This window comes from Kluyvera huaxiensis, assembly GCF_040149365.1.
Lineage (GTDB): Bacteria > Pseudomonadota > Gammaproteobacteria > Enterobacterales > Enterobacteriaceae > Kluyvera > Kluyvera intermedia_A.
The window spans coordinates 1-57,671 of the sequence record NZ_JBEFLV010000013.1 but is presented as its reverse complement, the minus strand read 5'-3'; the positions used below and the strand labels follow the sequence as shown (position 1 = coordinate 57,671).

51 protein-coding genes and 1 pseudogene are annotated in these 57,671 nt (G+C 53.0%); 20 read left to right on the top strand and 32 right to left on the bottom strand.

Annotation, left to right across the window (positions count from 1 at the left end; all coding sequences use genetic code 11):
* Positions 1–195 precede the first annotated feature (195 nt).
* On the top strand, positions 196–525 hold the full coding sequence (locus ABOC97_RS14550; protein WP_349599095.1) for a YceK/YidQ family lipoprotein: 330 nt from the start codon (positions 196–198) through the stop codon (positions 523–525).
* 1 nt (position 526) lies between these two features.
* Here the strand turns inward: ABOC97_RS14550 and ABOC97_RS14545 are convergent, their stop codons facing one another.
* The 7 genes from ABOC97_RS14545 to dnaA all read right to left on the bottom strand — a co-directional run bounded on the left by ABOC97_RS14545 (position 527) and on the right by dnaA (position 9,474).
* Positions 527–1,753, bottom strand: coding sequence for a DUF3748 domain-containing protein (locus ABOC97_RS14545; protein WP_349598888.1), 1,227 nt, complete (start codon positions 1,751–1,753; stop codon positions 527–529).
* Between the two features lie 103 nt (positions 1,754–1,856).
* Complete coding sequence (yidA, locus tag ABOC97_RS14540) at positions 1,857–2,669, bottom strand: sugar-phosphatase (RefSeq protein ID WP_349598885.1); 813 nt, start codon at positions 2,667–2,669, stop codon at positions 1,857–1,859.
* 121 nt (positions 2,670–2,790) lie between these two features.
* On the bottom strand, positions 2,791–3,192 hold the full coding sequence (locus ABOC97_RS14535) for a YidB family protein (protein ID WP_349598882.1): 402 nt from the start codon (positions 3,190–3,192) through the stop codon (positions 2,791–2,793).
* 114 nt (positions 3,193–3,306) lie between these two features.
* Positions 3,307–5,721 carry a DNA topoisomerase (ATP-hydrolyzing) subunit B gene (gyrB, locus tag ABOC97_RS14530; protein ID WP_234505487.1) on the bottom strand — a complete coding sequence of 805 codons (2,415 nt, stop codon included), beginning with the start codon at positions 5,719–5,721 and terminating at the stop codon, positions 3,307–3,309.
* 28 nt (positions 5,722–5,749) lie between these two features.
* The gene (recF, locus tag ABOC97_RS14525; RefSeq protein ID WP_349598878.1) at positions 5,750–6,823 is read right to left on the bottom strand and encodes a DNA replication/repair protein RecF; all 1,074 of its coding nucleotides are present in this window, start codon (positions 6,821–6,823) and stop codon (positions 5,750–5,752) included.
* A gap of 148 nt (positions 6,824–6,971) precedes the next feature.
* Entirely contained in the window at positions 6,972–8,072 is a 1,101-nt protein-coding gene (dnaN, locus tag ABOC97_RS14520) for a DNA polymerase III subunit beta (protein WP_349598875.1), read from the bottom strand.
* Positions 8,073–8,076: 4 nt separating this feature from the next.
* Complete coding sequence (dnaA, locus tag ABOC97_RS14515; protein WP_234505482.1) at positions 8,077–9,474, bottom strand: chromosomal replication initiator protein DnaA; 1,398 nt, start codon at positions 9,472–9,474, stop codon at positions 8,077–8,079.
* Positions 9,475–10,247: 773 nt separating this feature from the next.
* On the opposite strand from dnaA, the gene rpmH reads away from it, so the two are divergent.
* The 9 genes and pseudogenes from rpmH to ABOC97_RS14470 all read left to right on the top strand — a co-directional run bounded on the left by rpmH (position 10,248) and on the right by ABOC97_RS14470 (position 17,894).
* Positions 10,248–10,388 carry a 50S ribosomal protein L34 gene (rpmH, locus tag ABOC97_RS14510; RefSeq protein ID WP_003023858.1) on the top strand — a complete coding sequence of 47 codons (141 nt, stop codon included), beginning with the start codon at positions 10,248–10,250 and terminating at the stop codon, positions 10,386–10,388.
* A 17-nt stretch (positions 10,389–10,405) separates the two neighbouring features.
* Complete coding sequence (gene rnpA, locus ABOC97_RS14505) at positions 10,406–10,765, top strand: ribonuclease P protein component (protein WP_064540669.1); 360 nt, start codon at positions 10,406–10,408, stop codon at positions 10,763–10,765.
* The gene (gene yidD / locus ABOC97_RS14500) at positions 10,729–10,986 is read left to right on the top strand and encodes a membrane protein insertion efficiency factor YidD (protein ID WP_074398703.1); all 258 of its coding nucleotides are present in this window, start codon (positions 10,729–10,731) and stop codon (positions 10,984–10,986) included. The genes rnpA and yidD overlap by 37 nt, the downstream gene beginning before the upstream one ends.
* 2 nt (positions 10,987–10,988) lie before the next feature.
* Positions 10,989–12,635 (top strand): membrane protein insertase YidC, encoded by a 1,647-nt coding sequence (yidC, locus tag ABOC97_RS14495; protein WP_234505479.1) that lies wholly within the window; start codon positions 10,989–10,991, stop codon positions 12,633–12,635.
* 106 nt (positions 12,636–12,741) lie between these two features.
* Entirely contained in the window at positions 12,742–14,106 is a 1,365-nt protein-coding gene (mnmE, locus tag ABOC97_RS14490; RefSeq protein WP_349598870.1) for a tRNA uridine-5-carboxymethylaminomethyl(34) synthesis GTPase MnmE, read from the top strand.
* A 165-nt stretch (positions 14,107–14,271) separates the two neighbouring features.
* A pseudogene (locus ABOC97_RS14485) lies at positions 14,272–15,453 on the top strand (MdtL family multidrug efflux MFS transporter).
* Positions 15,422–16,381: an HTH-type transcriptional regulator YidZ gene (gene yidZ, locus ABOC97_RS14480; protein WP_349598868.1), complete on the top strand. Its 960-nt coding sequence runs from the start codon at positions 15,422–15,424 to the stop codon at positions 16,379–16,381. The pseudogene ABOC97_RS14485 and the gene yidZ overlap by 32 nt, the downstream one beginning before the upstream one ends.
* 157 nt (positions 16,382–16,538) lie before the next feature.
* Entirely contained in the window at positions 16,539–17,288 is a 750-nt protein-coding gene (locus ABOC97_RS14475) for a 4'-phosphopantetheinyl transferase family protein (protein WP_349598866.1), read from the top strand.
* A gap of 39 nt (positions 17,289–17,327) precedes the next feature.
* Positions 17,328–17,894: an NADPH-dependent FMN reductase gene (locus ABOC97_RS14470; protein ID WP_112202025.1), complete on the top strand. Its 567-nt coding sequence runs from the start codon at positions 17,328–17,330 to the stop codon at positions 17,892–17,894.
* Positions 17,895–17,983: 89 nt separating this feature from the next.
* Here ABOC97_RS14470 and adeP read toward each other — a convergent pair whose 3' ends face one another.
* Positions 17,984–19,321 carry an adenine permease AdeP gene (gene adeP, locus ABOC97_RS14465; protein ID WP_349598863.1) on the bottom strand — a complete coding sequence of 446 codons (1,338 nt, stop codon included), beginning with the start codon at positions 19,319–19,321 and terminating at the stop codon, positions 17,984–17,986.
* 167 nt (positions 19,322–19,488) lie between these two features.
* Here adeP and yieH point away from each other — a divergent pair, with 167 nt between their 5' ends.
* Entirely contained in the window at positions 19,489–20,154 is a 666-nt protein-coding gene (gene yieH / locus ABOC97_RS14460; protein WP_349598860.1) for a 6-phosphogluconate phosphatase, read from the top strand.
* Between the two features lie 83 nt (positions 20,155–20,237).
* On the opposite strand, the gene phoU is transcribed toward yieH, so the two are convergent.
* From phoU to glmU, 7 genes are all read right to left on the bottom strand, one after another.
* Positions 20,238–20,963, bottom strand: a complete 726-nt coding sequence (gene phoU / locus ABOC97_RS14455) for a phosphate signaling complex protein PhoU (protein ID WP_234505589.1) — start codon at positions 20,961–20,963, stop codon at positions 20,238–20,240.
* 86 nt (positions 20,964–21,049) lie between these two features.
* Positions 21,050–21,823, bottom strand: coding sequence for a phosphate ABC transporter ATP-binding protein PstB (gene pstB, locus ABOC97_RS14450; RefSeq protein ID WP_035893601.1), 774 nt, complete (start codon positions 21,821–21,823; stop codon positions 21,050–21,052).
* 48 nt (positions 21,824–21,871) lie between these two features.
* Positions 21,872–22,762: a phosphate ABC transporter permease PstA gene (pstA, locus tag ABOC97_RS14445; RefSeq protein ID WP_234505453.1), complete on the bottom strand. Its 891-nt coding sequence runs from the start codon at positions 22,760–22,762 to the stop codon at positions 21,872–21,874.
* Positions 22,759–23,721: a phosphate ABC transporter permease PstC gene (gene pstC, locus ABOC97_RS14440; protein WP_061280367.1), complete on the bottom strand. Its 963-nt coding sequence runs from the start codon at positions 23,719–23,721 to the stop codon at positions 22,759–22,761. Before pstC ends, pstA begins: the two co-directional genes overlap by 4 nt.
* A 71-nt stretch (positions 23,722–23,792) precedes the next feature.
* A complete protein-coding gene (pstS, locus tag ABOC97_RS14435; protein WP_349598856.1) occupies positions 23,793–24,833 on the bottom strand; it encodes a phosphate ABC transporter substrate-binding protein PstS in 1,041 nt (346 codons plus the stop codon).
* A gap of 297 nt (positions 24,834–25,130) precedes the next feature.
* Positions 25,131–26,960: a glutamine--fructose-6-phosphate transaminase (isomerizing) gene (gene glmS / locus ABOC97_RS14430; RefSeq protein WP_349598853.1), complete on the bottom strand. Its 1,830-nt coding sequence runs from the start codon at positions 26,958–26,960 to the stop codon at positions 25,131–25,133.
* Positions 26,961–27,136: 176 nt separating this feature from the next.
* Entirely contained in the window at positions 27,137–28,507 is a 1,371-nt protein-coding gene (glmU, locus tag ABOC97_RS14425) for a bifunctional UDP-N-acetylglucosamine diphosphorylase/glucosamine-1-phosphate N-acetyltransferase GlmU (protein WP_349598850.1), read from the bottom strand.
* 344 nt (positions 28,508–28,851) lie between these two features.
* Between glmU and ABOC97_RS14420 the strand changes: the two genes are divergently transcribed.
* On the top strand, positions 28,852–31,029 hold the full coding sequence (locus ABOC97_RS14420) for a right-handed parallel beta-helix repeat-containing protein (RefSeq protein ID WP_349598847.1): 2,178 nt from the start codon (positions 28,852–28,854) through the stop codon (positions 31,027–31,029).
* A 477-nt stretch (positions 31,030–31,506) separates the two neighbouring features.
* On the opposite strand, the gene ABOC97_RS14415 is transcribed toward ABOC97_RS14420, so the two are convergent.
* The 13 genes from ABOC97_RS14415 to asnC form a co-directional block, all read right to left on the bottom strand.
* The gene (locus ABOC97_RS14415; protein WP_052284573.1) at positions 31,507–31,926 is read right to left on the bottom strand and encodes a F0F1 ATP synthase subunit epsilon; all 420 of its coding nucleotides are present in this window, start codon (positions 31,924–31,926) and stop codon (positions 31,507–31,509) included.
* A gap of 20 nt (positions 31,927–31,946) precedes the next feature.
* Positions 31,947–33,329, bottom strand: coding sequence for a F0F1 ATP synthase subunit beta (gene atpD / locus ABOC97_RS14410; protein WP_234505438.1), 1,383 nt, complete (start codon positions 33,327–33,329; stop codon positions 31,947–31,949).
* A 26-nt stretch (positions 33,330–33,355) separates the two neighbouring features.
* Positions 33,356–34,219: a F0F1 ATP synthase subunit gamma gene (gene atpG / locus ABOC97_RS14405; RefSeq protein ID WP_234505435.1), complete on the bottom strand. Its 864-nt coding sequence runs from the start codon at positions 34,217–34,219 to the stop codon at positions 33,356–33,358.
* Positions 34,220–34,269: 50 nt separating this feature from the next.
* Positions 34,270–35,811 carry a F0F1 ATP synthase subunit alpha gene (gene atpA, locus ABOC97_RS14400; RefSeq protein ID WP_035893616.1) on the bottom strand — a complete coding sequence of 514 codons (1,542 nt, stop codon included), beginning with the start codon at positions 35,809–35,811 and terminating at the stop codon, positions 34,270–34,272.
* Between the two features lie 12 nt (positions 35,812–35,823).
* Positions 35,824–36,357 carry a F0F1 ATP synthase subunit delta gene (gene atpH / locus ABOC97_RS14395; RefSeq protein ID WP_234505431.1) on the bottom strand — a complete coding sequence of 178 codons (534 nt, stop codon included), beginning with the start codon at positions 36,355–36,357 and terminating at the stop codon, positions 35,824–35,826.
* A gap of 14 nt (positions 36,358–36,371) precedes the next feature.
* Positions 36,372–36,842 carry a F0F1 ATP synthase subunit B gene (gene atpF / locus ABOC97_RS14390; RefSeq protein WP_052284569.1) on the bottom strand — a complete coding sequence of 157 codons (471 nt, stop codon included), beginning with the start codon at positions 36,840–36,842 and terminating at the stop codon, positions 36,372–36,374.
* Between the two features lie 66 nt (positions 36,843–36,908).
* The gene (gene atpE, locus ABOC97_RS14385) at positions 36,909–37,148 is read right to left on the bottom strand and encodes a F0F1 ATP synthase subunit C (protein WP_000429386.1); all 240 of its coding nucleotides are present in this window, start codon (positions 37,146–37,148) and stop codon (positions 36,909–36,911) included.
* A 46-nt stretch (positions 37,149–37,194) separates the two neighbouring features.
* Positions 37,195–38,010, bottom strand: a complete 816-nt coding sequence (gene atpB, locus ABOC97_RS14380) for a F0F1 ATP synthase subunit A (protein ID WP_052284568.1) — start codon at positions 38,008–38,010, stop codon at positions 37,195–37,197.
* Positions 38,011–38,018: 8 nt separating this feature from the next.
* Positions 38,019–38,399: a F0F1 ATP synthase subunit I gene (gene atpI / locus ABOC97_RS14375; RefSeq protein WP_052284567.1), complete on the bottom strand. Its 381-nt coding sequence runs from the start codon at positions 38,397–38,399 to the stop codon at positions 38,019–38,021.
* 614 nt (positions 38,400–39,013) lie between these two features.
* Positions 39,014–39,637, bottom strand: coding sequence for a 16S rRNA (guanine(527)-N(7))-methyltransferase RsmG (gene rsmG / locus ABOC97_RS14370; RefSeq protein ID WP_349598839.1), 624 nt, complete (start codon positions 39,635–39,637; stop codon positions 39,014–39,016).
* A 112-nt stretch (positions 39,638–39,749) separates the two neighbouring features.
* The gene (gene mnmG, locus ABOC97_RS14365; protein ID WP_349598836.1) at positions 39,750–41,639 is read right to left on the bottom strand and encodes a tRNA uridine-5-carboxymethylaminomethyl(34) synthesis enzyme MnmG; all 1,890 of its coding nucleotides are present in this window, start codon (positions 41,637–41,639) and stop codon (positions 39,750–39,752) included.
* A 373-nt stretch (positions 41,640–42,012) separates the two neighbouring features.
* Positions 42,013–42,462, bottom strand: a complete 450-nt coding sequence (mioC, locus tag ABOC97_RS14360) for an FMN-binding protein MioC (protein WP_349598833.1) — start codon at positions 42,460–42,462, stop codon at positions 42,013–42,015.
* Between the two features lie 88 nt (positions 42,463–42,550).
* Positions 42,551–43,009, bottom strand: coding sequence for a transcriptional regulator AsnC (gene asnC, locus ABOC97_RS14355; protein WP_052284563.1), 459 nt, complete (start codon positions 43,007–43,009; stop codon positions 42,551–42,553).
* 151 nt (positions 43,010–43,160) lie between these two features.
* Between asnC and asnA the strand changes: the two genes are divergently transcribed.
* Positions 43,161–44,153 (top strand): aspartate--ammonia ligase, encoded by a 993-nt coding sequence (gene asnA, locus ABOC97_RS14350; protein WP_349598830.1) that lies wholly within the window; start codon positions 43,161–43,163, stop codon positions 44,151–44,153.
* Between the two features lie 7 nt (positions 44,154–44,160).
* Here the strand turns inward: asnA and viaA are convergent, their stop codons facing one another.
* Together viaA and ravA are read right to left on the bottom strand one after the other, a co-directional pair.
* Positions 44,161–45,612, bottom strand: coding sequence for an ATPase RavA stimulator ViaA (gene viaA / locus ABOC97_RS14345; RefSeq protein WP_349598827.1), 1,452 nt, complete (start codon positions 45,610–45,612; stop codon positions 44,161–44,163).
* Entirely contained in the window at positions 45,606–47,105 is a 1,500-nt protein-coding gene (ravA, locus tag ABOC97_RS14340; protein WP_349598824.1) for an ATPase RavA, read from the bottom strand. The genes viaA and ravA overlap by 7 nt, the downstream gene beginning before the upstream one ends.
* Positions 47,106–47,324: 219 nt before the next feature.
* Here ravA and kup point away from each other — a divergent pair, with 219 nt between their 5' ends.
* From kup to rbsR, 7 genes are all read left to right on the top strand, one after another.
* Positions 47,325–49,193: a low affinity potassium transporter Kup gene (gene kup, locus ABOC97_RS14335; RefSeq protein WP_349598821.1), complete on the top strand. Its 1,869-nt coding sequence runs from the start codon at positions 47,325–47,327 to the stop codon at positions 49,191–49,193.
* 172 nt (positions 49,194–49,365) lie between these two features.
* A complete protein-coding gene (gene rbsD, locus ABOC97_RS14330; RefSeq protein ID WP_234505410.1) occupies positions 49,366–49,785 on the top strand; it encodes a D-ribose pyranase in 420 nt (139 codons plus the stop codon).
* A gap of 7 nt (positions 49,786–49,792) precedes the next feature.
* On the top strand, positions 49,793–51,298 hold the full coding sequence (gene rbsA / locus ABOC97_RS14325; RefSeq protein ID WP_349598817.1) for a ribose ABC transporter ATP-binding protein RbsA: 1,506 nt from the start codon (positions 49,793–49,795) through the stop codon (positions 51,296–51,298).
* Between the two features lie 5 nt (positions 51,299–51,303).
* Positions 51,304–52,269 carry a ribose ABC transporter permease gene (rbsC, locus tag ABOC97_RS14320; protein ID WP_052284556.1) on the top strand — a complete coding sequence of 322 codons (966 nt, stop codon included), beginning with the start codon at positions 51,304–51,306 and terminating at the stop codon, positions 52,267–52,269.
* A 27-nt stretch (positions 52,270–52,296) separates the two neighbouring features.
* Complete coding sequence (gene rbsB, locus ABOC97_RS14315; RefSeq protein ID WP_062776615.1) at positions 52,297–53,187, top strand: ribose ABC transporter substrate-binding protein RbsB; 891 nt, start codon at positions 52,297–52,299, stop codon at positions 53,185–53,187.
* A gap of 109 nt (positions 53,188–53,296) precedes the next feature.
* Positions 53,297–54,226, top strand: coding sequence for a ribokinase (gene rbsK, locus ABOC97_RS14310; protein ID WP_349598813.1), 930 nt, complete (start codon positions 53,297–53,299; stop codon positions 54,224–54,226).
* A 3-nt stretch (positions 54,227–54,229) separates the two neighbouring features.
* Positions 54,230–55,222: a ribose operon transcriptional repressor RbsR gene (rbsR, locus tag ABOC97_RS14305; protein WP_349598810.1), complete on the top strand. Its 993-nt coding sequence runs from the start codon at positions 54,230–54,232 to the stop codon at positions 55,220–55,222.
* 2 nt (positions 55,223–55,224) lie between these two features.
* Here rbsR and mdtD read toward each other — a convergent pair whose 3' ends face one another.
* Together mdtD and ABOC97_RS14295 are read right to left on the bottom strand one after the other, a co-directional pair.
* Positions 55,225–56,616: a multidrug transporter subunit MdtD gene (gene mdtD / locus ABOC97_RS14300; RefSeq protein WP_349598807.1), complete on the bottom strand. Its 1,392-nt coding sequence runs from the start codon at positions 56,614–56,616 to the stop codon at positions 55,225–55,227.
* A 10-nt stretch (positions 56,617–56,626) separates the two neighbouring features.
* A complete protein-coding gene (locus tag ABOC97_RS14295; protein ID WP_349598804.1) occupies positions 56,627–57,331 on the bottom strand; it encodes a FadR/GntR family transcriptional regulator in 705 nt (234 codons plus the stop codon).
* Positions 57,332–57,671: the final 340 nt, after the last annotated feature.

Genomic DNA, 57,671 nt, shown 5'->3' with positions numbered 1-57,671 from the left:
TAAGGAATCTTTTTCAAGACCTCTTGTCTGACTTTTTTTGCACTTTCTCTAAGAAGGCTTACACTGGTCAGAGCACAAAAGGCCAAAGTGCGACAGCCGCCACAGAGCGGCGAGCCGGGACTTTCTATTTTGGCAACGGGTGGCTATAACCCGGGGGACGGGCTTTTTTATGCTCATTACAATGAAGAGCTCATGATGAAAAATGTTCTGATTAAAACGGCGCTGGTTGGGGGGATCTTCTTATCAGGAGGGTGTTCCAGCGTTATGTCGCATACGGGCGGCAAAGAGGGGACTTATCCGGGTACGCGAGCCAGCGCAGAGATGCTGAGCGATACGGATAACGGCTGGGCCACCAAATCACTGGTCGCCCTCGATATACCATTTACCGCCGTAATGGATACGGTACTGCTACCGTGGGATTTATTCCGTAAAGATAACTCAGTCCGCTCACGCGTCGAAAAGAGCGAGCAGGAGACGCTGGCGACCAACTCGGTCATTCCACCTGCGCCAATGCCAGCGCCCTGAGTTAACGCCCAGTTTCGGTCGTCCATAGCTGGCGGAAGCCAGCTACCTCTTCCATCCAGGCAATCTCATGCCCATCAGGTGAGAAGACCACTGCATCCGCCGACGGCGGATTTGCGTGATCGGTCGTTAAAAAAGTCACCGCTCCACTTTGCGCATTGCAGATCGCGATGCGACCATCCAGCATAAACCCGAGCCAGTTTCCTGATGGATGCCAGTTAAACGCCGACTGAATATCAGACGCATTATGGGTGAGTTGCTGCGGTTCCCCACCCTGCGGCGACACTAGCCATAGCTGCACGACGCCGCTGTCATCACGCATCAGCACGGCAATTTGCGTCCCCTGCGGATTGCTCCGCACCCAGTGGCGTGGCACATTCACCAACCCCGGATACGCCCGTTGATGGCTGAAGGTCAGGCGCCGCTGGCGCACGTTTGCAGGCGGTGCAGGCAGCGTGGTTTCCGTTCCCGCAAGCGGCGCATTGCCCGGCTGCTTCCAGCCCGCTTCGTCTAGCGGCAGGTCGACAATAAACAGCTCCGGCACTTTTTCCCCGTTAACCGAAAGCGTGTCGCCGATAAAGGCCAACCGGTCGTTGCCCACCCAGCCTTCTTCATAGGCGCGATTTATCTCATCGCTGCCCGGACGCGGCGACGCCGTGGTCTGACTGACCAGTACGCTCCAATGGCTACCCAAATACTCGCGAGGATGGTGACCTGCTGGCACGACGGGGCCGAATGGGGTCGCAACGCCAACGTTACGCAAATCCAGCGCCGGATCGTATTCATGAAGGACATGGTCGTTATAGGTAAAACTTACGTATTCGCCGTTTGGGCTATAAACGTGGACGTGACTGCCGCCGCGCAACGCGCCTGGAGTAAACGGCGGCGTGATATCCATGGCATCCAGATTATGGATTTTGCCCTGATAGCTCACCACCCCGCGACGGTGGTGGAAATCGTACTGCCAGTCCTTATCCGGGTTCTCCGGGCCGTGGATAAACACATACCGATCGGCGGACGGATGCACCGTCACCACGCCGACGTGCGCTCCCAGGCTCGCCCGATAAATCACCTCAACTTGTCCACTTTTCACGTTCACTCGTTCAATGGTTTCACCGGTAAACGATGCGCCTGAAGGGCGCACATCATAGACCAGCCACTGGCTGTCTGCCGTCCATGTGCGGGTGTTGGTGAGCTGGTGATTACGCGGTGCGAAAGTGATTTGTTTCATGGCGGAGTCCCGGTCAAAAGATACCGCATACTTTTACCACGTGAAGGGAGGAAGCCATAAGGCTTTCAGTGGAATACCCGGCCTCAGCCGGGCAACTTAAAAATCAGTTCAGGACAAACTTCTCGATAGCGTAAGCCACGCCATCTTCAAGGTTCGATTTAGTGACAAAATTAGCCACTTCTTTGACCGAAGGAATCGCGTTATCCATCGCCACACCAACGCCAGCGAACTCAATCATCGCCATGTCGTTTTCCTGATCGCCAATGGCCATGATCTCTTCTTGCTTGATGCCCAGCACATCGGCCAGCGATTTCACGCCGGTGCCTTTGTTCACGCGTTTATCGAGAATTTCGAGGAAGTACGGCGAGCTTTTCAGCACGGTGTACTTCTCTTTCACTTCTGCCGGGATACGGGCAATCGCTTTGTCGAGGATAGCCGGTTCATCAATCATCATCACTTTCAGGAATTCGATCGCCGGGTCCATTTTTTCGGCTTCACAGAAGACCAGTGGGATAGTCGCGACAAAGGATTCATGTACCGTGTAGTAGCTGATATCACGGTTAGCGGTGTACAGGGTGTTGCGATCCAGTGCGTGGAAGTGAGAGCCAACTTCACGGGACAGTTTTTCCAGGAAGCGATAGTCGTCGTAGTTCAGTGCGGTTTGTGCCACCGTACTACCGTCACCGGCTTTCTGTACCAGCGCGCCGTTGTAGGTAATGCAGTAATCTCCCGGCCTGTTCATGCCCAGCTCTTTTAAGTAGCTGTGCACGCCAGCGTACGGACGCCCGGTGGTCAAGACCACGTTAACTCCCTTCGCGCGCGCAGCTTCCAGCGCACTTTTTACCGCAGGAGAAATAGTGTGGTCCGGCAACAGCAATGTTCCGTCCATGTCGATTGCGATCAGTTTAATAGCCATGAGATCCCCAGGTTAAATGAGTCTGCCCTCATGCTAACCCGGTTGAGCTCAAAAAACAGCAGATATAGCGGTTTAAAACGGGGATACAACGCATAATGCGCGCTCCCCTTTTATGTCTCAGCTAGCCAAAAAGCTTACCGCCCTTGAGCAGATTCATGCCGGCTGACAGAAGGTCATTGTGCGCCTGCGGATCAACTTCACCCTGCGGCGAGAGCGCATCAATAATCTTCGGCAAATAGTCTGCCAGCATCGCAGAGGCAGAACCGGTATCAACGCCAAGTTTTTGACCAAGATCTGACACGGCAGAGGTTCCCAGTGCGGATTCAACCTGATCGCCGCTAATCGGCTGGTTACTCTGCTGATTGCTAATCCACGATGATGCGATATCGCCCAGCCCACCGTTTTGTAGTTTTTCCAGCAGCGCCTGAACACCGCCCTGCTCGTTTACCCAAGTCAGGATTGCCTGATATTTCCCGGAATCCCCTTGTAGTAACGACCCAACCACCTCATCAAAAAGTCCCATGCTCCACCTCAAATTGCGGTTAATAGAAGACGTAGTGAAGTATAGGTGATTGCGGGATGAGGCAAAAAAAAACGCCTGAAAGATTCAGGCGTTTTCGTTAGTTCAACCCAGCGATTAGATATCGATGTTCGCCGCTTTCAGGGCGTTCTCTTCGATAAACGCACGACGCGGTTCAACGGCGTCGCCCATCAGGGTGGTGAACAGCTGGTCAGCAGCAATCGCATCTTTTACGGTGACGCGCAGCATACGGCGGCTGTCTGGGTCCATGGTGGTTTCCCACAGCTGATCTGGGTTCATTTCACCCAGACCTTTATAACGCTGAATGGAGAGGCCACGGCGGGACTCTTTCACCAGCCAATCCAGCGCCTGCTCGAAGCTAGCAACCGGCTGACGGCGTTCGCCACGCTCAATGAACGCATCTTCTTCTACCAGACCGCGCAGTTTCTCACCCAACGTGCAGATGCGGCGGTATTCGCCACCGGTCACGAACTCATTATCCAACGGATAATCAGTATCTACGCCGTGGGTACGAACGCGAATAATCGGTTCGAACTGCTGCTGTTCGACGTTTTCGCGAACATCAAACTTCCACTGGCTGCCGTGCTGTTCTTTCTCGTTGAGCTCGGAAACCAGGGTATTTACCCAGCGGGTGACTTTCTGCTCGTCGGAGAGATCGGCTTCAACCAGCGTTGGCTGATAGATAAGCTCTTTCAGCAGCGCTTTCGGGAAGCGACGCTCCATGCGGTGGATCATTTTCTGGGTACCGTTGAACTCGGCCACCAGTTTTTCCAGCGCTTCACCTGCCAGCGCCGGAGCGTGGGCATTGGTATGCAGCGTTGCGCCATCAAGGGCGATGGAGATCTGATACTGATCCATCGCTTCATCGTCTTTGATGTACTGTTCCTGCTTGCCTTTCTTCACTTTGTACAGCGGCGGCTGCGCAATGTAGACGTGGCCGCGCTCAACGATTTCTGGCATCTGGCGGTAGAAGAAGGTCAACAGCAGCGTACGAATGTGCGAGCCATCGACGTCCGCATCGGTCATGATGATGATGCTGTGATAGCGCAGTTTATCCGGGTTGTACTCGTCGCGACCAATGCCGCAGCCCAGCGCAGTAATCAGCGTTGCCACTTCCTGGGACGCGAGCATCTTGTCGAAGCGCGCCTTCTCAACGTTGAGGATTTTACCCTTCAGCGGCAGAATCGCCTGGTTCTTACGGTTACGCCCCTGTTTTGCAGAGCCGCCCGCAGAGTCCCCTTCCACGAGGTACAGTTCGGAGTGAGCTGGGTCGCGTTCCTGGCAGTCAGCCAGTTTGCCCGGCAGACCGGCTAAGTCCAGCGCACCTTTACGACGCGTCATTTCACGCGCACGACGGGCCGCTTCACGAGCACGCGCCGCATCGATAATCTTGCCGACAACGATTTTCGCGTCAGATGGATTTTCCAGCAGGTATTCGCTCAGCAGTTCGTTCATCTGCTGTTCAACCGCCGTTTTCACCTCGGAAGAAACCAGTTTGTCCTTGGTCTGTGAGGAGAATTTCGGATCCGGAACTTTCACGGAAACCACGGCAATCAGGCCTTCACGGGCATCATCACCGGTGGCGCTGACTTTGGCTTTTTTGCTGTAGCCTTCTTTGTCCATGTAGGCGTTCAGCGTACGGGTCATCGCCGCACGGAAGCCTGCAAGGTGGGTACCACCATCACGCTGTGGAATGTTGTTGGTGAAGCAGTAGATGTTTTCCTGGAAACCATCGTTCCACTGCAGCGCAACTTCGACGCCGATACCGTCTTTTTCGGTGGAGAAGTAGAAGATATTTGGGTGGATCGGCGTTTTGTTTTTGTTGAGATACTCAACAAACGCCTTGATGCCACCTTCATAGTGGAAATGGTCTTCTTTGCCGTCACGTTTGTCTTTCAGGCGAATAGAGACGCCTGAGTTCAGGAAGGACAGCTCACGCAGACGCTTGGCCAGAATGTCGTATTCAAATTCAACCACATTGGTGAAGGTCTCATGGCTTGGCCAGAAACGGACCTGGGTGCCGGTTGCTTCAGTATCACCCGTAACGGCCAGCGGTGCCTGCGGCACGCCGTGCACATAAGTTTGCTGATGCACTTTGCCTTCACGGCGGATCAACAGTTCCAGTTTCTGCGACAGGGCGTTTACTACGGATACGCCTACGCCGTGCAGACCGCCGGAAACTTTGTATGAGTTATCATCAAATTTACCGCCTGCGTGCAGGACGGTCATGATAACTTCAGCAGCGGATACGCCTTCTTCCGGGTGGATACCGGTCGGAATGCCACGTCCATCATCCGTTACCGATACAGAGTTATCGGCATGGATAGTCACCACGATGTCTTTACAGTGACCCGCGAGCGCTTCGTCGATAGCGTTATCCACAACCTCGAATACCATGTGGTGCAGACCGGTGCCGTCATCCGTGTCGCCGATATACATACCCGGGCGCTTACGCACCGCATCCAGCCCTTTCAGGACTTTGATACTGGAGGAGTCATAAGAATTCGACATCAACGTTTCTCGCTCATTTAATCTTGGGTTAATCCGTTATTTTACCCTTTTCCACGGTAAACATCTTCGAATTTTCGTCCGACATGTCTAGAACGTGTTCAGCGCTGATCGCGCTGACAAAAACCTGTGACTGCGTAGCTTTTAAACGGCTAGCCAACAGGCCGCGCCGCGCGTCATCAAGTTCCGAGGCAAAATCATCTATCAGGTACAGGCAGCGTCGTCCGCTCTCACGGGTCAGAAACTCGCCCTGTGCCAGACGTAGTGCGCACATCAGCAGCTTTAGCTGCCCGCGCGATAAGGTGTCTTCCACCGGCGCGCCGTCAGCGCGAATGCGGAAGTCCGCCTTGTGCGGGCCGTGTGCTGTGTAGGTCAGCATACGGTCGCGTTCGAAGTTTCTCTCCAGCACTTCGGCATAGTCGGTCTCTTTTTCCCAGCCGCGCTGGAAAGAGAAAGCGAGAGAGAATTCCGGGAGAAATTGTTTGCAGGTATCCGCCATATCTTCGGCAATACCGGTGCTGTATTCCGCCCGCCAGCGGCTGATCTGTTCCGCAAGGGGAATCAGTTCTTTATCCCAGGGGCGTAACTGTTCATAACGGTTCACCTGGCGCAGCGCAGCGTTGCGCTGCTTGAGTAACCGCTTCAGGTTACTCCAGGCGTTGAAGAATCCGGCTTCGTTGTGGAAGCACCCCCAATCAAGGAAGGCTCTTCTGTATTTGGGGCCGCCGTTGAGTAAAGTAAACCCCTCGGGCGTAATCAACTGCATCGGCATCAACAGCGCCAGCTCAGCGACCTTATGACCGTCGGTGCCGTCAATGCGCACCTTGCTGTCACCAAGCTTATCTTTCGTCAGGCCAATGGATGTTTCACGCTCCTGACCCTTTAGACGCCCATGAAGTACGAAAGCATCCTGTTCGTGGCGAATAACGCGACCAATCTGCAAACTTCGAAACGCCCGACCGTGGCCAAGCGTATAGATAGCTTCCAGCACGCTGGTTTTTCCGCTGCCGTTAGCGCCAACCAGGAAGTTAAAGCCGGGGGATAACGCGAGATCCGCGTCTTCGATATTGCGGAAATCTTTGATGAGTAAGCGCGTCAGTGACATAAGCTGATTATATTCGTCCAGGGGCGTGGGTGTCGCAGCCAGTTCGTCTACCGCCAGCGCACAGAAAGCGGAGCGTACACGAAGTACGTGAGCATTTCGAGCACTGCCGGGAGGCGAAATGGCAAGTAAACCAGCCCCTTATCAGACACTACAGTCTCATTGGCATAACGACGTAGGCCGCGCTTTGGCTGGCTGCGTCTTCAATCTGCACGCTGGAGACGGAGTCCGTCAGCAGGATACGGACGGTTTCACATTTCAGCGCGTTCAACACATCCAGCACATAACTGACGTTAAAGCCGATTTCCAGTTCAGTGCCCGGATAGGAGACATCCAGAATCTCTTCTGCTTCTTCCTGCTCCGGGTTGTTGGCGGTGATTTTAATCTGGTTTTCACTCACATACAGACGCACGCCGCGGAATTTCTCGTTGGAGAGAATCGCCGCACGGGCAAACGCCTGCTTGAGGATGTCGCAGCCAGCTTCCAGGTGTTTATCCGGATTTTTCGGCAACACGCGACGATAGTCAGGGAAACGACCATCGACCAGCTTGGAGGTAAAGATAAAATCGCCAACGTGGGCACGGATGTTATTGCTGCCAATCTGCACGCGCAGCGGCATATCGCCACCGTCGAGCATACGCATCAGCTCAATCACCCCTTTACGCGGCACGATCACCGAATGGCTAGGCAGAGATTGTCCAACCGGCATCGAACAGACCGCCAGGCGGTGTCCATCGGTGGCGACGGTACGCAGCTCTTCGCCTTCTGTTTCAAACAGCATGCCGTTTAAGTAATAGCGCACGTCCTGATGAGCCATCGAGAACTGGGTGGCTTCAATCAGGCGTTTCATCGTCGCCTGTGGCAACGTGAACTCAACGTCGCTCTGCCAGTCGTCCAGGTTCGGGAAGTCGGCAGCAGGCAGCGTAGACAGCGAGAAGCGGCTACGGCCAGAGCGTACCAGCATGCGATCGCCTTCCAACTGGACAACGATTTCCGCACCTTCCGGCAGGCCACGACAAATGTCGAAGAATTTACGCGCCGGAACGGTAGTCGCGCCCGGTTCATGCGGTTGCAGCAGCGTAACACGCGCTACCATTTCCATTTCTAAATCGGTACCGGTCAGCGACAACGTGCCGTCCGCCACCTGCAGAAGCAGGTTACCCAGAATCGGCAATGTCGGACGCCCGCCGAGCGGGCCACTCACCTGTTGTAACGGTTTTAATAAATGTTCACGTTCTACGGTAAATTTCATAGGATCACGACGACAATGTTCTGATTAAATTGGAAAAGTCTTCTTTGATATCGTGGCTTTCTTCACGCAGTTGCTCAATCTTACGGCAGGCGTGCAGCACGGTAGTATGGTCGCGGCCACCAAACGCATCGCCAATCTCCGGCAGACTGTGGTTGGTGAGCTCTTTCGCCAACGCCATCGCCATCTGGCGCGGACGCGCAACCGAGCGAGAACGTCGCTTGGAGAGCAGGTCCGCAATTTTGATTTTGTAGTACTCTGCCACCGTCTTCTGGATATTGTCGATGGTGACCAGCTTTTCCTGCAGCGCTAGCAGATCGCGCAGTGCTTCACGCACGAAATCGATGGTGATCGCCCGGCCGGTAAAGTTGGCGTTAGCGATAACGCGGTTCAGCGCCCCTTCAAGTTCACGCACGTTAGAGCGTAGACGCTTGGCAATAAAGAACGCCACTTCGCCTGGCAGACGAATATCATTTTCGTCGGCTTTTTTCATCAGGATAGCGACGCGGGTCTCAAGCTCAGGTGGTTCGATAGCGACCGTCAGACCCCAGCCGAAGCGGGATTTCAAACGATCTTCGACGCCATTGATCTCTTTCGGATAGCGATCCGAGGTAAGGATGATTTGCTGATTGCCTTCCAGCAGGGCGTTGAAGGTATGGAAGAACTCTTCCTGGGATCGTTCTTTGTTGGCAAAGAATTGAATGTCATCGATAAGCAGCGCATCCACGGAGCGGTAGTAGCGTTTAAACTCTTCGATCGCGTTGTTTTGCAGGGCTTTTACCATGTCCTGTACAAAGCGCTCGGAGTGCATATACACCACTTTTGCATTCGGTTTACGGGCAATAATACCGTTACCTACCGCGTGCAGCAGGTGCGTTTTACCCAAACCGGTACCGCCGTACAGGAACAGTGGGTTATAGGCGCCGCCTGGGTTATCTGCAACCTGGCGTGCCGCCGCACGGGCTAGCTGGTTCGATTTACCTTCAACGAAGTTATCAAAGGTGTGTTTAACGTTGACATTAGAGCGGTATGACGGCTCAGCGGGCGCCGGGACGTTATCCCAACCGGCACGCGGTGCCGGAGCCACGCGTGGCGCATAAACCTGCGCGGTTTGCGCCGGTGCGCTAACGCTGGCGGTCTCTTTTAGGGTCTGAGTGACGGGCTTGGTGCCAACCTCAAAACGCAGCTGTGGGGCGTCTGCACCACAGAAATCATTCAACAGTCCGTTGATGTTATTGAGGTATTTATCCCGCACCCAATCAAGCACAAAACGATTTGGCGCATACAGGGCCAGCGTGTTATCGCTTAATTCCGCCTGCAATGGGCGGATCCACATGCTGAATTCTGTGGCTGGTAACTCATCCTGCAATCGGGCAAGACATTGCTGCCAAAGCGAAAGTGACACGGCGGACTCCACTCGAAAAAAGTCGATACACATCATCCTCCAGGCAAACCTGCAGGCTACCTCTGACGATCCTGCCGTCAGCAAAACTGAATGCTGTCGGGGATTCATTCAGCTGCTGCAAAAATGCAGCCCGAACAAATGCTGTGTATAAGATTAAAAATTCGTGATTTTTGACGCACATCGAATAGACCCGATGCAAGCGGGTGACGTGCGAACCGCTATTTGCGGTTTTTCAACGGCCTTTCAGACGCTGTGCTGAAATGGCGCGGTACTTCCCCTTATCGATCCACCGATCGCGATCGGGCCGAGGATCATAGCGTAAACTGCGCCAGAGATCTTCTGTTTCTCACAGATTCTTCCCGATTTATCCACAGGCTGGATCCGGAAGCGCTAAGTGTAAACGATCCCGGCGAAGAGGGGGCACGATTTCCTTCGCATATTGGAAAAATTAATGACTAGCGACAAATTTCTGCTTAAATGATCTAACAAAGATCCAGGATGATCCTTGCTCTTTACTGGGCAGGCCGTATAATCCCCCACCCGGCGCATTCCGCCCGAATTTCGGAGAGGGACGCTGCTCATTTACCGGGCGAAAAATTACGGTAAAACGTGGTTTTTTACGCGGTAAATAAGGAAAGAGAATTGACTCCGGAGTGTACAATTATTACAATCCGGCCTCTTTAATCACCCATGGCTTCGGTGTCCATCGTTCGATTTTCGTTCGGATAACCAATAAAGCCATTGAATTTATTCAAGTTTAGGTAGAAATCGCCATGAAACGCACTTTTCAACCGTCTGTACTGAAGCGCAACCGTTCTCACGGCTTCCGTGCTCGTATGGCTAATAAAAATGGTCGTCAGGTTCTGGCACGTCGTCGTGCTAAAGGCCGTTCTCGTCTGACCGTTTCTAAGTAATAAAGCTAACCCTTCGAGTGGTTAAGCTAGCATTTCCCAGGGAGTTACGTTTGTTAACTCCCAATCATTTCACATTCGTCTTCCAGCAGCCACAACGGGCTGGCACGCCGCAAATCACCATCCTCGGCCGCCTAAATTCGCTGGGGCATCCCCGCATCGGTCTTACCGTCGCCAAGAAAAACGTTAAACGCGCACATGAACGCAATCGGATTAAACGTCTGACGCGTGAAAGTTTCCGTTTACGTCAGCATGAACTCCCACCAATGGATTTCGTGGTGGTGGCGAAGAAAGGGGTTGCCGATCTCGATAACCGTGCTCTCTCGGAAGCGTTGGAAAAATTATGGCGCCGTCACTGTCGCCTGTATCCCGGCTCCTGATAGGCCTGATTAGGGTCTATCAGCGCCTGATTAGTCCGCTACTCGGGCCGCATTGCCGTTTCACGCCAACCTGTTCTCAGTACGGAATTGAGGCATTGCGCAGGTTTGGAGTGATAAAAGGCAGTTGGTTGACAGTGAAACGCGTATTAAAATGCCACCCTTTACACCCTGGTGGTGACGACCCCGTCCCGCCTGGACCATTTGATACCAGAGAACACTAACGATGGATTCGCAACGCAATCTTCTTATCATCGCTTTGTTGTTCGTGTCTTTCATGATCTGGCAAGCCTGGGAGCAGGATAACAATCCTCAGGCCCAGCAGCAGACCACGCAGACTACGACCACAGCAGCGGGTAGCGCCGCAGACCAGGGCGTACCGGCCAGTGGCCAAGGGAAACTGATCACGGTTAAAACTGATGTGCTTGAGCTGACCATCAACACCCGCGGTGGTGATGTTGAGCAGGCACTGCTTCCGGCTTACCCGAAAGCACTGAAATCTGACGAACCGTTCCAGTTACTGGAAACCACACCACAGTTTATCTATCAGGCACAGAGCGGCTTAACCGGTCGTGATGGCCCGGATAACCCGGCTAACGGCCCACGTCCGCTGTATAATGTCGATAAAGATGCGTTTGTACTGGCTGACGGTCAGAATGAACTCGTCATTCCACTGACCTATACCGATAAAGCGGGCAACGTCTTCACCAAAACCTTCACCCTGAAACGCGGTGACTATGCGGTGAACGTCGGCTATAACGTGCAGAACGTCAGCGACAAGCCGCTGGAAATCTCGACCTTCGGTCAGCTCAAGCAAAGCGCTGCGCTGCCGACAAGCCGTGATACCCAGACCGGTGGCCTGTCTACCATGCATACCTTCCGCGGCGCGGCGTATTCAACTTCCGATTCGAAATATGAAAAATACAAATTCGATACGATTGTTGATAACGAGAACCTGAACACCAATACCCAGAACGGTTGGGTGGCGATGCTGCAGCAGTACTTCACCACTGCATGGGTTCCAGAAAACAAAGGTACCAACAACCTTTACACCGCTAACCTCGGTAACGGCGTTGTGGCAATTGGCTACAAATCTCAGCCGGTACTGGTTCAGCCAGGTCAGGTTGATAAGCTGAACAGCACCCTGTGGGTCGGCCCAGCAATTCAGGACAAAATGGCCGCCGTTGCGCCACACCTGGATCTGACCGTTGACTACGGCTGGCTGTGGTTCATCTCTCAGCCGCTGTTCAAACTGCTGAAATGGATCCATAGCTTCCTGGGCAACTGGGGCTTCTCCATCATCGTTATCACCTTTATCGTTCGTGGCATCATGTACCCGCTGACTAAAGCGCAGTACACCTCCATGGCGAAGATGCGTATGCTGCAGCCGAAGATTCAGGCTATGCGTGAGCGTCTGGGCGACGACAAACAGCGTCAAAGCCAGGAAATGATGGCCCTGTATAAAGCTGAGAAGGTAAACCCGCTGGGTGGCTGCTTCCCGCTGATTATCCAGATGCCTATCTTCCTTGCGCTGTACTACATGCTGAGCGCCTCGGTTGAACTGCGTCATGCGCCGTTCATCCTGTGGATTCACGATTTGTCTGCACAAGACCCGTACTACATCCTGCCGATCATCATGGGCGCGACGATGTTCTTCATTCAGAAGATGTCTCCGACCACTGTGACCGACCCGATGCAGCAGAAGATCATGACCTTTATGCCGGTCATCTTCACGGTGTTCTTCCTGTGGTTCCCATCCGGTCTGGTGGTTTACTATATCGTCAGCAACCTGGTAACCATTATCCAGCAGCAGCTGATTTACCGTGGTCTGGAAAAACGTGGCCTGCATAGCCGCGAGAAGAAAAAATCCTGATTCGGTACCATAAGCGCTAAAATGAAAGGCGGTCGAATGACCGCCTTTTTTATTGCGTAGGGCGGATAAGCGCAGCGCATCCGCCAAACAAACTAACGGGAATATCATGAGCCATAACGACACTATTGTCGCCCAGGCAACCCCACCGGGACGCGGTGGCGTGGGCATTTTGCGTATCTCCGGCCTGAAGGCGCGCGACGTCGCGCAGGCGGTGCTGGGCAAGCTGCCGAAGCCGCGCTACGCCGACTATCTGCCGTTTAAAGATGGTGACGGCAGCGCGCTGGATCAAGGCATTGCGCTGTGGTTCCCCGGCCCGAACTCCTTCACCGGTGAGGATGTGTTAGAACTTCAGGGACACGGCGGCCCGGTGATTCTCGATTTGCTGCTCAAACGTATTCTGACGCTGCCGGGCGTACGTATTGCCAAACCAGGCGAATTCTCCGAACGCGCGTTTTTAAACGATAAACTCGATTTGGCCCAGGCCGAAGCGATTGCCGACCTGATTGACGCCAGCTCCGAGCAGGCGGCCCGTTCCGCGCTAAACTCGCTACAGGGTGCATTCTCCACCCGCGTTAACCACCTTGTGGAAGCACTCACTCACCTGCGAATCTTTGTCGAGGCGGCTATCGACTTCCCGGATGAGGAGATCGACTTCCTCTCCGACGGTAAAATCGAAGCCCAGCTTAACAACGTGATTGCCGATCTCGACGCCGTCCGTGCCGAAGCGCGTCAGGGCAGCCTGCTGCGTGAAGGGATGAAAGTGGTTATTGCCGGTCGTCCAAATGCCGGGAAATCGAGCCTGCTGAACGCGCTGGCGGGCCGTGAAGCGGCGATCGTCACCGATATTGCCGGCACCACCCGCGACGTGCTGCGTGAGCATATCCATATTGACGGCATGCCGCTGCACATCATTGATACCGCCGGGCTGCGCGAAGCGAGCGACGAAGTGGAACGTATCGGTATCGAGCGTGCCTGGCAGGAAATTGAGCAGGCCGACCGCGTGCTGTTTATGGTTGATGGCACCACCACCGACGCCACCGACCCAGCGGAGATTTGGCCGGACTTTATCGCCCGTTTGCCGAAAACCCTGCCGATTACCGTAGTACGCAACAAAGCGGATATCACCGGCGAAACGCTCGGTCTTAGCGAAGTAAATGAGCACTCACTTGTACGCCTTTCCGCGCGTACCGGCGAAGGTGTCGATGTGCTGCGTAACCATCTCAAGCAGAGCATGGGCTTTGAAACCAACATGGAAGGCGGCTTCCTGGCGCGCCGTCGTCACCTGCAGGCGCTATCAGACGCCGCAGAACATCTGCAGCAGGGTAAAGCACAGCTTCTGGGCGCCTGGGCTGGAGAACTGCTGGCAGAAGAGCTACGGCTGTCTCAGCAATGCCTGAGCGAGATAACCGGTGAGTTTACCTCCGACGATCTGCTGGGACGGATATTCTCCAGCTTCTGTATTGGCAAATAATTTTACTGTTACTTCCTGAGCCGACGCAGTACTGCAGGCTCGGTAAGCGGTAATGATGCTAAACAACCGTGATTTCCCCTCAGGAAATCACGGTTGTCCAAATGGCAACTCGTGCCGCAGACCCTCTCCCCGTATGCTTAGCGCCACATTCCTTATGAGGTTGCTATGACGCGCTTTCTGATCTGTAGTTTTGCTCTGGTTCTCCTGTATCCCGCAGGTATTGATATGTATCTGGTGGGATTACCCCGCATAGCGGCTGATTTACAGGCCAGCGAAGCACAGCTGCATATTGCGTTTTCGGTCTATCTGGCAGGGATGGCAACCGCCATGCTGTTCGCCGGTAAAGTCGCAGACCAATCGGGCCGCAAGCCGGTCGCCATCGTCGGGGCAATTATCTATATTCTCGCCTCGGCGCTCTGTTCGCTGGCTGAGAGCGGTACGCCATTCCTGGTGGGGCGCTTTATTCAGGGTATCGGCGCAGGCTGCTGTTACGTGGTGGCATTCGCGATACTGCGCGATACGCTGGACGATCGCCGCCGGGCGAAGGTGCTGTCTTTACTCAACGGGATCACCTGTATCGTCCCAGTCTTGGCGCCGGTTATGGGGCATCTGATTATGCTCAAATACCCGTGGTAGAGCCTGTTCTACACGATGATCGGCATGGGTGTAGTTGTCTGTCTGTTGTCGGTATTTATCCTGCGAGAATCGCGCCCAGCGGCTCTTAAGACATCAACACCAACAGAGCGTGGCGCCGAATCGCTGTTAAATCGCTTTTTCCTTAGCCGCCTCGCGATTACGACCCTCAGCGTGTCGGTGATCCTCACCTTCGTGAATACCTCGCCGGTACTGCTGATGGAAGTGATGGGTTTTGACCGTGGGGAATATGCCACCACCATGGCGATGACCGCCGGTGTCAGCATGGCGGTGTCATTCTCCACGCCGTTCGCCTTGAGCCTGTTCAAACCCAGAACCCTCATGCTGGCTTCACAGGTGCTGTTCCTGACCGCTGGCATCGTGTTAACCCTCGCCAGCACAAACACGGTCACACTGTTTGGGCTCACCTTAATTTGTGCCGGTTTCTCGGTCGGCTTTGGGGTTGCCATGAGCCAGGCGCTGGGTCCTTTCTCGCTTCGTGCGGGGGTGGCAAGCTCAGCATTAGGTATTGCGCAGGTTTGCGGTTCATCACTGTGGATTTGGCTGGCTGCAATCCTCGGTCTTGATGCGCTGAATATGCTGATCGGGATTCTGATTGTCTGTAGCATAGTGAGTATCATGTTGATTATCACTGTTGCTTCTAACCGGTCCGCGCCAACTCATGAAGAAATCCCTCAGCAGTCTCGATCTTAATTTACTGCTCTGCCTACAGCTCCTGATGCAGGAGCGTAGCGTGACTAAAACCGCCAAACGGATGAACGTTACGCCGTCGGCGGTCAGTAAATCGCTATCGAAGCTGAGAGCCTGGTTTGACGATCCGCTGTTTGTGAACACCCCGCTTGGGCTCACACCAACGCCGCTAATGCTCAGTATGGAGCACAGCCTGGCGGAGTGGATGCAAATGGGCAATCAGCTGCTCGATAAGCCTAATCATGAAACGCCGCGCGGGCTGAAGTTTGATCTGGTGGCCGAAACGCCGCTGGTGATGATCATGTTCAATGCGCTCTCGCAGCAGATCTACCAGCGCTATCCTCAGGCAACAATTAAAGTGCGCAACTGGGACTACGATTCGCTGGACGCCATTATTCGCGGCGAAGTGGATATCGGCTTTACCGGACGTGAAAGCCATCCACGTTCGCGCGAACTCCTGAGCCTGCTGCCGCTGTCGATTGACCATGAAGTGCTGTTTTCCGATCTTCCCTGCGTCTGGCTACGCGAGGATCATCCAGCGCTTCAGGAAGAGTGGAATCTGGAGACGTTTCTACGCTACCCGCATATCAGTATCAGCTGGGAGCAAAGCGATACCTGGGCACTGGACGATGTGCTTCAGGAAATGGGGCGTCAGCGCAACATCGCCTTAAACCTACCGGGATTTGAACAGTCGCTATTTATGGCCGCCCAGCCGGATCACAATATGCTGGCCACCGCGCCGCGCTATTGTCGCTACTATAACCAGCTTCACCAGCTATCGCTGGTCGCACGACCTCTGCCGTTCGACGCTGCGCAATTGGATAAATTGCTGGTCCCGTTTACCCTTCTTTGGCATAAACGAAATAGTCACAACCCCAAAATTATTTGGCTACGCGAAACCCTCAAATCCCTATACCTCACTGTTTCCTGACTCATTATTCATAAAAATAATGTGTTTCAGTTAAGGGAAAGTGTAAAAGTCTCGTAATACCCCTTTTCATTCGCACTTTTAGGCAGTAAAACCTGATCATAACTTGCGTAAATGTTACTCTCACAATATCCACAGTCCATTAATCACGGAGCGAAAAATGGCGACGCACTTTGCAAGAGGGATCCTCAAGGACGGGCATCTACTGTCGGTCAGGCTATCATCCACCAGCCACAACATCGCACGCCAGCTTCCGGCCTATCGCCGCACTCGCTATCTGGCGTCGCGGGCGTTGCTGGCCGAGCTGCTGTTTATGCTTTACGGCATCAGCGAACTCCCCGAAATCGTGACCCAGACGGAAGGCAAACCGTTCTTTAAAGATAGCCAACTGCCTGATTTTTCCATCGCCTATGCGGGCAATATCGTTGGCGTGGCGCTGACCACCGAAGGCACATGCGGCCTCGATATGGAGCTGCTGCACGTGCTGCGTAATACTCCGCAGGCGACGATGATGGAAAACTACCGATTTACCAGTAATGAAAATCTGTGGATTAACAACCAGAGCGATCCACACGAAGCGCGCGTGCAGCTCATTGCGCTGCGCCAGAGTGTGCTCAAGATGACCGGCGACGTTCATCTCGACTCACCGCAGGCTCTGCAGTTACTTCCCGGCTCTGGTCGTCTGCGTTCCGCCACCACCGATCAGCTCGAGGTCATTTGTGATGCGGAGGACGTTCTGGCCTGGTCACTCGCCGTTTCGCCATCAATTGAAAAACTCAAGGTATGGGAGTTTGATGGCAAATACGGTTGGCGTAGCCTGCCAGACGCGCAAACCCGGGCTAATGAACCCGCGGCGCGCGTGATGAGATTCACCAGCCTACCGGCGGAGAAAGCGCTTATACTCAACTGATTCGGCTGGAAAACAGCCTCATGATGCAAAGGAGTAATCATGTCTGAAGCGTTGAAAGTTGTTACGTTATTGGGAAGCCTGCGCAAAGGTTCATTTAACGGTATGGTTGCACGCACCCTGCCAAAAATCGCTCCGGCGGGCATGAGCATCTCTCCGCTCCCGTCGATTGGCGATATCCCGCTGTACGATGCTGACCTGCAACAAGAAGATGGATTCCCGCAAAGCGTTGAAGCGCTGGCTGAGCAAATTCGCCAGGCTGATGGCGTGGTTATCGTTACGCCGGAATATAACTACTCCGTGCCGGGTGGTCTGAAAAATGCCATCGACTGGCTGTCTCGCCTGCCGGATCAACCGCTGGCCGGTAAGCCAGTGCTGATCCAGACCAGCTCCATGGGCGCCATTGGCGGCGCACGCTGTCAGTACCATCTGCGCCAGATTCTGGTGTTCCTCGACGCGATGGTGATGAACAAGCCAGAGTTTATGGGCGGCGTGATTCAGAACAAGGTCGACCCACAGCTGGGTGAAGTGATTGAGCAGGGCACGCTGGACCATCTGACCGGTCAATTGACCGCGTTTGGCGAATATATTCAGCGCGTTAAAGCATAAAGAAAAGCCCGGCAGCGCTAACGCTTGCCGGGCCTCTATTGTCCTGTAGGTCAGGTCAGCGAAGGCCTCCTGACACCACAAACCGCATCTTAGTGGGCGTCGATAAACACAATCTTCAGGATAAACAGCAGTGCGACGATAATCACGCACGGGCTGAGATCGCGGAAACGACCGGTACCGATTTTCATAATGCAGTAAGAGATAAAGCCCAGCGCGATACCTTCGGTAATCGAGAAGCTAAACGGCATCATCACCGCGGTAATAAACGCCGGAACCGCTTCAGTCAGGTCATCCCACTTCACGCGCGACAGGCTTGAAGTCATCAGCACGCCAACGTAAATCAGCGCCCCCGCAGCCGCATAGCCCGGCACCATTCCCGCCAGAGGCGACAGGAAAATCACCAGCAGGAACAGCAGACCAACCACCACCGCCGTCAGACCAGTACGCCCGCCAACGGAAACGCCGGAAGAGGATTCGATATACGCGGTGACGGAAGAAGTCCCGATAAAGGAACCGGCTACTGAAGACACGCTATCCACAAACAGCGCCTGCTTCATACGTGGGAACTTACCCTTTTCATCTGCCAGACCCGCTTTATCGGTGACGCCAATCAGCGTACCGGAGGAGTCAAACAGGTTCACCAGCATGAAGGAGAAGATAACGCCCGCAAGGCCCAGGTTAAATGACCCAGCGAGATCAACGTGACCAACAACCGTGGTAATGCTCGGTGGTGCGGACACAATACCGTTATAGTGAACGTCACCCAGCATCCAACCCAGCAGGGTTGTCACCACGATAGACACCAGCACTGCCGCATGAATATTGCGGGACGCCAGAATCGCGATGATAAAGAAGCCCAGCACGCCCAGCAGTACGCTGTGGGAGGTCAGGTTGCCGATAGACACCAGCGTGTCCTTGTTGGCGACGATAACGCCAGCATTTTTCAGGCCCATCATACCGATGAACAGCCCGATACCGCTGGTGATCCCCACACGCAGGCTCACCGGAATGTTAGCAATCATCCAGTAACGTACGCGGAAAATAGTTAACAGCAGCAGACCCACTGCGCCCCAGAAGATGGCGCCCATGCCTACCTGCCACGGCAGGCCCATGGCCTGTACCACCACAAACGCGAAGAAGGCATTCAGGCCCATCGCTGGCGCCAGCGCCACCGGCAGGTTGGCGAATACGCCCATCAGGATACTGCCTAACGCCGCAATCAGACAGGTCGTCACGAACACCGCACTGGTGTCCATTCCGGCTACGCCAAGAATTTGCGGGTTTACGAAAACGATGTAGACCATCGTCAGGAAGGTGGTGAAACCGGCGATCACTTCGGTGCGTGCCGTTGTGCCGTGTTCGCGCAGTTTAAACACGCGATCCAGTATCCCCTGACCGGAAGCCGGGGTGGTGTGTTGTTGGCTCATTATCTATTTCCGCAGAAAGGAAGGAAAATTCGTCGCTATCCTATACCAAAATGCGACAATAGGCGCGGTTATGAGATACTTTTTTCATTGATTTTGCTTATACGGCAACGATTGCGTCTCTTAATTCTGCATTACGTAAACGTTAAACTTGTTAAAAAGGAAATGACATGTCCGGAGTTGAAGCGGTTTTTTTCGACTGTGACGGCACGCTGGTTGACAGCGAGGTTATCTGTTCACGGGCCTACGTCCATATGTTTAAAACATTTGGTATCACGCTCGATCTGGAAGATATTTTTAAACGTTTCAAGGGCGTGAAGCTCTACGAAATCATCGACATCATCAACGAAGAGCACGGGACAAAGCTGGCGAAGTCAGATTTAGAACCCGTTTACCGCGCAGAGGTCGCACGCCTTTTCGACTCGGAACTTGAGGTGATTGATGGCGCTGGTGCCCTCATTGATGCAGTCAATATTCCAATGTGTATCGTCTCGAATGGCCCGGTCAGCAAAATGCAGCATTCGCTGGGCAAGCTGGGGATGTTGCATCATTTCCCGGAAAAGTTATTCAGCGGCTACGATATTCAACGCTGGAAGCCCGATCCGGCACTGATGTATCACGCGGCCAAAGCCATGAACGTCAACGTCGAGAATTGTATTCTGGTGGATGATTCAGCGGCTGGCGCCCAGTCGGGGATTGATGCAGGGATGGAGGTGTTCTATTTCTGCGCCGACCCGCATAACAAGCCGATCGTGCATCCTAAAGTGACGATGTTTACCGAACTGTCGCAGCTGCCGGAACTGTGGAAAGCGCGCGGCTGGGATATTACGCGATAGAGAAAAAAGCCGGATGGCGCTAACGCTTATCCGGCCTACAAATCCCGTAAGGCGGATAAGCAAAGCGCCATCCGCCAATACTGTTACTCTTTCGGCTCTTTACCCGCCAGCAGCTTATCCAGCTCATCGCCGCCAACGTGACGGAAATCTTGCCCCTTCACGAAGTAGAAGATGTATTCACAGATATTCTGGCAGCGATCGCCGATACGTTCGATGGAACGGGCGCAGAATAGCGCGGTCAGCACGCTTGGAATGGTGCGCGGGTCTTCCATCATATAGGTCATCAGCTGGCGCACGATGCCCTCATATTCCTGGTCAACTTTCTTGTCTTCGCGATAGATACGCACCGCTTCGTCCAAATCCATGCGCGCAAAGGCATCCAGTACGTCGTGCAGCATCTGCACGGTGTGGCGGCCCAGCGATTCCAGACTCACCAGTAGCGGCTGGTGCTGGTGGGAGAATTTCTCCAGCGCGGTGCTGCAGATCTTGTCCGCTACATCACCAATACGTTCCAGTTCAGCGATAGTTTTGATGATAGCCATCACCAGACGCAGGTCGCTCGCCGTCGGCTGACGTTTGGCAATAATGCGTACGCAGGCTTCGTCGATCGCCACTTCCATCATGTTGACGTGCTTGTCGCCTTCAATGACGCGTTTTGCCAGCTCGCTGTCCTGGTTATGCATCGCGGTAATTGCATCAGAAAGCTGCTGCTCTACCATGCCGCCCATGGTCATCACCTGGGTGCGAATGCTTTCCAGTTCTGCGTTGAACTGGCCGGAAATATGTTTATTGAGGTTTAAATTGTCCATCATTTCTCCAGATGCCCAAATAATTCCGAGCGAAAACAGGGCAGCCTACGCAGCTCTCTGTTCACGCCTGAAAGATAAAGGGCATATCAACCATAGCGGCCAGTAATATAATCTTCAGTTTGTTTCTTCGCGGGCTTAGTGAACAGATCGTCCGTGTTGCTGAACTCAATCAATTCGCCCAGGTACATAAACGCCGTGTGGTCGGAACAACGCGCAGCCTGCTGCATGTTGTGGGTCACGATAACCACGGTGTAATCCTCTTTCAGCTCGGTGATCAGCTCTTCAATACGCCCGGTAGAGATCGGGTCAAGCGCTGAGCACGGCTCATCCAACAGCAGAACTTCCGGGCGAATCGCAATACCGCGCGCAATGCACAAACGCTGCTGCTGACCACCGGAGAGAGAATATCCGCTCTGGTGCAGTTTATCCTTGGTTTCATTCCATAATGCGGCCTTGGTCAATGCCCACTGTACGCGCTCGTCCATATCGGTGCGGGACAGCTTTTCAAACAGACGCACGCCAAAGGCGATGTTGTCATAGATGGACATCGGGAACGGCGTTGGCTTCTGGAATACCATGCCCACTTTGGCACGCAGCAGCGCGATATCCTGGGTATTGGTAAGAATATTGTCGCCATCCAGCAGAATTTCACCTTCCGCGCGCTGCTCTGGGTACAGTTCAAACATTTTGTTGAAAGTACGCAGCAGCGTCGATTTACCGCAGCCCGATGGGCCGATAAACGCGGTGACCTGGTTTTTAGCGATATCCAGGTTAATGTTCTTCAGGGCATGGAATTTGCCGTAGTAGAAGTTCAGGTCACGTACTGAAATCTTACCCGGAGTTGTGTTCACCATACTCATCTCAATCTCTTCCTCATCCAGCGCCGCCGTTGGCCGCGCTGTAAAAAATTAACCGTGTTTCTTCTTCGCGAAAATAACGCGCGCCAGAATGTTCAGCAGCAGTACGCACAGAGTGATAATCAACACCCCGGCCCAGGCCAGTTGCTGCCACTCCGCAAACGGGCTCATCGCAAATTTAAAGATGGTCACCGGCAGGTTAGCAATTGGCTGCATCATGTCGGTGCTCCAGAACTGGTTGGAGAGCGCGGTAAACAGCAGCGGGGCAGTTTCACCCGCGATACGCGCTATCGCCAGCAGGATGCCGGTCATAATCCCGGAAATAGACGCTTTCAGCGTAATGGCTGAAATCATCCGCCATTTCGGCGTTCCCAGCGCATATGCCGCTTCACGCAGGCTATCCGGCACCAGCTTCAGCATATTCTCGGTAGTACGAATAACGATTGGCACCTGCAGCAGTGCCAGCGCAATCACGCCCGCCCAACCGGAGAAGTGCTGCATCTGCGCCACCACGATGGTGTAGACGAACAGCCCCACCACGATAGACGGTGCGGAAAGCAGAATATCGTTAATAAAGCGGATAACCTCGGCCAGCCAGGATTTGCGCCCGTACTCAGCAAGGTAGATACCCGCCATAATGCCCAGCGGTGTACCAAAAACGGTCGACCACAGAATCAGCAGGCCACTGCCCGCCAGGGCGTTTGCCAGACCACCGCCCGCGGTGTTCGGCGGCGGCGTCATTTCGGTAAACAGCGCCAGCGACATCCCGTCGATACCACGGGTAATGGTAGCCATTAAGATCCACACCAGCCAAAACAGGCCGAAGATCATGGTGGCCATGGAGAGCGTCAGCGCGATGCGGTTCTTCATGCGGCGACGCGCCTGCATCTTGCGGCGAGACTCGGCCAGCTCAGCGGTGCTTTGCATTTCCAGAGTGGTCATGAGCGTGCCCCCTCATTCTTCGCCAGGCGCATAATCATGAACTTCGATGCCGCCAGAACGATAAAGGTAATCGCAAACAGGATCAGACCCAGTTCCATCAAGGCGGAGACGTGCAGGCCGGATTCCGCTTCGGCAAATTCGTTCGCCAGCGCAGAGGTAATACTGTTGCCCGGCATGTACAGAGACGCACTGTCGAGCTGGTAGGTGTTACCGATGATAAAGGTCACTGCCATGGTTTCACCCAGCGCGCGGCCAAGGCCGAGCATCACGCCACCGATAACCCCATTTTTGGTGAACGGCAGGACGATACGCCAGATAACTTCCCAGGTAGTGCAGCCGATGCCGTAGGCCGACTCTTTCATCATCACCGGGGTCTGTTCAAACACATCACGCATAACGGCGGAGATATACGGGATAATCATGATGGCCAGGATGACACCTGCCGCCAGGATACCGATACCAAAAGCCGGGCCGGAGAACAGAGCGCCGACAAACGGGATGTTAGAAAGAATATTGCCGACCGGCTCCTGGAAGTAGGTCGCGAACAGCGGAGCAAAGATAAACAGCCCCCACATGCCGTAAACAATACTGGGGATCGCCGCCAGCAGTTCAATCGCGATACCTAACGGGCGTTTAAGCCAGTTTGGTGCCAGTTCAGTCAGGAAGAGTGCGATGCCGAAGCTCACCGGAACGGCGATTAGCAAAGCGATAACGGAGGTGACGATCGTACCGTAAATCGGTACCAGCGCGCCGTAGACATCGTTCGGTGCGTCCCACTCTTTGGTCCACAGGAAGGCGAAGCCGAACTTCTCCATACTGGGCCAGGAAGAGATGACAAGGGAGACGATAATCCCACCCAACATCAATAGCACAATCAGCGCAGCCAGTCTTACCAGCGCGCTGAATATCATGTCACCCTTTTTACCCGGTGGGTTAAAAGCAGGCTTGGTTGCAGCCATAAATCACTCTTTCAGTTTAAAATCCGCGACGACGTTTACAGATGCCCGGCGTCACCGCCGGGCTACCGTAATCAGTACAGCGCTTTACCGCTGCTATCTTTTACGTTGGTCTTCCATGCAGCACGAACCTGCTCAACCACGCTTTCCGGCAGAGTAGCATAATCCAGTTCGTTAGCCTGCTTCCCACCGTTTTTGTACGCCCAATCAAAGAACTTCAGCACTTCAGCGCCTTGCTCAGGTTTCTTCTGATCTTTGTGAACCAGAATGAAAGTTGTAGAGGTGATTGGCCATGCGCCCTCACCTTTCTGGTTGGTCAGGTCCTGCGCGAAGGATTTGCTCCAGTCAGCGCCTTTAGCGGCGTTGGCGAAGTTTTCTTCGGTTGGGCTAACCGCTTTACCGTCAGCAGAAATCAGCTTGGTGTAAGCCAGGTTATTCTGCTTAGCGTAAGCATATTCAACGTAGCCAATTGCACCCGGCAGACGCTGTACGAAGGCAGCAATACCGTCGTTACCTTTACCGCCCAGACCGGTCGGCCAGTTCACGGTAGAACCAGAACCGATTTTGGATTTCCACTCTTCGTTCACTTTCGCCAGGTAGCTGGTGAAGACGAAGGAAGTACCGGAACCATCAGCGCGACGCACTACGGCGATATTCTGCGAAGGCAGCTTCACGCCTGGGTTCAGTTTGGTGATGGCTTCGTCATCCCACTTCTTAATCTTGCCGAGGTAAATGTCACCCAGCGTTTTGCCGTCCAGCACCAGCTCGCCTGATTTCAGGCCAGGGATGTTAACGGCCAGCACCACACCGCCGATTACGGTCGGGAACTGGAACAGGCCTTCCTGCGTCAGTTTTTCGTCAGACAGCGGAGCATCTGATGCGCCGAAATCTACGGTGTTAGCGGTAATTTGTTTTACGCCACCGGAAGAACCGATACCCTGGTAGTTAACTTTGCTACCGGTCTCTTTTTGATAGGTATCTGCCCATTTGGCATACACTGGCGCAGGGAAGGTTGCACCTGCACCTGTCAGGCTTGCAGCTGCGAATGCAGAGAAAGCGCTCATCGATAAGGTCGCGGCGACAACAGTTGCGACAGTGGTACGCATAACTTTCATAATGTCTCCTGCAAGAATTCGTAAAGTATTGTTTAGTGGCTACGATGAGCAAAATAGGATAAACAGGTGACAGTTATATGTAAGGTTTATGACAGTTTAATGACAACAGAAACCCTGTAAAAAGCATCATTATTAAAACCAATAAAATCAGATAATTAAAAAAATAATTTACAATAAAATTTCAGAAAAATTTTCTTTTTATGACAGCGGAATTGCGGCGCTTTATGACAGTTATAGCAGGTAAAAAAAATCCGGCTATGCCTGAGACATAGCCGGATGGTGAGACAGTTAACGTGATTATTCGACGGTCACGGATTTCGCCAGGTTACGCGGTTGGTCAACGTCGGTGCCTTTGATAAGCGCCACGTGATAAGACAGCAACTGCAACGGGACGGTATAGAAGATAGGTGCAATCACCTCTTCGACATGCGGCATCTCAATGATGTGCATGTTGTCGCTGTTAGTGAATGCCGCATCTCTGTCGGCAAACACGTACAGCTCGCCGCCGCGCGCGCGAACCTCTTCAATGTTGGATTTCAGTTTTTCCAGCAGTTCGTTATTCGGCGCGACCACAATCACCGGCATATCGGCATCAATCAACGCCAGCGGGCCGTGTTTCAGTTCGCCTGCCGCGTAGGCCTCTGCGTGAATGTAGGAGATCTCTTTAAGCTTAAGCGCGCCTTCCAGCGCAATCGGGTATTGATCGCCACGGCCAAGGAACAGCGCGTGATGCTTGTCAGAGAAATCCTCCGCCAGCGCTTCAATGCGTTTATCTTCAGACAGTACCTGCTCAATACGGCTCGGCAGTGCCTGCAACGCATGAACGATATCCTGCTCGACGGCCGCATCAACGCCTTTAAGACGCGCCATTTTGGCCACCAGCAGCAGCAATACCGTTAACTGAGTGGTAAAGGCTTTAGTCGACGCAACGCCGATTTCCGCGCCCGCCTTGGTCATGATCGCCAGATCGGACTCACGCACCAGCGACGAACCGGCGACGTTACACACCGCCAGCGAGCCCAAATACCCTAGCTCTTTGGTCAAACGCAGACCGGCCAGCGTATCGGCAGTTTCACCTGATTGCGACAGGGTGATAACCAGGCTGTTCGGACGCACAGCAGATTTGCGGTAACGGAATTCCGAGGCAATTTCGACATCGCACGGCATGCCAACCAGCGATTCAAACCAGTAGCGTGCGACCATTCCGGAGTTGTAGGAAGTACCGCAAGCAATAATCTGAATGTGCTCAACCTTAGAGAGCAGCGCATCGGCCTGTGGCCCAAGTTCGCTTAAATCCACCTGACCATGGCTGATACGCCCGGTTAAGGTGTTTTTAATCGCGTTCGGCTGCTCATAGACCTCTTTTTGCATGTAGTGGCGATAGATACCTTTATCGCCCGCATCGTACTGCAGATTGGACTCGATCTCCTGACGCTTCACTTGGGCACCAGATTTATCAAAGATCTCAACCGTACGGCGCGTAACCTCCGCGATATCTCCCTCTTCAAGGAAGATAAAACGACGGGTAACAGGTAAAAGAGCCAGTTGGTCTGAAGCGATAAAGTTCTCACCCATGCCAAGGCCGATAACCAGCGGGCTACCGGAACGAGCGGCCAGCAGTGTACCCGGATCGCGAGAGTCCATGATGACGGTACCGTACGCACCGCGCAGTTGAGGAATCGCGCGCAGAACGGCTTCGCGCAGCGTGCCTCCCTGCTCCAGTTCCCAGTGCACTAAGTGAGCAATTACTTCGGTATCGGTGGCGGAAACAAAGACGTAGCCACGCGTCTGCAGCATTTCGCGCAGCGGTTCGTGGTTCTCGATGATGCCGTTATGCACCACCACAATGTGATCAGAAACATGCGGATGCGCGTTGCTTTCTGAAGGTTCGCCATGGGTCGCCCAGCGGGTATGAGCAATACCGGTACCACCAGGCAGCGGGTGCTCTTCCGCAGCCTGCGCCAGCATCTGGACTTTCCCCAGGCGACGCAGACGGGTCATATGACCTTCTGCATCCACCACCGCCAGACCCGCAGAGTCATAGCCACGGTATTCCAGACGACGAAGACCTTCGAGAAGGATTTCAGCTACATCACGTTGCGCGACTGCGCCAACAATTCCACACATAGTTTTTAAGTTCCGATTTTTACGCGTTGTCGGTCAACCTGTTGCCCGTATACCGGGCGCCCCGAGCCTTGTAGAGAGTGGGGTTATTTTTATAGGTACTGCTTTGTGGAAGGGAGATTATGTTATCTCCTCATCCGTTGTCTGCCGGATAAGCGAAACGCCATCCGGCAAAAAAGTTACTTTTTCTTCACCGGACGCTGCCAGCCCTGTTTATGGACCTGCGGTACACGGCTTAACACCAGTTCATTATCCGCCACGTTGCGGGTGACAGTCGTTCCGGCGGCAATGGTGACGCCTTTGCCGATAGTGACCGGGGCCACCAGTTGGGAATCAGAGCCGACAAACACGTCGTCGCCGATAATGGTTTTAAACTTGTTGGCGCCGTCATAGTTGCAGGTGATGGTACCCGCGCCGATATTGACGTTATCACCAATTTCCGCATCGCCCAGATAGGTCAGATGGCCCGCTTTCGAGCCTTTACCCAGACGCGCTTTTTTCATCTCAACGAAGTTACCGACGTGAGCGCCTTCCAGCAGTTCAGCACCTGGACGCAGTCGGGCAAACGGCCCGATGGTGCAGGCGGCCTGCAGCGTCGCATCTTCCACCACGCTGTACGGGCTGATTTCACAATCATCGCCGATGGTGCTGTTTTTAATCACACAGCCCGCGCCAATTTTGACCCGCTGGCCCAGAACCACGTTGCCTTCAAGGATAACGTTAGTATCAATCTCCACATCACGCCCGTGAGAAAGCGTGCCGCGCAGATCAAAACGAGCAGGATCGCGCAGCATGACGCCCGCCAGCAGCAGTTTTTCTGCCTGCTCGGACTGGTAAACGCGCTCCAGGCGCGCCAGCTGCAGACGGTTATTCACCCCTTCCACTTCGCTCAAGCGCTCCGGATGTACCGCGGCAATTTCATGCCCTTCCTGGTACGCCATGGCGATAATATCGGTGATATAGAATTCGCCCTGTGCATTGTTATTGTCGAGCTTCGCCAGCCAGCGCTTCATATCCGCACCGTTGGCAATCAGGATGCCGGTATTAATTTCTGGGATCAGACGCTGCTCATCGGTCGCGTCTTTGTGCTCAACAATACCGGTGACTTTGCCGTTTTCACGGGTAATTCGCCCGTAACCACTCGGATCGTCCAGCACCACCGTCAACAGACCAATACCGCCCTGCGGTTTTGCATCGCGCAGACGCTGGAGCGTCTCAACGGAGATCAGTGGGACATCGCCGTAGAGCATCAGAATATCTTCGTCATCGGCAAAGAACGGCGCGGCCTGCTGCATCGCGTGGCCGGTGCCCAGTTGTTCAGCCTGCAGCACCCAATTGAGGTTGCCTTCGGTTAAGGTCTGCTTGAGTAAATCACCGCCGTGACCGTACACCAGATGTACCTGGGTTGCGCCAACATGGTTAGCGGCATCAATGACATGCTGCACCATCGGTTTACCCGCGAGGGTGTGCAGTACTTTAGGGAGATCGGAATACATACGCGTGCCTTTGCCAGCGGCAAGGATCACAACGCTCATGGTACGGTTAGACATAGGTATCCTGTCTTTAGTTTAAGTATGAAGTAAACCGGGTTCGCGTTGAAAATTCTACATATTTTTCAGCATGAAATGGCCTGCTGCTAAAACGACCAACATCCTCGGTAGCCCTGTTTTTCTACCCTTATTTTCGTCCATATCAAATCCATTTGTCTTGTAAGAATTAAGACCGGATGCCAGTTTTCGCGCTATCTCGCTGCTTATGCTGTTTTTTTGCTACCTGAATAAAGAATGCTTGAAATTAAAACAGTGTTTTATTTACTCATTATTGTGACAGACAAAAAAGAAACAGTGTTTTGATTTGGTGATAATTACGCCAATCAACCCTTCAGGAAGATAACATGAACAAGAAGATACCTCTGGCTCTTACCCTTTGTAGCGCAGCACTCTCACTCTCGGCGCAGGCTGAAACACCTGAGCAATGGAAAGCTATCGCTTTCGGGCAGTCCACCGATATCAACTTCTCCTCCAACGTGCTGGCGGAGAAAGTGGGCGTCAATAACGTAACGATTGATGGCAAAACCCTGACATCACAGCAGGTAGCCGATCTCAGTAAACCCATCACTATTGAAAGCCGTGGTGGGAAAATTGCCAACTCGCACGACGGCCTGACTTTCTTCTACACCGTGTTACCGGTCGATAAGAATTTCGTCCTCTCCGCTACCGTCACCGTTGACCAGTTCGGCCCGGAAAACGGCGCCAAACCGGCTGCACAGGAAGGTGCAGGGCTACTGGTGCGCGATATTATTGGTATCCCGCGCCAGGAGCCGCTGAAAGAAGGCTATGAAGAGTTCCCCGCAGCGTCAAATATGGTGATGAACGCCATTATGACCCAGGATAAAAAGGATGATTTCCGTGTGAAATTGCAGGCTATTTCACGTAATGGAATCATCCAGCCCTGGGGCAATACCGGGTCTGAAATTAAAAAAGTCAGCTACAAAGAGGGCGTGGACCTCCACCAGTCGCCAACCTTCCGTCTTAAGCTCGAACGCACCAATGAAGGCTTTGTGACCGCCTGGGCGCCGGTAGGCAGCGAAGAGTGGGTGACTCAACAGGTACCGCACGCCGACCTCATTTCCGTGCAGGACAAAAAGCAGTATTACGTCGGTTTCTTTGCTTCACGAAACGCCAAAATCACCGTCAGCAATGCATCGCTGACGACTTCTGAGGCGAAAACAGTGGCCTCTAAACCGTTTGTCGCCAAATCCTGGCCGGTGGTGATGCAGGTTGCATCAGGCAGCCAGAGTCTGACTCAGAACTATACGTTGCAGGCTCGTGCTAACTATGACGGCCAGTTCACCGTACGGCAAAACGAAGTGGTGATCGGGGAGAATAAACCGGTGAAAGCCGGGGAAATGTTCACCCAGCCAGCGACACTCAAAGAGGACAATAGCTTCCAGATAACCTTTACCCCCACCAGCGGTAAAGAGCGCACGCCGGTTGAGCAGAATCTGACGGTAAGCCAGGTGAAAAACATCACCAGCAGTACTCTGTATGCGGCGGCCAACGGAAAAGCCGATGCTAAAGGCACCGTAGATTCACCGCTGGATCTGAGCACCGCCATCGATCTGCTGCCGCCGGGCGGCAAAATTATGCTCGCCGCCGGTGACTATCCAAAAACCGATATCCCGCTTTCCGCAAGCGGTCTGGAAAATGGCCGCAAAACGCTGGAAGCTCAGGGTAAAGCCGTTATTCACGGCATGCTGCTGGACGGCAACTACTGGACACTTCGTGGTATCGAGATAACCGATAAGAGCCTGCGTATTCAGGGCAGCTATAACCTGATTGAAAACGTGGTGGCCTACCGTAACGACGATACCGGTATTCAGATCTCTTCAGTTGATAAGATCGGTCGCCCGCTATGGGCAAGCCATAACCGCGTGGTGAATTCCGAGTCTTATAGCAATGAAGATCCGGGGAAGATCAACGCCGATGGGTTTGCCGTGAAGATGCGCGTAGGAGAGGGCAACCGTCTTGAAGGCTGTTACTCCCACGATAATATCGACGACGGCTTTGACCTGTTCAACAAGATTGAAGACGGGGCAAACGGGGTGGTGGTGATTGAAAACTCTATCGCGCGCAATAACACCAGCAACGGCTTTAAGCTGGGCGGCGAAGGGCAGCCTGTGGCTCATGAGATCCGCAACAGCATCGCGGTGGGTAACCACCTCGATGGCTTTACCGACAACTTCAACCCGGGCAAGCTGGTGGTGGTGAATAACGTCGCCGTGGATAACCAGCGCTTTAACTTTATTTTCCGCCCAAGCCCTTATGGTGATGCCGCCACGCAAGGCGTATTCAGCGATAACATTTCGCTGCGCAGCCAGCCGGGGAAATACGATGATGCGGTAGTGGGTAACGTGGATGCCACCAACTACTTCATTGAAAACGGGAAAAGCGTGAACAAGGAAGGGAAAGAGCTGCGTGCGGAGGATTTCCAATCTCTGACGTTACCGCAGCCGCTGGAGCGCAACGCGGATGGGAGTTTTGAGACCGGCAACTTCCTGACGAAGGATTAAGCGATATCGGCTGTAGAGCCTGATCACATTACCGGATGGCGGCGTAAACGTCTTATCCGGCCTACAAATACAAAGGTCGCCGTGAGGCGACCTTCTTCATTTTTCGTTCCGTGTACACCGCATGTGTTGTGGTTTTCGTTAGCGGTACAGCGCATTACAGAACTGAGTCTGACCGGCAAGTGGGCGGTCAGCGCGGTAACCTTACAGGTTGAAGGTACCGAAAGAGATGTTCATAGAGCTGAAAAGAGCGATGATTTTGTTGATCAGTTTCATGATTTTTATCCTGCGATAGTAGTGGTAATTTCTGTGACTCAACTCACAAAACAAAGTCTACTCTTCTCATTTTTATCGATCAACAGTTTTGTGATGCGAATCACAAAATATTTAAAATACCTTTTCAATTTCAAATTTATTAAAACAAAGCATAAAAAAAGCCAGCCTGGAAACCAGACTGGCTTTTTGACTTTCAAGCCGGTGTTACATCGCTTTTTTGGTCAACTCGATAACGCGCAGTTTAGCGATCGCTTTGGCCAGTTCCGCAGACGCCTGAGCGTAATCCACGTCGCCATGAGAGCTCTTAATGTGCTCTTCCGCTTTACGTTTCGCTTCAAGAGCTCGCGCTTCGTCGAGATCCTGACCACGAATAGCTGTATCAGCCAGAACGGTCGTGCTACCAGGCTGCACTTCAAGAATGCCGCCGGACAGATAGATAAACTCTTCATGACCGAACTGTTTAACGATGCGAATCATACCAGGCTTAATGGCGGTGAGCAGCGGTGCGTGACCCGGGAAAATACCCAGTTCACCTTCGCTACCCGTTACCTGGATTTTCTCGACCAGACCAGAGAACATTTGTTGCTCTGCGCTGACGACGTCCAGGTGGTAAGTCATTGCCATATCACCCTCCGATTAAGGCGTTAAAGTTTTTTGGCTTTTTCCACTGCTTCGTCAATGGAACCGACCATGTAGAACGCCTGCTCTGGCAGGTGATCGTATTCGCCGTCCATGATGCCTTTAAAGCCACGGATGGTGTCTTTCAGGGAGACGTATTTGCCCGGAGAACCGGTAAATACTTCTGCCACGAAGAACGGCTGGGACAGGAAGCGCTGGATCTTACGAGCGCGTGCTACCACCAGTTTATCTTCTTCAGACAGCTCATCCATACCCAGGATGGCGATGATGTCTTTCAGTTCCTGATAACGCTGCAGGATGGACTGAACGCCACGAGCGGTGTCGTAGTGTTCCTGACCAACAACCAGCGGATCCAGCTGACGGCTGGTGGAGTCCAGCGGGTCAACTGCCGGGTAGATACCCAGGGAAGCGATCTGACGGCTCAGTACCACGGTTGCATCTAAGTGAGCAAAGGTGGTTGCTGGGGATGGGTCAGTCAAGTCATCCGCAGGTACGTATACCGCCTGAACGGAGGTGATAGAACCGGTTTTGGTGGAGGTGATACGTTCCTGCAGAACGCCCATCTCTTCCGCCAGAGTCGGCTGATAACCTACCGCTGAAGGCATACGGCCCAGCAGTGCAGATACTTCTGTACCGGCCAGGGTGTAACGATAGATGTTATCGACGAACAGCAGTACGTCGCGACCTTCGTCACGGAACTTCTCAGCCATGGTCAGACCGGTCAGCGCTACGCGCAGACGGTTTCCTGGTGGCTCGTTCATCTGGCCGTAAACCAGGGATACTTTATCGATAACGTTGGAGTCGGTCATTTCGTGGTAGAAGTCGTTACCCTCACGAGTACGTTCACCTACGCCCGCAAACACGGAGTAACCGGAGTGCTCAATCGCGATGTTACGAATAAGCTCCATCATGTTTACGGTTTTACCAACACCCGCACCGCCGAACAGACCAACTTTACCGCCCTTAGCAAACGGACACATCAGGTCGATAACTTTGATGCCAGTTTCCAGCAGTTCCTGAGAGTTTGACAACTCTTCGTAGGAAGGAGCTGAACGGTGGATAGCCCAACGCTCTTCTTCACCGATGTCGCCTTTCATGTCTACCGGTTGACCCAGTACGTTCATGATACGACCCAGCGTTGCTTTACCGACTGGAACTTCGATTGGGTGCTCGAGGTCTTTTACATCCAGACCGCGACGCAGACCGTCGGAAGAACCCATAGCGATGGTACGTACGATACCGCCGCCGAGCTGCTGCTGAACTTCCAGCACCAGCACTTCATTACCATTCTGAACCTCAAGGGCTTCGTACACACGCGGTACGGCATCCTGAGGGAATTCGACGTCAACTACGGCGCCGATTACCTGGACAATTTTTCCAGTAGCCATCTTGAATCCTCTACGAATTAACCTGGTTATACCGCGGATGCACCACCGACGATCTCGGTGAGTTCCTGAGTAATGCTGGCCTGACGAGCTTTGTTGTATACCAACTGCAGCTCTTTAATCAGGCTGCCGCCATTGTCGGTCGCGGCTTTCATCGCCACCATACGTGCGGCCTGCTCGCTGGCCAGGTTTTCTACCACGCCCTGATAAACCTGAGACTCGACATAACGACGCAGCAGGGTATCCAGCAGCGCTTTCGGGTCTGGCTCATACAGGTAATCCCAGGATTTACGCTTCAACTCGCTATCATCTGATGCCGGCAGCGGCAGCAGTTGAACAATGTTTGGCGTCTGAGACATGGTGTTAATAAATTTGTTGCTGACAATATAAAGCTTGTCCAGACGACCTTCATCGTAGGCCTGCAACATCACTTTTACCGGACCGATCAGTTCGGACAGGGCAGGTTTATCACCCATACCTGTTACCTGAGCGACGATGTTGCCACCTACGGAATTAAAGAAGGACACACCTTTAGAGCCGATCATTGCGATATCGCACTGAACGCTTTTTTCGGACCATGCCTTCATTTCCGCCAGCAGTTTTTTGAACAGGTTAATGTTCAAACCACCGCACAGACCACGGTCGGTAGACACCACCAGGTAGCCCACGCGTTTAACGTCGCGTTCTTCCAGGTATGGGTGCTTATATTCCAGATTACCGTTCGCAAGGTGACCAATCACTTTACGCATGGTATCTGCATAAGGACGGCTGGCCGCCATGCGATCCTGCGATTTACGCATTTTGGAAGCGGCGACCATCTCCATCGCTTTAGTGATCTTTTGCGTGTTCTGGACGCTTGCGATCTTACTACGTATCTCTTTTGCGCCGGCCATGAGCTTCTCCTCAATGCCTTACGGCCTGCCCTAAGACAGGCCGCTAGACTTTACCAGGACTGGGTTGCTTTGAAGGAATCGAGGATGCCTTTCAGCTTGCCTTCGATTTCGTCGTTATAGCCACCGGACTGGTTGATCTCTTGCATCAACGGAGCGTGATCACGGTCAACGTAAGCCAGCAGAGCGGCTTCGAAGCTACCGATTTTCGCCAGTTCAACATCCGCCAGATAACCACGTTCTGCTGCGAACAGAACCAGAGACTGTTGCGCGACAGACATCGGCGCATACTGTTTCTGTTTCAGCAGTTCAGTTACTTTCTGACCGTGGTCCAGCTGCTTACGGGTTGCATCATCAAGGTCAGATGCAAACTGGGAGAACGCTGCCAGTTCACGATACTGTGCCAGAGCGGTACGGATACCACCGGACAGTTTTTTCATGATCTTGGTCTGCGCTGCACCACCAACACGGGATACGGAGATACCCGGGTTAACCGCAGGACGAATACCGGCGTTAAACAGGTTGGTTTCCAGGAAGATCTGACCATCGGTAATGGAAATTACGTTGGTCGGAACGAACGCAGAAACGTCACCCGCTTGGGTTTCGATAATCGGCAGAGCGGTCAGAGAACCGGTTTTCCCTTTCACTTCACCTTTGGTGAAGGCTTCAACGTATTCGGCGTTAACACGCGCAGCACGCTCCAGCAGACGGGAGTGCAGATAGAATACGTCGCCTGGGAATGCTTCACGTCCTGGTGGACGACGGAGCAGCAGGGAAATCTGACGGTAAGCAACAGCCTGTTTGGACAGGTCATCATAAATGATCAGCGCATCTTCGCCGCGGTCGCGGAAGTATTCGCCCATTGCGCAACCGGCGTATGGTGCCAAGTATTGCAGTGCAGCGGATTCAGACGCAGTTGCCACAACAACGATGGTGTTAGCCAGCGCGCCGTGTTCTTCCAGTTTACGTACCACGTTAGAAATGGTGGACGCTTTCTGGCCGATAGCCACGTATACGCACTTGATGCCGGAATCACGTTGGTTGATGATGGCGTCGATTGCCAGCGCGGTTTTACCGGTCTGACGGTCGCCGATGATCAGTTCACGCTGACCACGACCGATTGGGATCATGGCATCAACGGACTTATAACCAGTCTGAACTGGCTGATCAACGGATTGACGTTCGATTACGCCTGGAGCGATAGCTTCAACGGCAGAGAAGCCGTCGTTGTCCAGCGCGCCTTTACCATCGATTGGTGCACCCAGGGTGTTAACCACACGTCCCAGCAGGCCACGGCCAACAGGAACTTCCAGGATACGACCAGTACACTTAACGGTCATGCCTTCAGCAAGGTCAGCGTACGGACCCATCACAACTGCACCTACGGAGTCGCGCTCCAGGTTCAGTGCGATAGCGTAACGGTTACCCGGCAGGGAAATCATTTCACCCTGCATACAATCGGCCAGGCCGTGGATGCGGATAACACCGTCACTTACAGAAACAATAGTACCTTCGTTGTGAGCTTCACTCACAACACTGAACTGAGCAATGCGCTGCTTGATCAGTTCGCTGATTTCGGTGGAATTCAGTTGCATGCTCCAGTCCCCTTAAGACTGCAAGACGTCTGCAAGGCGATCAAGACGGCCGCGTACGCTACCATCAATGACCATATCACCCGCACGGATGATAATACCTGCCATTACAGACTTATCGATTTTGCAATTCAGCTTAACTTTGCGTGACAGACGCTTTTCCATCGCGGCGCCGATCTTCGCAAGCTGTTCTTCACTCAATGCGATGGCTGAAGTGATTTCTACCTCAGAGGTAGCCTCACTCGCAGCACGCAGGTGAATGAACTGCTCGAGAACATCCGGGAGCACCTTAAGACGACCATTTTCAGCCATGACCTTAACCAGGTTCTGACCATTTTCGTCCAGTTGCTCACCACAGACAGCGATGAACGATTTAGCGAGCGTTTCTGGCGCCATCGCGCCAGACAGAAGCTCTGCCATTTGTTCGTTCTTCGTCACTTCGGCGGCAAACGCCAGCATATCCTGCCAGCGCTCTACGCTTTTGTGTTCGACGGCAAAGTCAAAAGCTGCTTTGGCGTAGGGGCGAGCTACCGTAATAAATTCAGACATCAGCCCCTCCCTCCTTACAGTTCAGCGACAAGTTTATCCACGATGTCGCTGTTAGCAGCTTCATCCACGGAACGTTCGATGATCTTCTCGGCGCCAGCAACAGCCAGGATAGCAACTTGCTTACGCAGTTCTTCGCGAGCACGTTTACGCTCGGCGTCGATTTCTGCCTGAGCCTGTGCCACGATTTTAGTGCGTTCCTGTTCTGCTTCAGCTTTCACTTCGTCCAGAATCTGGGAGCGACGTTTATTCGCCTGCTCGATGATTACCTGGGCTTCCGCTTTTGCTTTTTTCAGCTGGTCGGTCGCATTGGCCTGTGCAAGGTCCAAATCCTTTTTAGCTCGTTCTGCAGAAGAAAGACCGTCAGCAATTTCTTTTTGACGTTTTTCGATGGCTGCCATTAATGGCGGCCATACGTATTTCATGCAGAACAGAACGAAGAGGACAAACGCGATGGCCTGGCCGAGGATTGTTGCGTTAAGATTCACAGCACAATGCCTCTTTATCTAGTTAACGTTCTGATATTGCTCTTACTTAATTCAAAGCAACGCTTACTACGCGACAGCGAACATCACGTACAGACCCAGACCTACAGCGATCATAGGGATAGCATCCACCAGACCCATAACGATAAAGAACTGAGTACGCAGCAGAGGAATCAGATCCGGTTGACGCGCTGCGCCTTCCAGGAATTTGCCCCCGAGGATGCCGATACCGATCGCAGCACCGATTGCCGCCAGACCCATCATCACAGCGGCAGCCATGTACAGCAGATCCATATTCAGGTTTTCCATGACAGTCTCCAGTTTGTTTCAGTTAAAACGTAGTAGTGTTGGTAAATTAATGCTCTTCAGACGCCATCGACAGATAGACGATCGTCAGAACCATGAAGATGAAGGCTTGCAGCGTAATAATCAGGATGTGGAAAATGGCCCATGGCACATTGAGAATCCACTGTGACCACCACGGCAACAGACCAGCAATCAGAATGAAAATCAGCTCACCGGCATACATGTTGCCGAACAGTCGCAGACCCAGAGATACTGGTTTGGACAGCAGGCTTACCCCTTCAAGGATTAAGTTGACAGGAATAAATGCCCAGTGATTGAACGGCTGCAGCGTCAACTCTTTCGTGAAGCCACCGATGCCTTTCATTTTGATGCTGTAGAACAGAATCAGGATAAACACGCCCAGTGCCATAGACAGGGTAATGTTTACATCCGCAGATGGAACCACGCGCAGCGCCGGCAGGCCCAGTATATGCTCAGCAATATACGGCAGCAGGTCGATAGGCAGTAAGTCCATCAGGTTCATCAGGAAGACCCAGACAAAGATCGTCAGGGCTAGCGGTGCGATAACCTTGCTCTTGCCATGGTACATGTCTTTGACACTGCCATGAACGAAGCCGATTACCAGCTCAATCGCGGTCTGAAATTTACCTGGCACGCCGCTGGTCGCTCTTTTAGCAACGCTACGGAACGTAAGCAGGAACAACAGACCCAGCACCACCGAGAAGAACATGGAGTCAATATTGAGCGTCCAGAAGGTGGCTGGGGGGTTATGCGGATCTACCAGCGAGAAAGTACGCAGATCAAGCTGAAGGTTATTCAGGTGATGACCTATGTATTCCTGCGGCGTCATATTTTCAGAAGCCATGATGCCTTTTACCCTTTGTTGTTAATTACAGCGGGTGCCAGTATCTGAACCACTAGCACCAAAATCCATGTCACGATCAGCGGCAAGAATACCGCCTTCAAAACCGCCAGCGCCACTATCAGCAACACCAGCATCGCTAACACCTTGAACGCTTCCCCGAAGGCGAACGTCCAGGCAACTCGGCCTTTAGCGGGTGTATGCGCCTGATGACGCCAGGCAAATATCATAAACAACATATTAGGCAGTAACACTGCCAGGCCCCCACACGCGGCGGAGATGCCCCAGAAGGGGTCTTTTAGGCTGAACAGCAATCCACTTGCTATTACTGCCAGAAGCTGAATGAACAGAAGCTTACGAGCAACGTTTCGACTCACGAGCGACATAGACATCACGTTTTAACTCCTGCTCCCTTTGAGGTATGCCGCGTGTCGTATAAAACGTTCTTTAAAGCTCAGAGTCAAGCATCAAAAAGCGGTCAAATTATACGGTGACGCCCCGTTAATTCAAACAATAAGTAGCCAAAACGTGAATAAATATTTAAATATTTTTCATTCGCGCTATTTTTCTACTTTTCGACAAAGTGTGAACGATCGTACAAAAGTGCAAAAGCAGCGAAAACAGTGATTATAAAGCGTGCACAAGATCACATATTAAACATTTTAGCTCTAAGCCTTTGAATCAATGCAGCAAAAGATGAGTTCTCATCATTTTGATATCTAAGACTAAAATTGCCCACTCTTTTAAAAACACGCCGATACAGAACAAAAACCATTCATTGACATTTATAATAACTTATTAACATACCAGAATGACGTCAAAGCTGATTTTTAGCAGGCTGATATTTTCCATGTTTACTATTTTTATCATTAACAAAAAAAGCTGAGTTATCGAGAAGATAAAACAACGTTAAGTATGGGTTAAACATAGCAAGCCACAGACCTTTTTTTTCACCCATTTGTTAACACTAAAAACCGCACTTTTTATGCACTTTTTTTGATAAAAATTAACTTTTATTTGGCTTAATAATCACCAAGTGACGCTCCCCTTCCAGGTGAGGCACCTTCAGTTCAACAACCGACTCCACGCTAAACTGAGCGGGAAGTTGCGCAATCTCGTCTGTTGGTAGCACGCCTTTCAACGCATAAAAGCGACCGTCTTCTGCTGGCAGATGATGACACCAGTTCACCATATCCGTCATCGAGGCAAAAGCACGGCTAATTACGCCATCAAATGGAGGCTCTGCCGGGAACTCTTCAACGCGGCTTTGCACTGGCGTAATGTTCTCAAGCTTGAGCTCATGCTGTACCTGCCGTAGGAAACGTACACGCTTACCGAGGCTATCCAACAGGGTGAAATGGGCATCAGGACGCACGATAGACAGTGGAATACCCGGTAATCCCGGGCCTGTACCGACGTCGATAAAGCGCTCACCTTTCAGCGATGGCGCGACCACGATGCTATCGAGAATGTGGCGAACCAGCATTTCGTTGGGATCGCGAACGGAGGTCAGGTTGTACGCTTTGTTCCACTTGTGCAGCATATCCACATACGCCACAAGCTGATTTTTCTGGTGATCGGTGAGCGAAATTCCTGCTTCATCGAGCAGACGAGAAAGTTTGTTGAGCACGGTGATTACCCTGTCTAAAAATAACTTGCCCGGTAGCATGACGCTGACCGGGCCAATGAATCAATAAGGCGGATGCATCAGCATCCACCGAAATGCCGGGTGAACGGCACTATCACGCGCTACGGCGCAGCAGGCCCTGTTTTTTCAGCCACACCAGCAGAATGGAGATCGCCGCAGGAGTGATCCCGGAAATGCGCGATGCCTGACCGATAGAAACCGGTTTGTGATCGTTAAGTTTGGCGATCACTTCGTTAGACAAACCGTTAACCTGACGATAGTCCAGCGTTGCTGGCAGCAGCGTGTTTTCATTGCGCTGCTGTTTCTCAATCTCGTCCTGCTGACGAGCGATGTAGCCTTCGTATTTCACCTGGATTTCAACCTGTTCTGCCGCCTGCGCATCTTCCAGCGCCGGAGCGAACGGGGTCAGAGTGGTCAGTTGCTCATAGGTCATTTCCGGACGACGCAACAGATCTTCCCCGCTAGCTTCACGGGTCAGTGGCGCACTCAGGTGAGCATTCACTTCGGCTGCAGTCTCCGCCGAAGGGTTAACCCAGGTCGATTTCAGACGCTGACGTTCACGCTCGATGTTTTCCAGCTTCTCGTTGAAGCGTGCCCAGCGGACGTCATCCACCATACCCAATTCGCGGCCGATTTCTGTCAGACGCAGATCGGCGTTGTCTTCGCGCAGCATCAAACGATATTCCGCACGAGAGGTAAACATGCGGTACGGTTCTTTGGTCCCCAGAGTGCAAAGATCGTCCACCAGCACGCCCAGGTAAGCCTGATCGCGACGCGGAGCCCAGCCTTCTTTCTCGGCCGACAGACGTGCGGCGTTCAGACCCGCCAGCATCCCCTGAGCGGCAGCTTCTTCATAGCCGGTGGTGCCGTTAATCTGTCCCGCAAAGAACAGACCCTGGATAAATTTGCTCTCAAGCGTTGGTTTCAGGTCGCGCGGATCGAAGAAATCGTACTCGATGGCATAGCCTGGGCGAACGATACGGGCGTTTTCCATCCCCTGCATGGAGCGGACGATTTGTATTTGCACATCGAACGGCAGGCTGGTGGAGATACCATTCGGATAAATTTCGTTAGAGGTCAGCCCTTCTGGCTCGAGGAAGACCTGATGCTGATTCCTGTCGGCAAAGCGCATCACTTTATCTTCGATCGACGGACAGTAGCGTGGGCCGATCCCTTCGATCACACCGGCATACATCGGGCTACGATCGAGGTTATTACGGATTACCTCGTGGGTTTTCTCATTGGTGTGCGTGACATAGCACGGCATCTGGCGTGGGTGCTGAGATGCTTTGCCCAGGAATGAGAAGACCGGCAGCGGATTGTCGCTATTTTGCTGACCCAGCACGCTGAAATCGATGGTCCGTGCGTCAATACGCGGCGGTGTCCCGGTTTTCAGACGGCTGACGCGAAGCGGCAGCTCACGCAGACGGCGGGACAACGAAATGGACGGAGGATCGCCAGCACGACCACCGCTGTAGTTATCCAGTCCAATGTGGATTTTGCCGTCAAGGAATGTCCCGACGGTCAAAACTACCGCTTTGGCGCGGAATTTAAGCCCCATTTGGGTTACCGCGCCAACGACACGATCGTTCTCGACAATCAGATCTTCGACCGCCTGCTGGAAGATCATCAGATTCGGCTGGTTCTCCAGCGCTGTGCGTACCGCCTGGCGATAGAGCACGCGATCCGCCTGAGCTCGGGTGGCACGAACGGCCGGGCCTTTGCTGGCGTTTAGTATCCTAAACTGGATACCCGCATGGTCGATAGCCGTTGCCATCAGGCCGCCAAGTGCATCCACTTCTTTTACCAGGTGTCCTTTCCCAATGCCGCCAATCGCCGGGTTGCAGCTCATCTGCCCCAGGGTGTCGATATTGTGTGTCAAAAGCAGAGTCTGCTGACCCATTCGCGCTGCGGCCATCGCGGCCTCAGTGCCTGCATGACCCCCGCCAATGATGATGACGTCAAAAGGATCCTGATAAAACATGGTGGTTTGCCTCGCGTAAAGCGGTGTGAAAATGGATTGAAGCCCGGGCCGTGGATTCTACTCAACTTTAGTCGATGGAGAAAGGGTTCGGATCTTGGGTATTAAAAAGAAGATCTTTTTATTTAGAGATCTGTTCTATTGTGATCTCTTATTAGGATCGCCAACTTCTGTGGATAAGTCCGATCCGGAATTTAAGATCAACCGTTTAAGAAGGATCGTTAGCTGTGAATGATCGGTGATCCTATCCAGTATAAGCTGGGATCAAAACGCAGGGTTATGCACAGGTCAAAAACCAGGCAGAAGTTATTCTTTGGATAACTACCGGTTGATCCAAGCTTTTAACCAGAGTTATCCACAGAAGAAAGTGCGATCTTTACAAATCTCTGAGCAAAAGATGCCACGATCCCACCCATATTTCGGCCGGATCCTCAGGAATCTCATGTTCGAGCACGTTAATTCTGAGTGTTTCGCCAATTTGTTTGGCGCCGCAAGCCTTCAATTCTTCATCCAGCTTATCGATAGCGCCGCAGAAGGTGTCGTATTCACGGCTACCTATTCCGATAGCACCAAAGCGCACCTGGGAAAGATCCGGTTTCTGCTCGCGTAATGCTTCATATAAAGGCAGCAGGTTATCAGGAATGTCTCCTGCACCATGCGTTGAGCTCACCACCAGCCAGATCCCTTCGTTCGGTAACTCATCCAGCATCGGGCCGTGCAGCATTTCGCTGGAAAAACCGGCATCTTCCAGTTTTTCAGCCAGGTGTTCTGCTACATATTCCGCACTACCGAGAGTACTGCCGCTGATAAGAGTGATATCTGCCATGATCGCCCGCCTATATAAAGAGGGCGTATTGTACGCTGTGAACGAGCTGGGATCTACCTGTGGAAAAATGTGGGATTAAAAAAGCCGATCATGGCTTGATGGTACGCATAATCGGGTTCTGCAGGACGATCAATGTCTCGGTGGACTGAATTTCATCAATTGTTTGGATCTTGTTGATAAGTACCTGCTGAAGAGCATCGATAGATTTACACATGACTTTAATAAAGATGCTGTAGTGGCCGGTGGTGTAATACGCCTCGGTGACTTCATCCAGACTTTCCAGTCGTGCCAGCGCGGAGGGGTAGTCTTTGGCGCTCTTTAAAATAATGCCGATAAAGCAGCCTACATCATAGCCTAGCTGCTTGGGGCTGACGTCAACATGCGCACCGGTAATGATCCCTGCCTGCTTCATTTTCTCGACGCGAACGTGAATGGTGCCGGGGCTAACGGCGAATTGTTTCGCTAATTCGGCATAGGCGGTACGTGCGTTGGCCATCAGGGCGTCAAGGATGCCGCGATCCAGATTGTCGATTTGATAATTTTCCATTGGTTTTTCTTATGATGATTAACGATTAACTCTATTTTAGCTCTAAATTTTGATGAATCAAAAGTGAGTGAGGCTTTTTATTGTTTGATTATTGTATTGATGCCCTATTTTGTTGCTTAATCAATGGCAACAGGACGCAGGAGTAAAAATAATGAAAACCGCATACATCGCAAAACAACGCCAGATTAGTTTCGTTAAATCCTATTTTTCCCGTCAGCTGGAAGAGAAGCTAGGGCTCGTAGAAGTTCAGGCGCCGATCTTAAGCCGCGTGGGGGATGGGACGCAGGATAACCTGTCTGGTTGCGAGAAAGCGGTTCAGGTGAAGGTGAAAACACTGCCAGATGCCCAGTTCGAAGTGGTTCATTCACTGGCGAAGTGGAAACGTCAAACTCTGGGACAACACGACTTCAGCGCGGGCGAAGGGCTCTACACGCACATGAAAGCCCTTCGTCCCGATGAAGATAGACTGACCGCCATTCACTCCGTTTACGTCGACCAGTGGGACTGGGAGCGTGTAATGGGTGATAACGAGCGCCACGTCGGTACGCTGGAAAGCACCGTCAAAGCCATCTGGGCGGGGATTAAAGAAACTGAAACCGCTGTGAGCAAAGAATTTGGTCTGACACCGTTCCTGCCAGAACAGATCCACTTCGTCCACAGCGAAACGCTGCTGAGCCGTTATCCTGGACTGGATGCAAAAGGTCGTGAACGTGCAATAGCCAAAGAGCTGGGCGCGGTCTTCCTTATCGGTATCGGTGGCAAATTATCCGACGGTCAGCGTCACGATGTTCGTGCGCCGGACTATGACGACTGGAGCACTCAATCTACCAGCGGTTTAGCCGGTCTCAACGGCGATATCCTGGTGTGGAACCCGGTACTAGAAGACGCGTTTGAACTCTCTTCCATGGGGATTCGCGTGGATGCCAAAGCGCTGAAACATCAGCTTCAACTGACCGGTGACGAAGATCGTTTGCAGCTGGAATGGCACCAGGCGCTGTTGGGCGGCGAAATGCCGCAGACTATCGGCGGTGGGATTGGCCAGTCGCGTCTGACGATGCTGCTGCTGCAGCTTCCGCATATCGGCCAGGTACAATGCGGAGTGTGGCCAGCACAGGTACGTGAGAGCGTCTCTTCTCTGCTGTAATTAAAGATTAACGCTGCCAGCGTCTCAGCAGGCGGCTTCTTAACCCGGTATCAAAGCGCCAGATATGATCGAAAATGCGCATGATCCCGGGTTTTCCATGTGCAGACATCGCCACGGCATGAAAACGATGTTGGTACTTATTCTGCAGATCCCCGACCTTCTTCACCACTTCATCCGGCAGTCGCTGGGCGATAAAATCTGAGATAACCACCGCGTCAGCATCCTGCCACTGCGGGTTTTGCAGATGTTCAATAATGGCGCGAAAACAGCTCGCCATGTCGGTACCGCCGCGAAAACGCTGGCTTAAAAAGCGAATGGCCTGCTCAAGCCCTTGAGAGCTGGTTAGCTCGTAGCGCACCACTTCACTCGAGAACAACATAATATAGCAGCGACGATTGTCAGCCAGCGCGACGCGCATTAGTGCCAGACAGAATGCTTTGGCGCACTGTTCGTTGAAGCCGCCCATTGAACCGGAAGTATCCACGCAGACAATAAAAGGCCCACGCGGCTGTTCGTCTTCATCCTGGTGTATCACCGGCCGCTCGGTCACTTTTTCATGCCAGGCGTCGCCATGCAGGCGATAAGTTAAAAGCTGCTTTTCCACCAGCCGCCGGTAAAACTCATATTCCAGCTCGGTGATGCCCAGCGTCGCCAGTTCTGGCGGCAGCAGACGCAGGATATCGTCGCTTTGCTGAATGCCGTCGACCTGTTCTGGTACGGTCGATGGTTCGCGCACCAGCGTGCGGAAGGTCTCCATCGGGGCATCTTTCTTCGGTACAGACTTCGCCTCGCGAGAACGCCCCAGCTGTTCGGCCAGACGCATCAGTTCCGGCTGCTGGCTGAGAAATTCGCCGTATTTGACGATTAATTGGTAGTCGCCGCGATTGAGCTGCCCGGCGCTCATGTCCCAGAGTCGGCCACCCGCGCTGTCGTTATCCACCAGCACCGGCTCCAGTTGCCCGCTTAAGGTCATCCGTTCCTGCACTTCGCTAAGCAGCTGTTCGCGTTCTTCTTCCAAAAGCTGCTGGTTGAGTGAAGTCACCTGGACCACCAGACTTAAGCGCCAGCGTTGAAGAAAGAGCGTATGCAGCGCAGGAGTAAAAGTCGCGTTATTGGTTATAAGCTGCTGGGCCTGAGCAGCAAAGGGTGACTGCACTCGTTTCAACAACGCCTGAATTTGCGGGAGCTGGACGATGAATTGGGTCGTCGATAGCAACTGGCTCTGCTGATAGCAGATAACCTCTTCTTCCAGTTCCGGCGGGATAGGCGCGCCTTTCAGGTGGTTTTTAAAGGTTTCACGCCAGCGAGGGAGATCCTCTGTAATGGCGCTTTTCAAACGGGGAAATTTTTCAAAGAAGACCGCCAACTGTGGTGAAGCCAGTAGAGCGATGATCATCTCTTCGATCATCCCCTCTTCGCTGACCGCCAGCATCATGTTGAGCGTATCAACGGTCAGCATTGCTGCGCCTGTTTGATCTGGACAGCGACGTCCTGCAGGCTGGCTTCAATACGGCCTAACCACTCTTCATTTACAAACAGGCATTTTTGCTGCTCGCTAAAGCGGTTGTGCTGCTGATGCCACTCTTCATCCAGAGCGGTGAGCTGCTGACGAATTTCGCCCGGCATGTTCTCTGGCGTATGGTTTCCCGGTAGCGACAGGCGGGAGCCTTGCAGGCTGATGTCACGCACCACAAGGTGCTGAGCTGCATCAACTTCCATATTCAACGTCAGAGCAAAGCCGATCCCGTTAAGTTTTCCACGGATTTCTCCGCCCTTCTCTAGCCAGTTCTCCAGCGTCTGACGTTCGAAGGTGATATGAATGACTTCAATATCGTGCAGCTTGAGCGGTTTTTGTAACAGCAGCGTCACCGTTGGCGACTGCACCTCTGGCGGCAGTTCGTAGTGTGGCTTGCGGCTAAACATTCCGCCCAGTCGAGTAACTTTAAGCGCCGTTTTATCGCTTTGCTGTTGCTGGATTTGTAAACGCTGTTGGGTGATTGCGCCCAGTTTATTGAGCATGGCTTGCTGCTGCCACGCGTGTCCGGTCATCAAAATATCTATCTGTTGTTGCAGTAAATTCCGGCTTTCTGCGTCATGCCATAGGCACTCTTTAAGCAAGATCAGATCGATAGGCGCTACCGCATCGCGGCCGCTGAAAAAGGCACATGCTTGTAGCAAACGGACGGCCTTTTTCCAGCGTCGGTCGGAGACGTAAGGCGCATTGGGCAGATTATCCAGTTGCTGACGCAGAGTGAAGATCAGTTCAAAGACCGTATCGGGGAGTTTGATTTTGCCGATATCTTTCTGCCACTGGAAGTACTCTTCATCAGTGACCTGTAGGTTGGCTGGGATCGGATTGTCGTTTTCGTCCTGCTGACTAATCAGCATCGAGCGAAAATTGCCTTTATCCTGAACTTTGTCGAGCCATAGACGGATGAGTATGCGGTCATATAATGCTTCAAGGCTGCTTTCGGCTTCTGGCAGCTCATTCGATGCCGTGACCAGCAGGCGCATCGGGATCTTGTCAACGTTGGCGCCGTTACGGAAGTGACGTTCGTTGATGGCGGTTAACAGGGTATTCAGGATGGCCGGGCCAGCTTTCCAGATTTCATCAAGGAAAACGATTTCTGCTTCGGGTAAATAACCCGCGGTCAGGCGCTCGTAGCGACCTTCATCTTTTAGGGCCTGAATAGATAGCGGGCCAAAGACCTCTTCCGGTGTGGAAAAGCGGGTCATCAGATATTCGAAGGCACGAGCATGCTGAAAGGCGAATTTCAGGCGGCGGGCAATGAGGCTTTTGGCAATTCCGGGAGGCCCCAGTAAAAAGACGCTCTCGCCGCTCAGCGCCGCCAGAAGGCACAGGCGAATGGCGTGGCTACGTTCAAAGAGCCCTTTCTCCAGCGCACTGCTTAAACGCGAAATTCTTTCTGCTAATAAATGTGGTTGGGCCATAATTAACCTGCGTCCTTTCGCCATGTAATCAGCTAACTGGCTGAGTATAGACGCTTAAGTCTGGCGGTGAATAGCCTGAAAAGAACCTGGCCATTTATTGAGGCAGGTTAAGATGACGCAATTAAGGAGTACGATTTTGACGTTAATCGTGCATACTGTGCGCTTTTGGTGGGCCAAGGGACTAGGCACACATTTGTTTTATAAACGAAAGACTAGTCTATGAGCACTGATAATAAACAATCTTTATCAGCGATTACACTCGCTGCAATTGGCGTGGTATACGGCGATATCGGTACCAGCCCTCTTTATACGCTTCGTGAATGTCTGTCCGGTCAGTTTGGTTTTGGTGTAGAGCGAGATGCCGTTTTTGGCTTCCTGTCGCTCATTTTCTGGCTGCTGATTTTTACCGTATCACTCAAATACATTACCTTCGTTATGCGGGCAGATAATGCCGGTGAAGGTGGGATTCTGACGCTGATGTCGCTGGCGGGACGCAACACGTCTGCACGAACCACATCGGTGCTGGTGATCCTCGGGCTTATCGGCGGTAGCTTCTTCTATGGTGAAGTGGTGATTACCCCGGCGATCTCGGTAATGTCGGCGATTGAAGGTCTGGAAATCATAGCCCCGGATCTCGAAACCTGGGTGGTCCCGATATCGATTATCGTTCTGACGCTGCTATTTGCTATCCAGAAGCACGGGACCAGCATGGTGGGCAAACTGTTCGCCCCAATCATGCTTATTTGGTTCCTGCTGCTGGCTGTACTAGGTGCGCGTAGCATTATCGCCAATCCTGAAGTTTTGCAGGCGCTAAACCCTTACTGGGCTGTTCACTTCTTCCTTGAATACAAAACGGTTTCGTTCGTCGCGCTGGGCGCGGTGGTGCTGTCGATTACCGGTGTGGAAGCGCTGTATGCTGATATGGGTCACTTTGGTAAATTACCGATCCGCCTGGCCTGGTTCTCGGTGGTTCTGCCGTCGCTGGTGCTGAACTACTTCGGCCAGGGCGCATTGCTGCTTGAACATCCGGAAGCGATTAAGAACCCGTTCTTCCTGCTGGCGCCAGAGTGGGCGCTGATCCCGATGCTGATTCTCGCCGCGCTGGCGACGGTCATTGCCTCTCAGGCGGTTATCTCCGGGGTCTTCTCGCTGACTCGCCAGGCGGTTCGCCTGGGATATCTGTCGCCGATGCGTATTATTCATACCTCGGAAATGGAGTCTGGCCAGATTTACATCCCATTCATTAACTGGCTGCTGTATATCTCCGTCGTTATCGTCATTATCAGCTTTGAGCACTCCTCAAACCTGGCGGCGGCATACGGTATTGCGGTAACGGGGACCATGGTGTTGACCACCATTCTGTTTACCACCGTGGCGCGTAAAAACTGGCACTGGAACAAGCTTGTGGTTGGCCTGCTGCTGGTGGGCTTTATGTGCATCGACATTCCGCTGTTCTCGGCAAACCTCGACAAAATTGTCTCCGGCGGTTGGCTGCCGCTGACGCTGGGTCTGGTGATGTTCACCATCATGACCACCTGGAAAAGCGAGCGTTTCCGCCTGCTGCGTCGTATGCATGAGCACGGTAACTCTCTGGAAGCGATGATCGTTTCACTGGAAAAATCACCGCCGGTACGCGTTCCTGGCACCGCGGTCTATATGTCACGCGCGCTGAACGTCATTCCGTTTGCCATGTTGCATAACCTCAAACACAACAAGGTCCTGCATGAGCGCGTGATTCTGCTGACCCTGCGTACTGAAGATGCACCTTATGTACACAATGTTCGCCGCGTGCAGATAGAGCAGCTGTCGCCTACCTTCTGGCGCGTGGTTGCCAGCTATGGCTGGCGTGAAACGCCGAATGTTGAAGAAGTGTTCCACCGCTGCGGTCTTGAAGGCTTAAGTTGCCGGATGATGGAAACGTCGTTCTTTATGTCGCACGAGTCGCTGATTGTCGGCAAGCGGCCGTGGTACCTGCGCCTGCGCGGCAAGCTTTACCTGCTGCTCCAGCGCAATGCGCTGCGCGCGCCGGATCAGTTTGAAATCCCGCCTAACCGGGTTATCGAACTGGGTACCCAGGTTGAAATCTAAAATAATCAACGCCCTCCCTCATCTTGATGGAGGGCGTTTTTTTATCGCTAATTTCGGTTTGCGAAACGTTTCGATGGTGATCACATTTCTATAACCTGATGATGGTTTTCTGCGCGTACTTGAGACTAAACTTAAGGTAGCGAAACGTTTCGCTAGTGGAGCAAGAAAACAAATGAAGAAAGGTACGGTACTCAACTCTGAAATCTCTGCGGTTATCTCCCGTCTGGGTCATACCGATACGCTGGTAGTGTGCGATGCGGGTTTACCTATTCCCCACAGCACCGCGCGCATTGATATGGCGTTAACCCAGGGCGTTCCCACCTTTATGCAGGTGTTGGGCGTAGTGACTCAGGAGATGCAGGTCGAGGCCGCCATTCTCGCGACGGAAATTCAACAACATAATCCGCAGCTCCACGAAACGTTGCTCAAACACATCGAGCAACTGCAACAACACCAGGGAAATTGCATTGACGTTCGTTATGTCTCGCATGAGCAGTTCAAACAACAAACCGCAGACAGTCAGGCGGTGATTCGCAGCGGGGAATGTTCCCCGTATGCGAATATCATTCTCTGTGCTGGCGTCACTTTCTGAGGCCATCATGGACGCACTCTTACAACTCAAAGGGATCGATAAATCGTTCCCGGGCGTGAAGGCGCTCTCCGGTGCTGCGTTAAATGTCTACTCCGGGCGCGTGATGGCGCTGGTGGGAGAAAATGGCGCGGGCAAATCCACCATGATGAAAGTGTTGACCGGGATCTACGCCCGCGACGCCGGTTCATTATTATGGCTGGGTAAAGACACGACCTTCACCGGTCCAAAATCCTCCCAGGAAGCCGGGATCGGTATCATCCACCAGGAGCTAAACCTGATCCCACAGCTGACGATCGCCGAGAACATTTTTCTTGGCCGTGAGTTTGTCGGCCGCTTTGGCAAAATCGACTGGAAAAGGATGTATGCCGAAGCCGACGTTCTGCTGGCAAAACTGAATCTGCGCTTTAAGAGCGACCGCCTGGTGGGCGAACTGTCGATTGGCGACCAGCAGATGGTGGAAATCGCCAAGGTGCTGAGCTTTGAGTCGAAGGTCATCATTATGGATGAACCTACCGATGCGTTGACCGATACCGAAACCGAATCCCTGTTCCGCGTCATCCGCGAGCTGAAATCGCAGGGGCGCGGCATTGTCTATATCTCCCACCGTATGAAAGAGATTTTCGAGATTTGCGACGATGTGACGGTCTTCCGCGATGGGCAATTTATTGCCGAGCGCGAAGTGGCCAGCCTCGATGAAGATCGGCTGATCGAAATGATGGTGGGACGCAAGCTGGAAGATCAGTATCCGCGGCTTGATAAACAGCCGGGTGATATTCGCCTGAAAGTCGATGCGCTGTGTGGGCCGGGCGTCGAAAACGTCTCCTTCACCCTGCGTAAAGGCGAAATTCTCGGCGTTGCCGGGCTGATGGGCGCCGGACGTACGGAACTGATGAAAGTACTGTACGGCGCGCTGCCGCGCACCAGCGGCTACGTGACGCTCGACGGCCATGAAGTCGTCACCCGTTCCCCGCAGGATGGTCTGGCAAACGGCATCGTTTATATTTCCGAAGACCGCAAACGCGATGGTCTGGTGTTGGGCATGTCGGTCAAAGAGAACATGTCTTTGACCGCGCTGCGCTATTTCAGTCGCGCCGGCGGTAGCCTTAAACATAAAGACGAACAGCAGGCGGTAAGCGACTTTATCCGTTTGTTCAACGTCAAAACCCCATCTATGGAACAGGCAATTGGCCTGCTGTCCGGTGGCAACCAGCAAAAGGTGGCCATTGCGCGCGGTCTGATGACCCGCCCAAAAGTACTGATCCTCGATGAGCCAACGCGCGGCGTTGATGTGGGCGCTAAGAAAGAAATTTATCAGCTAATCAACCAGTTCAAGGCCGATGGTCTGAGCATTATTCTGGTCTCCTCTGAGATGCCGGAAGTATTGGGGATGAGCGATCGCATTATTGTGATGCATGAAGGGCATCTCGGCGGTGAGTTTTCACGCGAGCAGGCCACCCAGGAAGTATTAATGGCTGCCGCAGTGGGCAAGCTTAACCGCGTGAACCAGGAGTAAAAAAGATGACAACCCAGTCTGTGGCAGGTCGCCGCTATTTCACTAAAGCATGGCTGCTGGAGCAAAAATCGCTGATTGCCCTGCTGGTGCTGATAGCGGTTGTGTCGACCATGAGCCCAAACTTTTTTACCGTCAATAACCTGTTCAACATCCTGCAGCAAACCTCCGTGAATGCGATCATGGCGGTCGGGATGACGCTGGTCATTTTAACGTCGGGGATCGACCTGTCCGTCGGTTCGTTGCTGGCGTTGACCGGCGCAGTCGCCGCGTCGATTGTGGGTATCGAAGTCAATGCGCTGGTGGCGGTTGCTGCCGCACTCGCATTAGGTGCCGCAATCGGGGCTGTTACTGGTGTCATTGTTGCCAAGGGGCGAGTTCAGGCGTTTATTGCCACCCTGGTGATGATGCTGCTGCTGCGCGGCGTGACGATGGTTTACACCAACGGCAGCCCGGTGAATACCGGATTTACCGATAATGCCGATGTCTTCGGTTGGTTCGGTATTGGCCGCCCGCTGGGTATCCCAACGCCGGTGTGGATCATGGGAATTGTTTTCCTTGCGGCCTGGTACATGCTGCATCACACCCGTCTGGGTCGTTATATCTATGCGCTGGGCGGTAACGAAGCGGCAACTCGTCTCTCCGGTATCAGCGTCAATAAAGTCAAAATTATCGTCTACTCTTTGTGCGGGTTACTGTCGGCGCTGGCGGGCATTATTGAAGTTGCGCGCCTCTCCTCAGCACAACCAACTGCGGGTACCGGCTATGAGCTGGATGCTATCGCGGCGGTGGTGCTGGGCGGTACCAGCCTGGCAGGCGGTAAGGGTCGTATCGTCGGCACGCTTATCGGTGCGCTGATTCTTGGTTTTCTGAACAATGGTTTGAACTTGTTAGGTGTTTCTTCTTATTACCAGATGATCGTTAAAGCAGTCGTGATTTTGCTGGCGGTGCTGGTGGACAACAAAAAGCAGTAACTAACGACACTACAGGACATCTTAGATATGAACATGAAAAAACTGGCTACCCTGGTTTCCGCGGTTGCGCTCAGCGCGACCGTCAGCGCGAACGCGATGGCAAAAGACACCATTGCTTTGGTTATCTCTACCCTGAATAACCCGTTCTTTGTTTCTCTGAAGGATGGCGCGCAGAAAGAAGCGGACAAACTGGGTTACAACCTGGTGGTTCTGGATTCGCAGAACAACCCGGCGAAAGAGCTGGCTAACGTTCAGGATTTGACTGTTCGCGGCACCAAAATCCTGCTGATCAACCCAACGGACTCCGACGCGGTGGGTAACGCCATCAAGATGGCAAACCAGGCGAAAATCCCGGTTATCACCCTTGACCGCGTTGCTTCTAAGGGCGACGTCGTCAGTCATATCGCGTCCGATAACGTACTGGGCGGTAAAATCGCCGGTGACTATATCGCTAAGAAAGAAGGCGAAGGTGCAAAAGTTATCGAACTGCAGGGGATTGCCGGAACATCCGCCGCGCGTGAACGTGGTGAAGGCTTCCAGCAGGCCGTGGCTGCACATAAATTCAATGTCCTGGCCAGCCAGCCTGCAGATTTCGACCGTACTAAAGGCCTGAACGTCATGCAGAACCTGCTGACCGCGCATCCTGACGTGAAAGCGGTATTCGCTCAGAATGACGAAATGGCGCTGGGCGCACTGCGTGCGCTGCAAACTGCCGGTAAATCCGATGTGATGGTGGTTGGTTTTGACGGCACACCAGATGGTGAGAAAGCGGTAAAAGATGGCAAACTGGCGGCGACAATCGCACAGTTGCCTGACCAGATTGGTGCTAAAGGCGTTGAAACCGCTGATAAAGTACTGAAAGGCGAAAAAGTACAGGCAAAATATCCTGTTGACCTGAAGCTGGTTATCAAGCAGTAATAACGCGAATGCGATTCAGGCTGTCATAGCCTGATGGACAACATCAATAAGAAAAGTAGGGCACGTGCCACCGGTTATCCGGTGGCGCATCTTACCGGACACTCTGAAAATGAAAACCGCAGGCAAACTCGTCGTCCTTGGCAGCATCAATGCCGATCACATTCTGAATCTTGAATCTTTCCCGACGCCGGGCGAAACCGTCACCGGTAGCCATTATCAGGTCGCTTTTGGCGGCAAAGGTGCTAACCAGGCAGTTGCTGCCGGGCGCAGCGGAGCGGATATTGCTTTTATTGCTTGTACCGGCGACGACGATATCGGTGAGCGTATTCGCAAGCAACTGGAAGTTGATCGTATTGACGTGGCGCCCGTGAGCGCTGTCTCCGGTGAATCGACCGGCGTCGCGCTGATCTTTGTGAATGGTGAAGGCGAAAACGTCATCGGGATCCACGCCGGTGCTAACGCTGCATTATCTACTGCCTTAGTGGAAGCCCAGCGCGAGCGAATCGCTAACGCTGATGCGCTGCTGATGCAGCTAGAATCCCCACTGGACAGCGTACTGCTGGCTGCTCAGATAGCTCACCAGAACCAAACCACCGTGGTATTGAACCCGGCCCCGGCGCGCGAGCTGCCGGATGCGCTGCTGTCGCTGGTGGATATTATTACCCCGAACGAAACCGAAGCGGAAAAGCTAACCGGCGTGCGGGTTGAAAACGATGACGATGCCGCGAAAGCCGCGCAGGTTCTGCATGGCAAAGGGATCGACACCGTGATTATTACTCTCGGCAGCCGTGGCGTATGGGCCAGCGTGAAAGGCGAAGGTCGCCGCGTGCCGGGCTTTAAAGTTCAGGCCATTGATACTATTGCTGCGGGTGACACTTTTAACGGTGCGCTGATGACGGCGCTGCTGGAAAATACGCCGCTGTCTGATGCGCTACGCTTTGCCCATGCGGCGGCCGCGATTGCCGTAACACGCAAAGGCGCGCAGCCTTCTGTTCCGTGGCGTGAAGAGATCGACGAATTTTTACGTCAACAGGGGTAATGCTTGGCCACGATGAAGGATGTTGCTCGCCTGGCGGGCGTTTCCACCTCAACGGTATCTCACGTCATTAATAAAGACCGGTTTGTCAGCGATGCCATTACCGGGAAAGTTGATGCGGCGATTAAAGAACTGAACTACGCGCCTTCTGCTTTGGCGCGTAGTCTCAAACTGAATCAGACACGTACCATCGGCATGCTTATCACCGCCAGTACCAATCCGTTCTATTCTGAACTGGTGCGCGGCGTAGAGCGGAGCTGCTTTGAGCGGGGCTACAGTCTGGTACTGTGTAATACCGAAGGTGATGAACAGCGGATGAACCGCAATCTTGAGACGCTGATGCAAAAGCGCGTCGATGGGCTGCTGCTGCTGTGTACCGAAACGCACCAGCCGTCGCTGGAAATTATGCAACGTTATCCTTCTATTCCTTCTGTGATGATGGACTGGGCACCGTTCGACGGTGACAGTGACCTGATTCAGGATAACTCACTGCTCGGCGGTGATATGGCCACGCGCTATCTCATTGAGCGGGGTTACACTCGCATTGCTTGTATTGCCGGGCCGCTGGATAAAACCCCTGCGCGTCTGCGTCTGGAAGGGTATCGGGAAGCGATGCATAACGCACAGCTGCCAATCCCTGAAGGGTATGAAATTACCAGTAACTTTGAGTTTGGTGGCGGCTTTGATGCCATGCAGCAACTACTCACGCACCCGCTTCGCCCGGATGCGGTATTTGTTGGCAACGATGCGATGGCGGTGGGCGTTTATCAGTCGCTTTATCAGGCTGGACTGCGTATCCCACAGGATGTGGCGGTGATTGGTTATGACGATATTGAGCTGGCTCGCTATATGACGCCACCGCTGACCACGATTCACCAGCCGAAAGATGAACTGGGTGAATTGGCAATAGATGTCTTAATTCATCGAATCGCCCAACCCGGGCAAAAGCAGCAGCGTATGCAGCTGACGCCCGAGCTGGTGGTTCGCGGTTCCGTTTAAGGCTAGTGCTTTTCCTTAATCAGGTTGCGCCCATCTTTGGCTTTTAGCAGCATAAACATCAATGCCGATATCACCGTGATAACGCCCATGGTGATAAAGGTATAGTGGAACTGATCTATAGTGCTCGCCCCTTCAAGACTTTGATATGAGCGCAGCACCGCGGCGCTGACTGCCACCCCAAGACTGATAGACAATTGCTGCGTCACGGCCAGCAGGCTGTTACCGCCGCTGGCGTTGTCGTCGGTTAAGTCAGCCAGCGTGATGGTATTCATCGATGTGAACTGCGTTGACATCGCCATCCCCAGCACGAAGAGCGGCAGAATCAATAACCATACCGGCATTGTCGGCGACTGAAACGCGAACTGAGCAATCATCACGCCGATAAACAGCGTCACGCTGACCAGCGTTTTTCGATAGCCTAATCGGCGCAACACCTGCGTCACGGTCGATTTCGCCAGAATCGAGCCGATGGCCGTCGGTGCCATTATGCAGCCGGCAACCAACGCCGGGTAGCCAAACCCCACTTGTAACATCAGCGGCATCAGAAACGGTATGCAGCCGGTACCCAGACGCGTGGCCAGGTTGCCAGCGATGCCGACGGAAAAGGTGCGGGTTTTAAATAATGATAGCGAGATTAGTGGCGCCGGGTGTTTGCGGGCGTGGCGGATATACGCCAGTAATAGAAGAAGACTGAACAGCACCACCATCAAGGCAATCCAGCTCGCTACAATCTGCTCGCCCAACAGTTCCATCCCAATAGAGAACAGTACCAGGCTAAATCCGAACAGCAGAAAACCGGAGAGATCGAAGCGTCGACGCGGCGTGGTGAAGTTCGGCATATATTTGCGGGCATACAGTAACCCAGCAACGCCAATAGGAATGTTGATCAGGAAAATCCAGTGCCAGGTGGCCCAGGTGACGAAGACGCCACCGAGTACTGGCCCCAAAATAGGCCCTATCAGCCCCGGCATCGTCACGAAGTTAAGCACCGGCAGAAGTTCGCTACGCGGATAAGCGCGCAGTAACGCCAGGCGGGCAACGGGCATCATCATCGCACCGCCGACCCCTTGAATGATACGGAAGATAACCAGCTCAGATAATGAGGTAGACAGCGCGCAGGCTAGCGAACCTAAGGTGAATAAGCTGACGGCCAGCATAAAGATGCGCCGGGTGCCGAAACGGTCGGCCAACCAGCCGCTCACCGGAATCAGCATCGCCACGGTGAGGGTATAACTGATAATGGCCGACTGCATTGCTAACGGGGAGCGGTTGAGACTATGGGCGATCGCGGGAAGCGCGGTATTCAGAATGGTGGCGTCCAGCGCTTGCATAAAGAAGGCCATGGCGGCAATCCAGGGAAGGCCTGCCATGCTCCGCGCTTTCATTTCAGTCATTCGCTTTCCTTTATACGACCGCACGGATATGCGGTGCATTCAATAAAGCCTGACAGGCAATAAGCGCCTGCGGACCATCACCCGCCTGAATAGCATCAACAATGGCCTGGTGACTAGCCAGCTCAATGACTTCATCTTCAGTAATAGAAGTGAAATATATGTGGTACACGGAATGGAAGAGCTTCGCGAATGAGGTCAGGAACGGATTCGCGCTCATCTCATAGATATGCTCATGCCAGGATGTGTCGACATCTATCCAGCGTTCACGGTTAAACTCTTTCTCCAACTGGGCCATCTCTCCCATTAAGGTGTTCAGATGCGCTTTCTGCTCGGCGGTACCCAGCGTTGCGGCCAGCATACATGCCTGTGGCTCCAGACTGCGGCGCAGCACCAGGAAGTGCTTCATGACGGACTGGAAGTTATCGGTGGTGAGCCACCAGGAGATCAGTTCCGTATCGAGGAAGTTCCAGTATGCCTGCGGCATTACCCGGGTGCCGATGCGCGGGCGGGGAAGAAGCATGCCTTTTGCCGAGAGCGTCTTCACCGCCTCGCGAACGGCGGTTCGGCTGACTCCGAAGATCTCACCTAACTCCATTTCACCTGGGAGAATGCTTTCCGGCGGATATTCACCGGTTAATATCTTCTGAGCTATTTTCTCAGCCAGAACCCAGGAGATGTTTTTTTGAGCTGCCAGTTGCTGTGCGCTTAGAGACATAAATGCCATTCCTATTATTTATCTTTCTTTAGTATGCCATTTGACGTGCTGGATCGGTGTTAAAAACAGCAAATCGGGCTTTTAACGGCGTATTCATAAACAATCTGGTGAAAAAGTTAGCGAGCGATAAAATATTTTAAATTTCCCCTTGTCAGGAAGAATTAACTCCCTATAATGCGGCCCCACTGAGACGGAACAACGGCAAACAAGCCGCCGGGTCAGCGGGGTTCTTCAGAGAACTTCGACAGAGAAAAGCGAAATTAAACGCTTGACTCTGAAAGAGGAAAGCGTAATATACGCCACCTCGCAACAGTGAGCGAAAGCCGTGTTGCACTGCTCT

Coding starts and splice junctions, on each gene's coding strand:
- ABOC97_RS14550 (WP_349599095.1), top strand. CDS start 196: ATGAAAAATGTTCTGATTAAAACGGCGCTGGTTGGGGGGATCTTCTTA.
- ABOC97_RS14545 (WP_349598888.1), bottom strand. CDS start 1,753: ATGAAACAAATCACTTTCGCACCGCGTAATCACCAGCTCACCAACACC.
- yidA (WP_349598885.1), bottom strand. CDS start 2,669: ATGGCTATTAAACTGATCGCAATCGACATGGACGGAACATTGCTGTTG.
- ABOC97_RS14535 (WP_349598882.1), bottom strand. CDS start 3,192: ATGGGACTTTTTGATGAGGTGGTTGGGTCGTTACTACAAGGGGATTCC.
- gyrB (WP_234505487.1), bottom strand. CDS start 5,721: ATGTCGAATTCTTATGACTCCTCCAGTATCAAAGTCCTGAAAGGGCTG.
- recF (WP_349598878.1), bottom strand. CDS start 6,823: ATGTCACTGACGCGCTTACTCATCAAAGATTTCCGCAATATCGAAGAC.
- dnaN (WP_349598875.1), bottom strand. CDS start 8,072: ATGAAATTTACCGTAGAACGTGAACATTTATTAAAACCGTTACAACAG.
- rpmH (WP_003023858.1), top strand. CDS start 10,248: ATGAAACGCACTTTTCAACCGTCTGTACTGAAGCGCAACCGTTCTCAC.
- yidD (WP_074398703.1), top strand. CDS start 10,729: ATGGCGCCGTCACTGTCGCCTGTATCCCGGCTCCTGATAGGCCTGATT.
- yidC (WP_234505479.1), top strand. CDS start 10,989: ATGGATTCGCAACGCAATCTTCTTATCATCGCTTTGTTGTTCGTGTCT.
- mnmE (WP_349598870.1), top strand. CDS start 12,742: ATGAGCCATAACGACACTATTGTCGCCCAGGCAACCCCACCGGGACGC.
- yidZ (WP_349598868.1), top strand. CDS start 15,422: ATGAAGAAATCCCTCAGCAGTCTCGATCTTAATTTACTGCTCTGCCTA.
- ABOC97_RS14475 (WP_349598866.1), top strand. CDS start 16,539: ATGGCGACGCACTTTGCAAGAGGGATCCTCAAGGACGGGCATCTACTG.
- ABOC97_RS14470 (WP_112202025.1), top strand. CDS start 17,328: ATGTCTGAAGCGTTGAAAGTTGTTACGTTATTGGGAAGCCTGCGCAAA.
- adeP (WP_349598863.1), bottom strand. CDS start 19,321: ATGAGCCAACAACACACCACCCCGGCTTCCGGTCAGGGGATACTGGAT.
- yieH (WP_349598860.1), top strand. CDS start 19,489: ATGTCCGGAGTTGAAGCGGTTTTTTTCGACTGTGACGGCACGCTGGTT.
- phoU (WP_234505589.1), bottom strand. CDS start 20,963: ATGGACAATTTAAACCTCAATAAACATATTTCCGGCCAGTTCAACGCA.
- pstB (WP_035893601.1), bottom strand. CDS start 21,823: ATGAGTATGGTGAACACAACTCCGGGTAAGATTTCAGTACGTGACCTG.
- pstA (WP_234505453.1), bottom strand. CDS start 22,762: ATGACCACTCTGGAAATGCAAAGCACCGCTGAGCTGGCCGAGTCTCGC.
- pstC (WP_061280367.1), bottom strand. CDS start 23,721: ATGGCTGCAACCAAGCCTGCTTTTAACCCACCGGGTAAAAAGGGTGAC.
- pstS (WP_349598856.1), bottom strand. CDS start 24,833: ATGAAAGTTATGCGTACCACTGTCGCAACTGTTGTCGCCGCGACCTTA.
- glmS (WP_349598853.1), bottom strand. CDS start 26,960: ATGTGTGGAATTGTTGGCGCAGTCGCGCAACGTGATGTAGCTGAAATC.
- glmU (WP_349598850.1), bottom strand. CDS start 28,507: ATGTCTAACCGTACCATGAGCGTTGTGATCCTTGCCGCTGGCAAAGGC.
- ABOC97_RS14420 (WP_349598847.1), top strand. CDS start 28,852: ATGAACAAGAAGATACCTCTGGCTCTTACCCTTTGTAGCGCAGCACTC.
- ABOC97_RS14415 (WP_052284573.1), bottom strand. CDS start 31,926: ATGGCAATGACTTACCACCTGGACGTCGTCAGCGCAGAGCAACAAATG.
- atpD (WP_234505438.1), bottom strand. CDS start 33,329: ATGGCTACTGGAAAAATTGTCCAGGTAATCGGCGCCGTAGTTGACGTC.
- atpG (WP_234505435.1), bottom strand. CDS start 34,219: ATGGCCGGCGCAAAAGAGATACGTAGTAAGATCGCAAGCGTCCAGAAC.
- atpA (WP_035893616.1), bottom strand. CDS start 35,811: ATGCAACTGAATTCCACCGAAATCAGCGAACTGATCAAGCAGCGCATT.
- atpH (WP_234505431.1), bottom strand. CDS start 36,357: ATGTCTGAATTTATTACGGTAGCTCGCCCCTACGCCAAAGCAGCTTTT.
- atpE (WP_000429386.1), bottom strand. CDS start 37,148: ATGGAAAACCTGAATATGGATCTGCTGTACATGGCTGCCGCTGTGATG.
- atpB (WP_052284568.1), bottom strand. CDS start 38,010: ATGGCTTCTGAAAATATGACGCCGCAGGAATACATAGGTCATCACCTG.
- atpI (WP_052284567.1), bottom strand. CDS start 38,399: ATGTCTATGTCGCTCGTGAGTCGAAACGTTGCTCGTAAGCTTCTGTTC.
- mnmG (WP_349598836.1), bottom strand. CDS start 41,639: ATGTTTTATCAGGATCCTTTTGACGTCATCATCATTGGCGGGGGTCAT.
- mioC (WP_349598833.1), bottom strand. CDS start 42,462: ATGGCAGATATCACTCTTATCAGCGGCAGTACTCTCGGTAGTGCGGAA.
- asnC (WP_052284563.1), bottom strand. CDS start 43,009: ATGGAAAATTATCAAATCGACAATCTGGATCGCGGCATCCTTGACGCC.
- asnA (WP_349598830.1), top strand. CDS start 43,161: ATGAAAACCGCATACATCGCAAAACAACGCCAGATTAGTTTCGTTAAA.
- viaA (WP_349598827.1), bottom strand. CDS start 45,612: ATGCTGACCGTTGATACGCTCAACATGATGCTGGCGGTCAGCGAAGAG.
- ravA (WP_349598824.1), bottom strand. CDS start 47,105: ATGGCCCAACCACATTTATTAGCAGAAAGAATTTCGCGTTTAAGCAGT.
- kup (WP_349598821.1), top strand. CDS start 47,325: ATGAGCACTGATAATAAACAATCTTTATCAGCGATTACACTCGCTGCA.
- rbsD (WP_234505410.1), top strand. CDS start 49,366: ATGAAGAAAGGTACGGTACTCAACTCTGAAATCTCTGCGGTTATCTCC.
- rbsA (WP_349598817.1), top strand. CDS start 49,793: ATGGACGCACTCTTACAACTCAAAGGGATCGATAAATCGTTCCCGGGC.
- rbsC (WP_052284556.1), top strand. CDS start 51,304: ATGACAACCCAGTCTGTGGCAGGTCGCCGCTATTTCACTAAAGCATGG.
- rbsB (WP_062776615.1), top strand. CDS start 52,297: ATGAACATGAAAAAACTGGCTACCCTGGTTTCCGCGGTTGCGCTCAGC.
- rbsK (WP_349598813.1), top strand. CDS start 53,297: ATGAAAACCGCAGGCAAACTCGTCGTCCTTGGCAGCATCAATGCCGAT.
- mdtD (WP_349598807.1), bottom strand. CDS start 56,616: ATGACTGAAATGAAAGCGCGGAGCATGGCAGGCCTTCCCTGGATTGCC.
- ABOC97_RS14295 (WP_349598804.1), bottom strand. CDS start 57,331: ATGTCTCTAAGCGCACAGCAACTGGCAGCTCAAAAAAACATCTCCTGG.